The 57,671-nt window shown below is 42.1% G+C and carries 57 protein-coding genes, 3 rRNA genes and 2 pseudogenes (2 of these 62 cut by a window edge); 31 read left to right on the forward strand and 31 right to left on the reverse strand.

Annotated elements, in window-relative coordinates; translation table 11 throughout:
* A protein-coding gene (locus ONT08_RS14935; protein WP_118086195.1) for an AAA family ATPase crosses the window boundary here: on the forward strand, nt 1–266 show its 3' portion. Its footprint begins 1,063 nt before the window's first position; the window shows 266 of its 1,329 coding nt (coding positions 1,064–1,329); its start codon lies beyond the left edge, outside the window; its stop codon occupies nt 264–266.
* A gap of 3 nt (nt 267–269) precedes the next feature.
* Nucleotides 270–995 (forward strand): HNH endonuclease, encoded by a 726-nt coding sequence (locus tag ONT08_RS14940; protein ID WP_264960348.1) that lies wholly within the window; start codon nt 270–272, stop codon nt 993–995.
* A gap of 119 nt (nt 996–1,114) precedes the next feature.
* Here the strand turns inward: ONT08_RS14940 and ONT08_RS14945 are convergent, their stop codons facing one another.
* The 3 genes from ONT08_RS14945 to ONT08_RS14955 are packed head-to-tail and all read right to left on the reverse strand — an operon-like array spanning nt 1,115 to nt 2,536.
* A complete protein-coding gene (locus tag ONT08_RS14945; protein ID WP_264960349.1) occupies nt 1,115–1,486 on the reverse strand; it encodes an HAD family hydrolase in 372 nt (123 codons plus the stop codon).
* The gene (locus ONT08_RS14950; RefSeq protein WP_264960350.1) at nt 1,473–1,727 is read right to left on the reverse strand and encodes a hypothetical protein; all 255 of its coding nucleotides are present in this window, start codon (nt 1,725–1,727) and stop codon (nt 1,473–1,475) included. The genes ONT08_RS14945 and ONT08_RS14950 overlap by 14 nt, the downstream gene beginning before the upstream one ends.
* A 14-nt stretch (nt 1,728–1,741) precedes the next feature.
* Entirely contained in the window at nt 1,742–2,536 is a 795-nt protein-coding gene (locus ONT08_RS14955) for an EFR1 family ferrodoxin (protein ID WP_118201152.1), read from the reverse strand.
* A gap of 150 nt (nt 2,537–2,686) precedes the next feature.
* Between ONT08_RS14955 and ONT08_RS14960 the strand changes: the two genes are divergently transcribed.
* Both ONT08_RS14960 and ONT08_RS14965 read left to right on the forward strand, forming a co-directional pair.
* Nucleotides 2,687–3,580, forward strand: a complete 894-nt coding sequence (locus ONT08_RS14960) for a LysR family transcriptional regulator (protein ID WP_117587821.1) — start codon at nt 2,687–2,689, stop codon at nt 3,578–3,580.
* Nucleotides 3,581–3,665: 85 nt separating this feature from the next.
* Nucleotides 3,666–4,712, forward strand: a complete 1,047-nt coding sequence (locus ONT08_RS14965; RefSeq protein ID WP_118201153.1) for a YeiH family protein — start codon at nt 3,666–3,668, stop codon at nt 4,710–4,712.
* Nucleotides 4,713–4,799: 87 nt separating this feature from the next.
* Here ONT08_RS14965 and ONT08_RS14970 read toward each other — a convergent pair whose 3' ends face one another.
* The 10 genes from ONT08_RS14970 to ONT08_RS15015 form a co-directional block, all read right to left on the reverse strand.
* A complete protein-coding gene (locus ONT08_RS14970; protein ID WP_119236560.1) occupies nt 4,800–5,303 on the reverse strand; it encodes a hypothetical protein in 504 nt (167 codons plus the stop codon).
* Nucleotides 5,303–5,836, reverse strand: coding sequence for an AAA family ATPase (locus ONT08_RS14975; protein WP_118201155.1), 534 nt, complete (start codon nt 5,834–5,836; stop codon nt 5,303–5,305). The genes ONT08_RS14970 and ONT08_RS14975 overlap by 1 nt, the downstream gene beginning before the upstream one ends.
* Nucleotides 5,755–5,949 carry a hypothetical protein gene (locus ONT08_RS14980; RefSeq protein ID WP_147337136.1) on the reverse strand — a complete coding sequence of 65 codons (195 nt, stop codon included), beginning with the start codon at nt 5,947–5,949 and terminating at the stop codon, nt 5,755–5,757. The genes ONT08_RS14975 and ONT08_RS14980 overlap by 82 nt, the downstream gene beginning before the upstream one ends.
* Before the next feature lie 364 nt (nt 5,950–6,313).
* Nucleotides 6,314–7,231, reverse strand: a complete 918-nt coding sequence (locus ONT08_RS14985; RefSeq protein ID WP_118142112.1) for an IS982 family transposase — start codon at nt 7,229–7,231, stop codon at nt 6,314–6,316.
* A gap of 349 nt (nt 7,232–7,580) precedes the next feature.
* Nucleotides 7,581–9,677, reverse strand: coding sequence for a calcineurin-like phosphoesterase C-terminal domain-containing protein (locus tag ONT08_RS14990; RefSeq protein WP_259301910.1), 2,097 nt, complete (start codon nt 9,675–9,677; stop codon nt 7,581–7,583).
* 71 nt (nt 9,678–9,748) lie between these two features.
* Nucleotides 9,749–10,228 (reverse strand): hypothetical protein, encoded by a 480-nt coding sequence (locus ONT08_RS14995; protein WP_147380005.1) that lies wholly within the window; start codon nt 10,226–10,228, stop codon nt 9,749–9,751.
* 32 nt (nt 10,229–10,260) lie between these two features.
* Nucleotides 10,261–11,745 carry a SusD/RagB family nutrient-binding outer membrane lipoprotein gene (locus ONT08_RS15000; RefSeq protein ID WP_264960351.1) on the reverse strand — a complete coding sequence of 495 codons (1,485 nt, stop codon included), beginning with the start codon at nt 11,743–11,745 and terminating at the stop codon, nt 10,261–10,263.
* Nucleotides 11,746–11,784: 39 nt separating this feature from the next.
* Complete coding sequence (locus ONT08_RS15005; protein ID WP_264960352.1) at nt 11,785–14,688, reverse strand: SusC/RagA family TonB-linked outer membrane protein; 2,904 nt, start codon at nt 14,686–14,688, stop codon at nt 11,785–11,787.
* Nucleotides 14,660–14,914: a hypothetical protein gene (locus ONT08_RS15010; protein WP_264960353.1), complete on the reverse strand. Its 255-nt coding sequence runs from the start codon at nt 14,912–14,914 to the stop codon at nt 14,660–14,662. Before ONT08_RS15010 ends, ONT08_RS15005 begins: the two co-directional genes overlap by 29 nt.
* A gap of 233 nt (nt 14,915–15,147) precedes the next feature.
* On the reverse strand, nt 15,148–15,687 hold the full coding sequence (locus tag ONT08_RS15015; protein ID WP_264960354.1) for a hypothetical protein: 540 nt from the start codon (nt 15,685–15,687) through the stop codon (nt 15,148–15,150).
* Nucleotides 15,688–15,901: 214 nt separating this feature from the next.
* Between ONT08_RS15015 and ONT08_RS15020 the strand changes: the two genes are divergently transcribed.
* Nucleotides 15,902–16,147 carry a DEAD/DEAH box helicase family protein gene (locus ONT08_RS15020; RefSeq protein ID WP_418333319.1) on the forward strand — a complete coding sequence of 82 codons (246 nt, stop codon included), beginning with the start codon at nt 15,902–15,904 and terminating at the stop codon, nt 16,145–16,147.
* Nucleotides 16,148–16,657: 510 nt separating this feature from the next.
* Here ONT08_RS15020 and ONT08_RS15025 read toward each other — a convergent pair.
* Nucleotides 16,658–16,942, reverse strand: a complete 285-nt coding sequence (locus ONT08_RS15025) for a hypothetical protein (RefSeq protein ID WP_147337133.1) — start codon at nt 16,940–16,942, stop codon at nt 16,658–16,660.
* 146 nt (nt 16,943–17,088) lie between these two features.
* Nucleotides 17,089–17,301 carry a hypothetical protein gene (locus tag ONT08_RS15030; RefSeq protein WP_117588122.1) on the reverse strand — a complete coding sequence of 71 codons (213 nt, stop codon included), beginning with the start codon at nt 17,299–17,301 and terminating at the stop codon, nt 17,089–17,091.
* A 361-nt stretch (nt 17,302–17,662) separates the two neighbouring features.
* Here ONT08_RS15030 and ONT08_RS15035 point away from each other — a divergent pair, with 361 nt between their 5' ends.
* Nucleotides 17,663–18,172, forward strand: coding sequence for a hypothetical protein (locus ONT08_RS15035; RefSeq protein ID WP_264960355.1), 510 nt, complete (start codon nt 17,663–17,665; stop codon nt 18,170–18,172).
* 26 nt (nt 18,173–18,198) lie between these two features.
* Here ONT08_RS15035 and ONT08_RS15040 read toward each other — a convergent pair whose 3' ends face one another.
* Nucleotides 18,199–19,236: a threonine aldolase family protein gene (locus ONT08_RS15040; protein ID WP_264960356.1), complete on the reverse strand. Its 1,038-nt coding sequence runs from the start codon at nt 19,234–19,236 to the stop codon at nt 18,199–18,201.
* 840 nt (nt 19,237–20,076) lie between these two features.
* Here ONT08_RS15040 and ONT08_RS15045 point away from each other — a divergent pair.
* Together ONT08_RS15045 and ONT08_RS15050 are read left to right on the forward strand one after the other, a co-directional pair.
* On the forward strand, nt 20,077–21,324 hold the full coding sequence (locus tag ONT08_RS15045; RefSeq protein ID WP_117588116.1) for an MFS transporter: 1,248 nt from the start codon (nt 20,077–20,079) through the stop codon (nt 21,322–21,324).
* A 34-nt stretch (nt 21,325–21,358) separates the two neighbouring features.
* The gene (locus ONT08_RS15050; RefSeq protein ID WP_264960357.1) at nt 21,359–22,891 is read left to right on the forward strand and encodes a Na+/H+ antiporter NhaC family protein; all 1,533 of its coding nucleotides are present in this window, start codon (nt 21,359–21,361) and stop codon (nt 22,889–22,891) included.
* Between the two features lie 190 nt (nt 22,892–23,081).
* Here ONT08_RS15050 and ONT08_RS15055 read toward each other — a convergent pair whose 3' ends face one another.
* From ONT08_RS15055 to ONT08_RS15070, 4 genes are all read right to left on the reverse strand, one after another.
* Nucleotides 23,082–23,387, reverse strand: a complete 306-nt coding sequence (locus tag ONT08_RS15055) for a type II toxin-antitoxin system RelE family toxin (RefSeq protein WP_117695134.1) — start codon at nt 23,385–23,387, stop codon at nt 23,082–23,084.
* A complete protein-coding gene (locus tag ONT08_RS15060; RefSeq protein WP_089542550.1) occupies nt 23,384–23,638 on the reverse strand; it encodes a hypothetical protein in 255 nt (84 codons plus the stop codon). The genes ONT08_RS15055 and ONT08_RS15060 overlap by 4 nt, the downstream gene beginning before the upstream one ends.
* Before the next feature lie 213 nt (nt 23,639–23,851).
* Nucleotides 23,852–24,007 carry a protein tyrosine phosphatase gene (locus tag ONT08_RS15065; RefSeq protein ID WP_117661216.1) on the reverse strand — a complete coding sequence of 52 codons (156 nt, stop codon included), beginning with the start codon at nt 24,005–24,007 and terminating at the stop codon, nt 23,852–23,854.
* 720 nt (nt 24,008–24,727) lie between these two features.
* Nucleotides 24,728–24,946, reverse strand: a complete 219-nt coding sequence (locus ONT08_RS15070; protein WP_264960358.1) for a hypothetical protein — start codon at nt 24,944–24,946, stop codon at nt 24,728–24,730.
* A 405-nt stretch (nt 24,947–25,351) separates the two neighbouring features.
* Between ONT08_RS15070 and ONT08_RS15075 the strand changes: the two genes are divergently transcribed.
* The 4 genes from ONT08_RS15075 to ONT08_RS16510 all read left to right on the forward strand — a co-directional run bounded on the left by ONT08_RS15075 (nt 25,352) and on the right by ONT08_RS16510 (nt 27,419).
* Nucleotides 25,352–25,831 (forward strand): DUF4186 domain-containing protein, encoded by a 480-nt coding sequence (locus tag ONT08_RS15075; RefSeq protein WP_418332526.1) that lies wholly within the window; start codon nt 25,352–25,354, stop codon nt 25,829–25,831.
* 336 nt (nt 25,832–26,167) lie between these two features.
* The gene (locus tag ONT08_RS15080) at nt 26,168–26,608 is read left to right on the forward strand and encodes an Hsp20/alpha crystallin family protein (RefSeq protein ID WP_117588185.1); all 441 of its coding nucleotides are present in this window, start codon (nt 26,168–26,170) and stop codon (nt 26,606–26,608) included.
* Between the two features lie 309 nt (nt 26,609–26,917).
* Nucleotides 26,918–27,244: a type II toxin-antitoxin system RelB/DinJ family antitoxin gene (locus ONT08_RS15085; protein WP_118086191.1), complete on the forward strand. Its 327-nt coding sequence runs from the start codon at nt 26,918–26,920 to the stop codon at nt 27,242–27,244.
* A complete protein-coding gene (locus ONT08_RS16510) occupies nt 27,225–27,419 on the forward strand; it encodes a putative toxin-antitoxin system toxin component, PIN family (protein WP_117588176.1) in 195 nt (64 codons plus the stop codon). Before ONT08_RS15085 ends, ONT08_RS16510 begins: the two co-directional genes overlap by 20 nt.
* A gap of 769 nt (nt 27,420–28,188) precedes the next feature.
* Here ONT08_RS16510 and ONT08_RS15095 read toward each other — a convergent pair.
* The 7 genes from ONT08_RS15095 to ONT08_RS15125 all read right to left on the reverse strand — a co-directional run bounded on the left by ONT08_RS15095 (nt 28,189) and on the right by ONT08_RS15125 (nt 35,095).
* Entirely contained in the window at nt 28,189–28,482 is a 294-nt protein-coding gene (locus ONT08_RS15095) for a hypothetical protein (protein ID WP_264960359.1), read from the reverse strand.
* A 53-nt stretch (nt 28,483–28,535) separates the two neighbouring features.
* Complete coding sequence (locus ONT08_RS15100) at nt 28,536–28,988, reverse strand: hypothetical protein (RefSeq protein ID WP_264960360.1); 453 nt, start codon at nt 28,986–28,988, stop codon at nt 28,536–28,538.
* Between the two features lie 80 nt (nt 28,989–29,068).
* Nucleotides 29,069–29,503 (reverse strand): IS66 family insertion sequence element accessory protein TnpB, encoded by a 435-nt coding sequence (gene tnpB, locus ONT08_RS15105; protein ID WP_264960361.1) that lies wholly within the window; start codon nt 29,501–29,503, stop codon nt 29,069–29,071.
* Entirely contained in the window at nt 29,497–29,883 is a 387-nt protein-coding gene (locus ONT08_RS15110) for a hypothetical protein (protein WP_264960362.1), read from the reverse strand. Before ONT08_RS15110 ends, tnpB (ONT08_RS15105) begins: the two co-directional genes overlap by 7 nt.
* 180 nt (nt 29,884–30,063) lie before the next feature.
* Nucleotides 30,064–30,176 (reverse strand): 5S ribosomal RNA (gene rrf / locus ONT08_RS15115).
* Nucleotides 30,177–30,253: 77 nt separating this feature from the next.
* A 23S ribosomal RNA gene (locus tag ONT08_RS15120) occupies nt 30,254–33,151 on the reverse strand.
* Nucleotides 33,152–33,563: 412 nt separating this feature from the next.
* Nucleotides 33,564–35,095 (reverse strand): 16S ribosomal RNA (locus ONT08_RS15125).
* The 16S, 23S and 5S rRNA genes sit together here, the layout of an rRNA operon.
* 583 nt (nt 35,096–35,678) lie before the next feature.
* Between ONT08_RS15125 and ONT08_RS15130 the strand changes: the two genes are divergently transcribed.
* Both ONT08_RS15130 and ONT08_RS15135 read left to right on the forward strand, forming a co-directional pair.
* Nucleotides 35,679–36,359, forward strand: coding sequence for an SGNH/GDSL hydrolase family protein (locus ONT08_RS15130; protein WP_118086246.1), 681 nt, complete (start codon nt 35,679–35,681; stop codon nt 36,357–36,359).
* A gap of 26 nt (nt 36,360–36,385) precedes the next feature.
* Nucleotides 36,386–37,828 (forward strand): alanine/glycine:cation symporter family protein, encoded by a 1,443-nt coding sequence (locus tag ONT08_RS15135; protein ID WP_264960363.1) that lies wholly within the window; start codon nt 36,386–36,388, stop codon nt 37,826–37,828.
* A gap of 214 nt (nt 37,829–38,042) precedes the next feature.
* On the opposite strand, the gene ald is transcribed toward ONT08_RS15135, so the two are convergent.
* On the reverse strand, nt 38,043–39,149 hold the full coding sequence (gene ald / locus ONT08_RS15140) for an alanine dehydrogenase (RefSeq protein WP_117588127.1): 1,107 nt from the start codon (nt 39,147–39,149) through the stop codon (nt 38,043–38,045).
* An 808-nt stretch (nt 39,150–39,957) separates the two neighbouring features.
* On the opposite strand from ald, the gene ONT08_RS15145 reads away from it, so the two are divergent.
* The 3 genes from ONT08_RS15145 to ONT08_RS15155 all read left to right on the forward strand — a co-directional run bounded on the left by ONT08_RS15145 (nt 39,958) and on the right by ONT08_RS15155 (nt 42,824).
* Nucleotides 39,958–40,788 (forward strand): ParA family protein, encoded by an 831-nt coding sequence (locus tag ONT08_RS15145; protein ID WP_006848166.1) that lies wholly within the window; start codon nt 39,958–39,960, stop codon nt 40,786–40,788.
* 69 nt (nt 40,789–40,857) lie between these two features.
* Entirely contained in the window at nt 40,858–41,157 is a 300-nt protein-coding gene (locus tag ONT08_RS15150) for a hypothetical protein (protein ID WP_006848167.1), read from the forward strand.
* A 371-nt stretch (nt 41,158–41,528) separates the two neighbouring features.
* Nucleotides 41,529–42,824 (forward strand): RepB family plasmid replication initiator protein, encoded by a 1,296-nt coding sequence (locus ONT08_RS15155; protein WP_117695614.1) that lies wholly within the window; start codon nt 41,529–41,531, stop codon nt 42,822–42,824.
* Nucleotides 42,825–43,856: 1,032 nt separating this feature from the next.
* On the opposite strand, the gene ONT08_RS15160 is transcribed toward ONT08_RS15155, so the two are convergent.
* Entirely contained in the window at nt 43,857–44,978 is a 1,122-nt protein-coding gene (locus ONT08_RS15160; protein ID WP_264907179.1) for a hypothetical protein, read from the reverse strand.
* Nucleotides 44,979–45,269: 291 nt separating this feature from the next.
* Here ONT08_RS15160 and ONT08_RS15165 point away from each other — a divergent pair, with 291 nt between their 5' ends.
* Nucleotides 45,270–46,328 carry an alcohol dehydrogenase gene (locus ONT08_RS15165; protein ID WP_118201647.1) on the forward strand — a complete coding sequence of 353 codons (1,059 nt, stop codon included), beginning with the start codon at nt 45,270–45,272 and terminating at the stop codon, nt 46,326–46,328.
* A gap of 46 nt (nt 46,329–46,374) precedes the next feature.
* Here the strand turns inward: ONT08_RS15165 and ONT08_RS15170 are convergent, their stop codons facing one another.
* The gene (locus tag ONT08_RS15170; protein ID WP_118086262.1) at nt 46,375–47,430 is read right to left on the reverse strand and encodes a CNNM domain-containing protein; all 1,056 of its coding nucleotides are present in this window, start codon (nt 47,428–47,430) and stop codon (nt 46,375–46,377) included.
* A gap of 345 nt (nt 47,431–47,775) precedes the next feature.
* Here ONT08_RS15170 and ONT08_RS15175 point away from each other — a divergent pair, with 345 nt between their 5' ends.
* From ONT08_RS15175 to ONT08_RS15235, 13 genes and pseudogenes are all read left to right on the forward strand, one after another.
* Complete coding sequence (locus tag ONT08_RS15175; RefSeq protein ID WP_264960364.1) at nt 47,776–47,991, forward strand: hypothetical protein; 216 nt, start codon at nt 47,776–47,778, stop codon at nt 47,989–47,991.
* On the forward strand, nt 47,979–48,341 hold the full coding sequence (tnpB, locus tag ONT08_RS15180; RefSeq protein ID WP_264960365.1) for a transposase: 363 nt from the start codon (nt 47,979–47,981) through the stop codon (nt 48,339–48,341). The genes ONT08_RS15175 and tnpB (ONT08_RS15180) overlap by 13 nt, the downstream gene beginning before the upstream one ends.
* Before the next feature lie 123 nt (nt 48,342–48,464).
* Entirely contained in the window at nt 48,465–48,683 is a 219-nt protein-coding gene (locus ONT08_RS15185) for a hypothetical protein (protein WP_264960366.1), read from the forward strand.
* Between the two features lie 363 nt (nt 48,684–49,046).
* Nucleotides 49,047–49,355 carry a helix-turn-helix domain-containing protein gene (locus ONT08_RS15190; RefSeq protein ID WP_117587749.1) on the forward strand — a complete coding sequence of 103 codons (309 nt, stop codon included), beginning with the start codon at nt 49,047–49,049 and terminating at the stop codon, nt 49,353–49,355.
* The gene (locus ONT08_RS15195; RefSeq protein WP_264960367.1) at nt 49,352–50,500 is read left to right on the forward strand and encodes a type II toxin-antitoxin system HipA family toxin; all 1,149 of its coding nucleotides are present in this window, start codon (nt 49,352–49,354) and stop codon (nt 50,498–50,500) included. The genes ONT08_RS15190 and ONT08_RS15195 overlap by 4 nt, the downstream gene beginning before the upstream one ends.
* A 972-nt stretch (nt 50,501–51,472) precedes the next feature.
* Complete coding sequence (locus tag ONT08_RS15200) at nt 51,473–53,473, forward strand: hypothetical protein (RefSeq protein WP_264960368.1); 2,001 nt, start codon at nt 51,473–51,475, stop codon at nt 53,471–53,473.
* A gap of 4 nt (nt 53,474–53,477) precedes the next feature.
* Complete coding sequence (locus ONT08_RS15205) at nt 53,478–53,720, forward strand: hypothetical protein (RefSeq protein WP_264960369.1); 243 nt, start codon at nt 53,478–53,480, stop codon at nt 53,718–53,720.
* 323 nt (nt 53,721–54,043) lie between these two features.
* Entirely contained in the window at nt 54,044–54,247 is a 204-nt protein-coding gene (locus ONT08_RS15210) for a hypothetical protein (protein ID WP_117587747.1), read from the forward strand.
* Nucleotides 54,247–54,771: a hypothetical protein gene (locus ONT08_RS15215; RefSeq protein WP_254974609.1), complete on the forward strand. Its 525-nt coding sequence runs from the start codon at nt 54,247–54,249 to the stop codon at nt 54,769–54,771. The genes ONT08_RS15210 and ONT08_RS15215 overlap by 1 nt, the downstream gene beginning before the upstream one ends.
* 432 nt (nt 54,772–55,203) lie before the next feature.
* Nucleotides 55,204–55,743 (forward strand): hypothetical protein, encoded by a 540-nt coding sequence (locus ONT08_RS15220; RefSeq protein WP_264960370.1) that lies wholly within the window; start codon nt 55,204–55,206, stop codon nt 55,741–55,743.
* A gap of 150 nt (nt 55,744–55,893) precedes the next feature.
* A pseudogene (locus ONT08_RS15225) lies at nt 55,894–56,187 on the forward strand (ORF6N domain-containing protein); the annotation flags it as partial.
* 45 nt (nt 56,188–56,232) lie between these two features.
* Nucleotides 56,233–56,370: pseudogene (locus ONT08_RS15230) on the forward strand (ORF6N domain-containing protein); the annotation flags it as partial.
* 194 nt (nt 56,371–56,564) lie between these two features.
* Nucleotides 56,565–57,062, forward strand: coding sequence for a hypothetical protein (locus ONT08_RS15235; protein WP_264960371.1), 498 nt, complete (start codon nt 56,565–56,567; stop codon nt 57,060–57,062).
* Nucleotides 57,063–57,332: 270 nt separating this feature from the next.
* Here ONT08_RS15235 and ONT08_RS15240 read toward each other — a convergent pair whose 3' ends face one another.
* On the reverse strand, nt 57,333–57,671 hold the 3' portion of the coding sequence (locus ONT08_RS15240) for an N-acetylmuramoyl-L-alanine amidase (RefSeq protein ID WP_006847758.1). Its footprint extends 96 nt past the window's final position; 339 of the gene's 435 nt are visible here — the last part of the coding sequence; its start codon lies beyond the right edge, outside the window; the stop codon is at nt 57,333–57,335.

Raw genomic sequence — 57,671 nt, forward strand, 5'->3', positions numbered from 1 at the left:
TCGATGAAAATGTAATGATAGAAGGTGAACCTTACCGAGAATCATTAGAGGATATTACTGCCGATCGAATGGGTTTGGAACAGAATATTAGAAGTAAAAGATTTCAGGAGATGCAGGAAATCGCAAAAAATTACTTCAAGTCGATACAAAACGGAGAAGAAGACAAGAATTTGTTGGAGAAGCTAAGAGAGATTGAAGCTACCTTCAGCGATAATCCTGCCTATCTTGCTTTATTACAATCTGAATATAATACGAAAGGAAATTAGCCGATGAGACCAGTAGAGAAAAAGAATGTTGGCGAAACTGTCTCTTATGTAAATTCCAAGAATCAAACAATAACAGAGACTATACAAGAATACTATTCTCCCTATAATAATGCCAAAATGCCATTATTGGGTAATCTTGGCTGGTTTTGTTCTTATTGTGAAGGAACCAAGTTGCCAAATGAACTCGCAGTGGAACATATTGAACCAAAAGGAACAAATGGAGAAGAGACGGCATGGAATAACTTTTTAATATCCTGTGATATCTGTAATTCCACAAAAGGGCACCCTGAAATTCATGAAGAGGATTATCATTGGCCACATACTGATAATACTTTCAGAGACTTCATCTACACTGCAGGTGGAGCGGTCATGCTGAATCCTCATTTGGATGAAGATGAAAAGGGCAAAGCCAAGAAACTATTTGATTTAGTAAAACTTGGAGCATATCCTGGCAATGAATTAGGACCTACTCCAAGAGATTTCCGATGGAAGAAACGCCTGGAAACATGGGATTTAGCAGAACGATTACGCAATAAGTTCAATGCTGGCATTGCAGATGTTGAAGAAATTATCTGTTTGGCTCAGAAACTAGGCTATTGGTCTATTTGGTTTACTGTCTTTAAAGGATACGATGAAGTTAGAAAACGTTTAATCTCTGACTTTACCGGCACATGCGCCTCCTGTTTTGATGCAAATAATCATTATGAGCCGATCAAGCGAAACAAATAGAAAGCGTAGCCTCTCACACCTTGGTGTGAGAATAAGTTTTTTGGTGATTACAAATACTCCTTACATGATAAGGTTCTGGATGATTCAAGAGCCTTCATCATGTGAGGAGTTTCATTTTCTTAAAAATGTCTGATTTGAAGGCAAGCACATAGCCGTTGCTTCAAGTCTTGAGCTCCTGTGAATAGGATACCATGTATACCCACATGGTTGGCGCCATCAACATTCACTTGCCTGTCATCTATGAAGATGCTTTCCGATGCCTGGAGGCTATAGCGATTCAGAAGAAGCTGATAGATTTCTGGATTCGGTTTTACCAACTTCTCTTCCCCACTCACTACAATTCCTTCAAACATGCCAAAGAGACGGGCATGGACTTCCTTTACTATCGGGAATGTCTCATGAGACCAGTTGGTAAGACAGTATAGACGATATCCTCTTTGCTTCAGTTCACACATGATCTCATAGATGCCAGGGATTTCACCACCATCCATATCTTTGTAACAGTACCAGTAGGCAACAATATAAGGAGCATACTTGGGATAAGCCTGTTTTACATTCATCTATAGGCTTTCCCAAGTCTGTCTGATCATTCCATTCATTCGTCACCACATGATCGATTATCCACTTAGCCTTCTCCCTGTCGCCATGGAACAGAGTAGTATAAAGGTTCATGCGCATCCAGTTCACCAATACACTTCCTACATCGAAGACGATATTCTTGTATCTACTCATTGCTATCTGATTCTTTAAACATTCACATAGAAAAATTCAGGCTGCTTAGGTTCCGAATACGCTTTTTCGAACTTCCAGCTGACAGCCTTATACAGCAGGCCACCGAAATGTCGGGCATGCTCGGGACAGACCACGACACAGCGTCCGCAAGAGATGCATTTCTTTTCATTGGTCTTGTAGGGTTCCTCCATAGTGATGGCTCCGACAGGGCACATTTTCACACAGGCATGGCAGGATGTACATTTTCCCCTACTCCCTTCTGGATGCAGAGGAATAGGCTTGGTATCACGATAAGGGCGATTCCCCTTTACCATCAGTCGGCTAACTGCTGACATCTTTGGTATCTTGAGTAGAAGTTCCCTACTCTTTGAAGCAAAATCATGGAGTTTCTCCATATCATCCGCATTAGGTCTTCCTTCTGCTATCTTGGGAAATATGGAATGCTGGGCTATGACGGCAGCCGCAGAAAGTAACTTGAAGCCATTGGATTCCACCAGATCCTTCAGCTCTATGAGCGTATCATCGTAGGCTCTGTTACCATAGACTGATACGATGATGGCTGGGGTATTGTTTCCAAGAAAACGTCTCAATGAACGAACTGCCATTTCCGGGACTCTACCAGCATAGGAAGGTACGCACACTATCAGCAGATCGCCATCACTTCCCAGCGAGACATCATCCTTCAGCACGTCTGAGGTAATGTCATACTCAATGACAGGCTTCTGAAACTGGGATGCTATCTCACGAACGATACGTTTGGTGGAGAAAGTGGCACTAAAATAGGCCAAATGGATATTCTTAATGTTCATAATGTCTTTGGTTTCTTTTTGTTCGATGCAAAGTTACTATTTTTAGGCGAAACCAGCGAGTGATTTCTAGAATTTTGTTATCTTTGCAGAAGATTTGCTGCACTCGGCATCATATTGACGAGGATTTTTGAAATAACAAAGGAACATAAAATGATAGATACAAGACTGAAAGTTTTCAGAAGTGTGGCTACACTCCTGAGTTTCACTAAGGCTGCCAACGAACTGTTCATCAGTCAGCCTGCCATCAGCAAGCACATACAAGAGCTTGAAAAGGAATATGGGGTGCAACTGTTCGACAGAATCGGCAATCGCATCCAGCTCACCCGTGCCGGACAACTTATGCTTGACCATGCCTGCAAGATTATCGATGCATATCAGAATCTCGATTTCGACATGAAGAAGCTCACAGAGAAATCAGGTGGCGAACTGCGCATCGGAGCCAGTACCACCATCTCACAATATGTTCTCCCCGAACTGATTGCTGAATTCAGGAAACTATACCCCGACATTCGTATTACCCTGCTCAGCGGAAATTCTCATGAGATAGAGGATGCGCTTGCTGCAGGAAGGATAGATCTGGGTATGGTGGAAGGTATCAAGCGGCAGCCCACCTTTAAATACACTCCTTTCATGAAAGATGAACTGGTGGCGTTCGTACATTGTTCCAATCCCCTAGCCCAGCAAGATGAGATTTCTCTGGACCTTCTCAGGCAGACACCGATTGTACTGCGTGAATTAGGTTCCGGAACTTTGGATGTCATCCAAAAAGCCCTGCAGGAAAACGGCATTGCTCTTTCTGATCTGAACATTGAAATGAATCTTGGAACCACAGAGGGCATCAAGCATTTCGTGGAACATTCCTTAAGCATGGGTATCATCAGCATAAGAGCCATCTACAGGAGTATCTATGAACAAGTATTCAAGGTTCTGGAAATTGAGAATCTCAAGATGGAACGAGAATTTCTATTTGTTGAGAAGAGGGGCGAGACCGCTAAACTCCAGCAGACATTCAAGAGATTCATAACTAAAGATTATAACGTATAGTTATTATGTATATACAACATCTCATGATTTTTCGTACCTTTGCACCCGCTTTTCAAAAGCGAATAACCGACAAAAAAAGAAAAATATGAGATTATCAGAACAAAGGAGCAGTATGCTGCATGGCGTATTGCTCATCGCGCTCTTCGCATGCGCTGCTTTCTACATCGGTGGCATGGACTGTGTGAAAGCTCTTTCGTTTAGCCCCATGGTAGTGGGTATCATCATTGGTATGCTCTATGCCAATAGTTTACGTAACAACCTGCCCGACACCTGGGTACCGGGCATCAAGTTTTGCAGCAAGCGAATCCTCCGCACAGGCATCATCCTTTATGGTTTCAAGCTCACCTTCCAGGATGTGATGGCTGTGGGCTTCTCTGCCATCGTAATTGATGCCATCATCGTATGCGGCACCATCGGCTTGGGAATCCTGGTGGGAAGACTCCTGAAAATTGACCGCAGCATCGCACTGCTCACCGCTTGCGGAAGTGCCATCTGTGGAGCTGCTGCAGTATTGGGTATAGATGGGGCCATTCGTCCGAAGCCTTACAAGACGGCAGTAGCCGTAGCCACCGTAGTCATCTTTGGAACATTATCCATGTTCCTCTACCCTATTCTCTACAGGGCTGGCATCTTTGACCTATCACCAGATATGATGGGACTCTTTACGGGTTCCACCGTTCATGAAGTAGCCCATGTGGTAGGTGCAGCCAATGCCATGGGAGCCGAGGTGAGCAACAATGCCATCATTGTGAAGATGATAAGGGTGATGATGCTGGTACCGGTATTACTGGTGATTGCATGGACCGTTGCAAGGGATGTTGCCAAAAGAGATAATCTGGAAAATACTGATACCAACAAGCCTAAAATCAGCATTCCATGGTTTGCCATTCTCTTCCTGGTAGTGATCGGATTCAATTCTCTGGGTTTGCTTCCGGAAAGCATAGTGGATTGGATTAACCAACTAGACACCTTCCTCCTGACCATGGCCATGGCAGCATTGGGAGCCGAAACAAGCTTTGACAAATTCAAGAAAGCTGGCATTAAGCCTTTCCTTTTGGCTGCCATTCTTTATTGCTGGCTCATTGGAGGTGGATATTGTCTGGTGAAGTTTGCCATTCCTTACTTACAATAATAGTATCACATATATGATACCGTCAAAACTGAATATCCATGTGAAAAATTGAACGATTCACATGGATATTTTTATTCGTTAACGTCTTTACTTTCTTCTTCTCCAAGGAATTTCAACCGTAGGCTCGTAAGCTTTCAATCCTTCATCACCTGTAAAGCTTTCAACTTCATATCCTAAATCTGTATAATATTTTACCACCTCAACAATAGAAGCATCGCCTAAAGCTTGCCCTCCTATAACAGTGATCTTCCACTTCTCTGCCAACTTTTTTAAGTTTTCAGGATTCCACAAACTGCTTTGTTCAGTAAATGCAGCCCATGGTGATTTCTCATCAGCAGAATCAATCATGATTTGAGCAAATTCCTCACCTAATGACATTCTGTCTCCTGAAGAATGAGCTATATGATTTTCTGTCTCAATGATCGTTGCCAGTGCCAGGATAAAGGTTGTTCCTTTCTTCTTTTCTTCCTCTATTTTCTCAGAGACCATCTCGTATGTAACCAAGGCATTGCTTGGACCACAAGTTTCCTTTCCTGGTATTTTGAGCCAAACGTAAAGTACACTCGTATCAATCACCAATACCTTTCTCATTATATTTTATCGTTAACCATCATTCTACCAATTGTTCCTGAAGCCATCAATTTGGTTAGATCCTCTTTTTCTTCCAAGAGATTGACATGACTATCACCATTCTCATCACGGGTAACATAGCTGACAAACGGAATCATCTTGTTGCCTAACTCATCTAACAAAACTGGATTATGCGTCGTACAGAGCACATCAACCTGGCGCTGTCGTGACAAGTCCTTCAACATATCAACCAACTCCTTAGAACGAGAAGGATGCAAGCCATTATCCACCTCTTCGATAAGCAATAAACTATGAGGTGCAACCGCCAAAAGAGCTACGACAATCGCTATAAAACGAAGCGTACCATCACTCATACCTCTTGCATCAACAGGTTGTTCGGGATTCCAATCCTCATAACAATAAAGCATGGCATCCGACTTAATCAGGCCAACAGGCTCAGATATAACCTTATTTATATCACGTTCAGGAAGTGGCGAACATAGCTGGACACCAGTGCTTCCACCTTCTTCTTTTCCTCTGGAGACAACGCACATAAAACACCTGCTACATTACTACCATCAGACTTCAACTCTTTTGAAATCTTGCAGTAATCACGCATCTTAGCAGGAACAGGATCAAGAATGATGATGCTACTATACTTGCCCAAATTGCGGTGAGTTAATAGACCGTGACCTGAATGTAGCAAAAAATATACTTGATAAAGGTTTAAGAAATATATCGGCAGGAACTGTCGATTACACCGATGGAGAGGGCGTAAGACTTGCTTGCAAGCATTCCTTGAGGAAGTCGGAATCCTACAAGTCTTTAGCTTGTGGGTAGTTCAATTAATGTTAGCGGATAATAGTATCCGTTTTCAGCCTGTAAAAGTACAAAAATAAACCTCAGTTCGGGATAACGAACTCTATCTAAAGGCTTTATAATGTTTTTATATAAGGGATACAGAGGCTTGGCAACCATCTATATATCTTGGATGGTTGCTGAGACAAAATCCTCCTGTAAAATATGCAATGTTAGAAAAGACTAAGCTGTTTCGTATCTTCGATAACGTATCCAGTAAGTGCCTTGGGCTTGTTGTCAAAGAAACAGTATGCCCCTAATGCAGAAATAATATTTATGATGAAATTCGCAACAGACCTGTGACGTGAATGTACTATCTGAGCCGTATTTTTCAACAGGTCATTAATCGTTTCAATGATGTATCTTTTGCGTAGCATCATCTTGTCATAGAACGGCATTAGTTTGTTCTTCATGTTCACTCTCAGTCCTGTTACCAACTGGATGCCTTCCTCAAAAAGCGAATCGAAGAGTTTTTGCGAGATATAGCCTTTATCTGCAAACAGCTTGCCATACAGACGTTTAGCCAACACATCGAATACCGTTGGATCTTTGTCGCTAACGTTTGCACCAGTGAGAACAAAAGCAATTATCTCACCTCTATCATTACAAGCCAGATGTAGCTTGAACCCATGACACCATCCCATTGTTCCCTTTCCGTTTGTGGCAATGCCTTTGAACACTTTGTTGGCATAACGCCTGAGATTGTGGCATATTGGTATCATGGTTGAATCAACAAAGGTTATACCTGTACATCTGCCAAAAGCACGGAGATTCAGGAAGAACATGAGAGGGAAGAATACGCGACTTTCAAGTTCTACAAAACGGTTATAAGACACCGCATTTGGAAAATATGACTTCAAAGTTCCTCTAATAAAGAATAGGTAATAATGCTTGAAGTTTCGGAACGAGCCGAAATGGAAATACAGCAAAATCGTCATGATTTCACTATCAGATAAAGAGGCTTTACGTCGTCTGCGCTTTACTCCATCTTCACCCAAAAGCAATTTTCCTGCATTTTCAGCATCAAAAACTTTGTAAAATTCATCAATAATACAAAATAATTCTGTAACTTTGTCCTTGGTAATCTCCATAATGATATCTTTTTATGTTTGTAACTAATTGGATTTCAACTACAAAGATACAAAAAATATCGGAGATTACCAACTTTTTTAGGCACTATTTCTTATCCCGAACTGAGGTAAAAATAAGATACTACGTCACAAATTACTCAATAATTTGCCACAAAAGTACAAATTTTCAGTGCATCCTATCTGCACAGTACTAAAAAAGCCACCAGTTTTACTGATGGCTCACCGATTTAAGAAACAAACTAATCAATTTACTATCCGTTGTATTCCAAACATTATGATTGTTCTAAATACTACAACTCCATCCTGTACCATACAAATGCCTGTTATGAACCAGGTACTGATGAAGCTATCAGAACTTCCTTGCCAGTTTCTCTGCCTCTACCGGCTTATTGGTAGTAATGAAATCAACATTCATTTCAATGAGCTTCTTGATGATAACATCATCATCAGAAGTCCATCCATTTACCTTCAATCCCAATTCATGAGCTTCTTTAATCCACTCAGGATGCTTGAAAAGTATCTTATAACTATAATCAATACCTTGATAACCAAGTTTCTTCACTTCAGCTGGTGTATAATTGCCATTAACATAATAAATAACAGCATTAGAATCCAACTGACGAACCAATGCACAAGCTGCAGAACTGAAAGAGATATACTCCACCTGTTTGGTCAAGCCCATACGATTCACCATCTCCACCGTTTTGCGAGTAAGACGATCTTCGTCGCACTGTAAAGGTTGTCTTTTGATTTCAAGAATCAGTTTTATTGCAGGATGATTCTTCAACTCATTTAAATATTGCTCTAAGGTTGATACTTCTTCTCCATTTTTTAGAAGTTGTATTTTCAAATCAGCATACTTTGAATCAGCAATGATCAAATCATTGATTTTCGGGTCATGGTTAACAATGATAACACTGTCAGCAGTGATATGCACATCACATTCAGAACCGTAAACCTTGGCATCTGCAGCCTTACGCAAAGAAGCTATCGAGTTTTGGGCCGAACCTTTCGTATCCCAATACCCACGATGTGCTATTATTTGAGTCTTAACTTTTGAATTTGAAATCAGAACAGTTTGCTCATATTTCTCTCCAAAACGATTGGTGAATACCACCGTAATACTCTTGGCATCAGAAGAAGGCAAGGCTCTAAACAGATGCCCGGTAGCAGTAAGACCTTCCTTATGTCCTTTGCTCGCAGCATAGGCTTCATCTACATCAACAAACTTCTCCATCGCACCCATGGATTGTCCGTCCTGCAGCCATTCAACCTTGCAGCTTGGATCCCAATCCCAAACATTTACCACTACATATTGAGGCTGACTCAACATATCACCTTTACCATAAACACGCATCTGATAATCAATGCTATGACCTGTGGATTTATAATGCCATTTCAGCTGATTCCCATCCACATCCATCACCAGATAACCATTAGGCGCTCCACAGCGATTAACCTGACTTTTCCACCAGGCACCACAGGCGGCACCAATATTGTGTTCCAAAAGTTGAGCATCCATGACATTGTTCTGGAAATAATGAGTATGACCAGTCAAGACATGTACCTGATAATCCTTTAGGGCATCGGCCAACTCCTCTGCATTGCGAACATTGCCCTCACCCTCTGTGCTATTCCAAACAGCCGCATGCATATTGAGGAAGACCAAAGAGCCCTTCGGTACAAAACTCAAATCATGCTTCAGCCAGTCTAAATCAGCATCCGTAATAGCCTCTATATACTTCTTGTGACCCACGTAATTTATATTCTTCAACGTAACTACGTGTACTTTACCTATGTTGTAGGAATAATTGACAGGTCCGAAAAAACGGTGATAATATTGCTCTCCATATACAGGTGTACCAAGTGTCATATTATGCAAATCCTGATAACGCTTGTCGAAATCATGATTGCCTATACATTGGAAGGTAGTCATTTTGATGCCATCAAATGAGGCGGCATATTCACCATACAGGTTCATACTGTCAAATACTAAATCTCCCAAGGTATTGGCCACTACCTCTCTCTCTTGGCTCAGGGTATCCACATAGCCCTTCAAATCGCGGATAGATTCCTGCTTCCAACGCTTCATGTCATGCTCATTCTTTACCTGAGGATCAGAGATGGCAATATAATAAAACTTATCAGATAACTTTTTCCTCTTCTCCAAAATGAAATCATGTCGGCTGTGATCTTTTACAAGTTCATCCACGCGAACGTAAAAGCCTTTAGCAAGGCTCTTCTGGCAGGGAAGCACATAGGATGAAGGAGTGGATATACTGACGAACTTGCAGACATTGGTATCAGTAGGCAATGTCCATTCTCCAAGAGAATTGGTTTGCACAAAACTTCGGCCATTGTTTACAACCACCCCGGCAATCCCCTTACCCTTGATGTCTTTTACCTTACCGGAAAAAACAAAAGAAGAAGCTTGTTGGGCAGCCATACCCAATGGCATGGCCCCAATAGACGCTAACAACAGAATTTTACTCAGATTTTTATTCATCACGCTAAAAACTAAACATTTATCAATTTAATATGGTCAAAGAAAGCCAAAGCCTCTTCTGCAGTATTGGCATCACCGGCAGCTTCCTCCAAGGCTGCAGTATCACTCTCCAGGCAGATGATGTTGGCACAATCCAGTACATGACTCATGATTCGAATTGCCTCCTCTTTGGTCATATGCTGCGACTTATAGCTCTTCTTTACATATTTGTTCACACGCTCCACGGCCTTGAAGACAGCCGGCTTTCTAAATTCTGTTCCTGAAGAACTCAACCCCACCTCTACCTCATAGGTGTGGGTATAGTTACAGAGGAAAGTATTCCATTTCTTGGTAATCTCACCACCTAAGAAATGCTCTTCATCAAAAGCTGGCTTGACATTGGGAATCTCCCCACCATATACTTCGAGCGTAAACTCTTTCTTGCCCTGTGCAGCCATGTGGGCAACAGTACCCATCAGAAGCGCTGCAATCAAAAATAGTCTTACTTTCATTTTTTCAATCCTTTCATTAAACATCTAATCAATTATAATTCTGGTCTCTTTTGCCAAATCAGTCGGGTATTGAAATCATCACCACCCATCGATTTCACAGCCTCCAAATAATGTTCACGATTCATACGTTGCAAGATAGCTGGGTATTTGAAACGATATGGCATATGCAATGAAGCATCTACACCTGGACCTTTCGGTACATCAGGATAACCGGTACGATTATACTCAAACCATTGCTGGAAATCAATGAAGAAGAGTGCATAGAACTTCTGTTCCATGATGCGGCGAAGCGTTCCATCATACGCTGCCTTCCCGTTATCAAAATACCCGTCAGGAACCTCAACTCCCCATTGCGTAATAGCTGCAGCAACAGCTTTTTCATAGAGCAGCTTGGCATCATCAGAGATAAGACCGCGTTGTGCCAACTCTGCCTTGATGAAGAGTACCTCTGCATAGGTGAGACACTGTATATTCTGTGGCGCTGTGGCCAGATTTGCCGCATTTGGAGAAGAAGCAGTAAATGTAGGCTCCACATCATAACCACTAGGCAAACCGATAAAGGAAGTAACCTCTTGACCGGTTTGAGGATCCTTATTGGTAGCCTGAGTTGCAAACACTTCCAGACGAGGATCCTTCCAATCCTGAAGACGATCGATGAAAAATGCAGAAAGTGACTTGTAGGCAGAAAGGTCTGATGGACGTGTCATTGGAGCTTCATCAGGAGCAATTCCTGAGATATGTACCTTAGCATTGTCATCATTCGATTCAAAAACCGGATAAGTAGTAGGATCTGCCAACATCTTCTTCAACTCTGCCTTGGCCAAATCACCCAATTCCTTGGAATCTATGACACGCAGCAAAGCGCGCAAACGCAAGGAGTTGGTAAACTTCTTCCATTTCAGGATGCCCTGCAAGTCAGAACCGCTGCTGCAATACATCTTGTCACCATTGGTATTGAACTGCAAACCTTTTTTGAGATTATATATGCTGTTCGCCACATCCAAGCTGTCGATGATAAACCTGTAGACATCAGTCTGAGACTCAAACTTTGGATAGTAGAGCTGTTCCTCACCACGGCATGATTCCTGTACAGGAATATCACCGAAGGCATCTGTCGTGTTCTCAAATATCCAGCATCTGAGGGTCAATGCAATTGCCTGATAGTTCGGATCTCCCACTTTCACGGCTTCGTCATAGATGGCCTTGGCATTGGTATTCCATTTGTAATAATTGGTCCAGACGCCATCACCTGCCGTATCACTGATGTTGAACCAGCCCACACCGCTGGTGGAGTTTGTTGTTACAAGGCACTGCATCAACTGGAAGGTCCAGCTATTGTATCGGGTCCAGGTGTAAGTGCCCATACCATAAATGAGAGGATCCAAAAAACTTCCAGCATTAGCAGTATTCATACGGGTTGGATCCACATTGGTATCGTCCATTGATTCGCATGCCGAGGTCATCAGCATGAAAGGAACGGTCATCAGCATCATTATATTTCTAAAAATCTTTTTCATCGATTCTTTCTTTTTTTGTTCATTACATCTTATTCTTAACTAGAAATCAACTTTGAGATTAACACCCCAGGAACGACTGGTAGGAAGAGTACCCACCTCTACACCTGGTACAAATGTATTACCATCAAGTGAGGTTGTCTCCGGGTCATACATTGGATAACTGGTAATGCAAAGCAGATTGCGCCCATATATACCCACTGAAGCATTGTTGATGAAAGTATTCTTCAACCAAGATTTTGGCAACTGATAATCCAGACGAACCTCGCGAAGCTTGAGATAAGTGGTACTGAAAGTATTGGTTTCCACATTACCAATGCGGTAATACTCCTTATAATATGACTCCAGGGTGACAAGTTTCTGATTCGGACTATAAGTACCATCTCCGTTATCAACCACACCCGGTGCTATGCAATACACACCAGCTACAGGAGTAATCTTCTGCTTTTCAAAGAGCTTCAGAACATCAGGGTCCGCAATATCCAGGTAGAGACTGGTTCCAGGCTTTCTACCATTCAGGGTCTCAGCTAGGTGACCCTGTTCGCACATCTTGTGATGTGACTGAGAATAGGTCATACCTCCAACCTTTCCATCCCATTGCATGGAGAATGACCAGTTCTTGAATCGCAAAGAGGTATTGAACGCACCCTCCCAGTCTGGTAAGGCACATGCCACATATTCAATCTCAGAAGGTCGAGCAGGCAAACCGGCAGAAGTGATAATCACCTCACCCTTAGCATTACGCTTGAGTTTGTATCCCCAGATATCTCCCGTGGTTCCACCTTTAGTGCCGATGATACTTACATTGCCACTCACATAAGAACCGAGAATCTGACGCTCATCAGCAAATTCAGAAAGTGATTCTATCTTGTTCTTATTGGTTGACCAGGTAGCGGTCATATCCCACTGCCAATCTCTATTCCTGATAGGAGTACCACGGAGTACGATCTCCACACCTCTGTTGCTGACACATCCCGAATTGATGGTACCCTTGGTGTATCCAGTAGTAGGATCAAAGGGAGCATTGAGAATCTGATTCTTGGTGCGATTATAATAATAGGTCACATCCAATCCCAAACGGCTGCCAAATGCTTTGAAATCTAATCCTCCTTCCCAGTTGGTAGACATCTCGGGCTTGAAGCCGGCATTATAAAGTGTACCTGGCTTAACCAAAGAACCCGAGAAATCACTAGTTGTATAGTAAGGTGATGTCTTGTAAGGCTGAGTATCATTACCCACCTGTGCCCAAGAAGCGCGCACTTTCAGCAGATTCACCCACTTTGGCATTTTCATCATGCTATTTAACACACCACTCAGACTCACAGAAGGATAGAAGAAAGAACGATTCTTGCGCGGCAAGGTAGATGACCAGTCATTGCGCCCTGTTATATCCAGGAACAACATCTCCTGATAAGCCAGATTAGCCATGAAATAAAGCGAGTTCACACGCTTCTTGCGAATAGTGGTACCAACCAATGGATTTGAAACTCCATTGGCCAAACTATATACACCAGGCGTATTCAAACCGGTAACAGAAGCTGACAACAAATCATAATACGACTGCATCATGTTACCACCCGCTGAAGCATTCACGTTGAGTCCATTCTCGAAACTGTTATGGTAAGATAAAAGTACATCAGAGTTAACCTCATAGTCAAAGATGTTCTGCTTCTTGAAGAAACCGGTAGGGAAAGCCTTGTCATCCCATGGTCTGTGCTGCTCCTGCTGCTGAGCCGTAGCCTGTAAACCAGAACGCAACTGCAAATCAAGGAAACGATTGATGGTAAAATTGGCAGAAATATTACCATTGAAACTATGCTTCTTTGCAGGGTTGGTTGCCTCGTAAAGCAAAACATACGGATTAGGCAGATAACTGGAGAATGGACGTATCTGCTTGATATTCTCCTTACCCTTGTACCACATTGGCTTAAACCAATCGAGGTTGAAGTTAGGATTCATGAATATCAGGAAATAGCTTAAGGAGTTAGAGTTATAGGTAAGCTGAGGAGTATTCTCCACATCTCTGTAAGTATAACTCATACGTGCATTGATCTTCACACGCTTGGAAATCTGCTGTGATCCGGCGAAAGCTGCAGTCAAGCGCTGATAGCCAGAGTTAGGCAAAATCCATTCACTCTTACTATGAGTCAAAGAGATACGCATATTGCCTGTACCGTTATTACCAGTCAAGGCCAGGGAGTTGGTCACCGTATGCCCCGTTTGGAACAATCCGGAGTGATTGTCTTTATAGGCTCTCCAAGGAGTGGCCACATCAGCACGACCTTCTTTCTCCGGGTCATATTGATAGAACATCTGTCCATCAAACTTCGCACCAAAAGCTGAGCTTGTACCACTGGTGCTAGCCAAACCATCATCACCTGCACCATAGGAGTAATAAGGTTGTCCAGCCCACTCTGTCCCCTTAGAACCGATGTTCTTGGCTACACCCTGTCCGAATTCATACTGATAATCAGGAAAGTGAGCAGCCTGTTCCCAGGAATTATTGAAATTATAACTGATACCTAATCCCCTCTTGGCTTTCTTACCAGACTTGGTGGTAACCATAATGACACCATTAGCAGCTCTTGAACCATAGAGAGCAGAGGCAGAAGCTCCCTTCAATACCTGAATGCTCTCAATGTCATCCGGATTTAAATCAGAGAATCCATTACCAAAGTCAATCGAACCTTCGGAGTTGCCACCAGCACCATAAGAGCCACCAGGATTATTTATAGGGCTGGAAAGTGGCACACCATCCACAACGATAAGTGCGCCATTTCCGTCCATATTCATGGAAACGTTGCCACGAAGATTAATCTGGGTTGATGACAGGGGACCACCGGCTGAAATGACATTCAAACCTGCCACCTGTCCCTGCAAAGCTTGAGACCAGTTGGCAGGCATCGTTGCCGTAATTTCAGAACCAGATACGGTTTTGGGTAGCATATCCGAGACTTTTTTCCTCACGCTTGATACCCAAAGCGGTAACCACTACATTATTCAGTTCTATAGAATCGTCGCTGAACTTCGACTTCTGTATTTTTTTACCATTTACAGAACTTTTCTTTTCAATAGTCTTGCTGCTATCCTGTGCAACTTGACCATACATGCTTCCTGCAGTACAGCATAATGTGAGCGCGAAGAAACAATGCTTCATACGTTGCTTTTTCATTTACTACCTTTTTATAGAGAATTCATAACTAACAATTTCTGGTGCAAAGGTAGGACTATGATATTACGTATTGAGGTCAATGAGGATACATTCTATTTACTTTCTTGTTACCAAAGAATTACAAACAAAGCTAACTTCCACATATACAACTGATTGCAAAAATTTAGAGCAAACTAAAGACAACAGTTTGCAAAACTTAGCCAAAGGAAGAATGCTATGATGCCTTTACTTCATTACCTGTTGCTATCTTCCTCTAACCTGTGATACCGTTCATATAAATCAAGAGCATACTCCTGCCTGAGCAGTTCACCCCGATGAAGCCCTTCAACCACCTCTTCCGTAAGTCCACAATCACTGAAATCAACAAGATAAGTACAAAGCAACTTGTTGATGATAGGAATGAGATCCTTTGCTCCTAAGCTGCAAGCTAAATCAATGGCCGCAGCCACCACGTAACCATCACAACAGTCAGCGGTTTCCAATCTGTCATCATAGAAGACGAGCATGTCCTTCACCCACGCTGTCGCCTGTTCCTTCAAGGCAGGATTCTTTTCAACATAAAACCCCACATATTTATAAACGTTCATGCGGCAGTAATGGTCAAGCTTTGGCGTTTTCAGGAATTTCGTGAATTCAGAGAAAGGATCCGGATTCAACTTGTAGAGGGTTGGGGCAAAGAGATAATTGGTCGCCAGCCAGCTCAACTGATCTAAGAAATAGGGTGTCCAGTTCTGTGTTCCAGTTTTTAGTATCAAAAACAATGTAATAACCATCTAAATCATTGATAATCATTCGCTAAATAAACTATAATCTTGTGCGAATCTACATCAGACTTTTTGACAGTTAAATTTGTCTTATATTTTGTGCTTAATTTACAGATTTACAGTGTGCTAAGTTGCTAAAGCATAATCAAAAACGAGAACATGGAACTGGACACCCTAGTTATTTGATTACCAAGAGGATATGAAGGAACGGATTGAGAAGGCGATGCGCCTTCATCGGTCCGTGATGGCACAAATGCCAACGGGTACGGGAAAAACGGTTCTACTCGCTTCGGTCGTAGAATCGTTTTGGAGGGAACATTCCAATTGCAATGTTTGGATTGTTGTCCATAGAAGGAAGTTGATGTCGCAGATAAAAGACACTTTGAATAAGTTTCTTTTGAATTTCAGTTTTTCGAATCACCCCGTGAGGGTGTGTCATAAGTCTATGGCGCACCCTTTTTTCTTATAATCTGACAGGAATCCCTGTCTTGTTACACACATATCAATGCGAGAAAAATGATATATATAAATTATTGCCACAAAAACAACATATCCGATAGCAAAATGTCATTTTTAAGGCTAAAAACAAGTGGTTGACCCATATCAAGAAAAACATATTGCAATGATATTTCTCGGCAAAAGATGCCGTTATTCGATAAAAAAGTGTTAACTTTGCACTCGCATTTAAGGAATAACAAATAATAAATTTTAAAAAGGTTAATAATTATGATGACTATTTTTACAATGGCTTTCGCCGCAGTTATGTTTTCAGGTATGGTTCTTTGCATGGGCATGTTCTTGAAACACGTAGTAGACTCAATTCCAGAAATGGCTAACATGAGCCATTCTGTTAGCTTGAGCAAGTAAGAATAGAACACTACAATATACATAATATATATATATATGAATCACTTTAGAAATAGAGAGAGATTTATATAACGATGGGGCGGGTTCCTTTTACGGAACTCGCCCCTCTTGCTTAATATTCCATCGAGAAGGTGATACCTCTTCGCATCATATCCTTCACAGTCGGCTTCAGTCTTGTCAGGAAGCCCTCCCATGAACGGTTCTTCTGGAAACTCCATCTTGCCTCTTCCACAAGAGACACCCATTCTTCCTCTACTCCTCCACAAGCCCATGAAAACTCATCACCATTCGACCAATTCTGAGCAAGGATATACAAAAAGAACGACTCCTCTATGTTCAAACCATCAGCTTTCTCCGTCACATACGCACTAGCCGCCTTCTCTATTAGATAAGCCATGACCTTGAGCTTACCGCCGGCAGAAATCCAAACAATCGGAAAAAAAGCAAGGAAACATCAGTACAGCTTAAGACAAAATAAAAAAAGCCATTGCCTAAGATCCAACAATCTCTGTCAATGGCCAACCCTATCTCTTAGCAGACATTTTACTTAAATGCCTGAATATACTGCTTTAAAGCATCACGTAATATCTCTTCACAACTCTTTTTTGTCTTAATCTTAGTGAGCATAAGCTGCTCATAGTCTTCATCAGACAAATAAGTCTGAACACCATGCATAGTGGCTCTTTTCTCTGCAAGAGACATCTTCTGTTTCTTTACAACAGGCTGTTCATTGCCAGGACGTACTGCCTGATTCATATTACTAAACGCTGCGCGAAAATCCTTTCCTGCCATAATTCTAAATATTTATAGATTAACAATACTGCGTTAAATTAACATTTAATCGTCTGTAAATCAATAACCTATATTAAGAAATGCTTATGAAAACTTAACTATAAAAAGTTGGTCAAGTCGCTGATGACCAACATTTATCTGGTGAAACGAATTTTTAAAGCATGTGGGCACACCCCGAACCGAACTTTAATTAGCAAGATTTTCAAAGATCTCTCGTGCTTACAGCGTATAGCTGCTTAGCACATTATTGAATTATTAACGAACTATTGTTTCATAGATTCCGGAGATTTCCATTATCTTACGGAATATTGGGTGTCAAGAATTCATGAACCTTTCTCGCTCATTGTTTTCGATCATCATCCTGATATGCAACAACCGGAATGGGAGGGTGTTGTTCTACAGTCAGGCAGAGATAGACCATCACCAGGCTTGGCCGTCGAAGGCTGGTAAACTTATACATGAGCCGGTTTACATATCCATAGATAAGGATGTATTGAGAAAGCAGGATGCCATCACCGACTGGAGCAATGGAGATATGACACTTATGCAGCTCCAAGCCGTGCTTCGCATCATCTATGCCCATGAAAAAGTGATAGGGATAGATATTACAGGCGAATGTTCAGCTACGCTTGACTATTTCTCTGAGTTGGAGGATGCAGAGATTAACAACGAGGCAAATGAAGAATTGCTAAGAGGGTGTGTCATAAGTCTGAATAATAGTTGGCGCATAACAATTGACCACCGCATGCACAACAGCTGTTGTGCGGCCGAAGATACTGACTGTCTCAACAACATATCCTATCTCATCCAACAACAAGAAGAGGGTGAACCATAAACTTATGACACACCCTCTTAGCCTTCTTAAGCGTAAGATTGAAGAATACGGTCTAGCTCGTCGAGTTCTTCCTCCTTTGTTGCCCAGCTTGTCACGAATCGACAGATGATTTCATGTTCGCTCTTTCTTTCCCATATCTCGAATGCTACTTTTGGGGAAAGGGCTTCGTAGAGGGCAGGTGAGAGTACAACAAACTGCTGATTGGTTGGAGAATCGTAGGCAATGGCGATGCCATGCTTTTCGAAGATGCTGCGGATGCGGGTAGCCATAGCGATGGCATGGCGCGATATCTTGAAATAGAGCTCATCCGTAAACAGCGTGTCAAACTGGATGCCGAGCATTCTGCCCTTGGCAAGCAAGGCTCCATGACGCTTCACGTTGGTGAAGAAGTATTTCGGTGCCTTCATGCCCGAGAATACCACAGCTTCTCCCATCATGGCACCCACCTTGGTTCCACCGATATAGAATGCATCACAATGTTTTGCAAGGAATGGCAAGTCGTAGTCGCATGCCGCTGAAACCAGACCGTATCCCAGTCGTGCACCATCGATGAAGAGACGGAGGTCATATTTCTGGCAGGTTGCATACAGCGCAGCCAGTTCTTCTCTGGTGTAGACCATTCCGAACTCAGTCGGCATCGAGATATAAACCATGCCTGGCTGTACCATGTGAGGATGCGATTCGTCGGCTAGGAAGGAATCCATATAGGCTGACAGGGTGCCGGTTGTCAGCTTGCTGTTTTTTCCTGGCAGGGTAATGACCTTATGCCCGAAAGCTTCTACTGCTCCTGATTCATGTACCTCGATATGACCGGTTTCCACACAGATTACTCCTTCGCATCCCATGAGGACGGAATCAATGACCGTAGTGTTGGTCTGCGTACCGCCTATCAGGAAGAACACTTCTGCATTCTCATTGTCCACAGCCTTGCGGATTTTCTCTTTTGCAGATTCTGAGTATGGATCAAAACCATAACCAGATGTTTTATCACCGTTTGTCTTGCCAAGAGCTTCTAGAATCTCTGGCAGCATACCATTGTTGTAATCACTTTCAAATGAAATCATATTCTTAATATTACGTGTCTAATTTAAACTAATTTCTTTATTCTGTTTCTATTTTACTTCTGTCAGTTTACCCGTCTGTGAGTCGACGGGTATAACCATACAGATTGCAAAAGTAATGATATTTGCTAAAATGTGAGTAAAATAACTATTAATTAATCAAAAATAGCCCTATTTCAGGTCTAAGTGGTCATTATACAGATGTCATGTTCCGTCAGTAGACCAGGCTTATTTTTTTTTACAAAATCATGATTTAAATCCTCTGAAAATCACGAATTTCCACTCGGAAAATATTTCTTGAAGAATATTGGAAATATGGCGAAATTCGTAATCGTCAGATATTCAACGTGTTATAAATCTCACTAATTTCTTCGGAAATCCGGAATTCTGTAGTCGTACAACTGTAGCCTTACGGTCGTACAACTATAGGTGATTCGTCTTGCAGAGAGCAAGTAATACGCTATCAAACCAAAAGATTTTTATCATCATGACCTTCTAGATTGAAAATACGGAAATTGCGATAATTAAGAAACAATATTTGACACCCGCATATTTCCGTAGTACAAATTCCAAACTGATATATACGTACCGTCTATTTATCATAATCACCCTTAGAAAATGGGAAAGTACTAACCAAGAAAAATTCCATGAAATAATAATTTTTTATAAAAAGAATATTATATAGGACCTTTTCTTGCGTAATCTGGAAATTTTAGTTACCTTTGCACGAAAAGCACTACTTGGCATGAAAATTCAAGAAGTAATGAAATGATTTGTGTTCTTCAGCAATCCAGATGGTTTGCCGATAGAACTGTATGAAAAATAATAATTTAAATTAATACAATGAACATCAAGTCAATAGGTAGTAAAATCAAGGGAAATCCTAAGATGGTAGAGGGTACGGTATATTCCATGCTCATCATCTGTAGCATTTCCCATTTCTTGAATGATATGATTCAGTCGATTATCCCTTCCATCTATCCGATTGTGAAGGATAAGTTCGACTTCTCGTTTGCACAGATAGGTATCATCACGCTGGTCTTCCAGATGACGTCTTCTATCCTGCAACCTTTTACGGGGCTTTATGCTGACAAGCATCCCCGTCCCTATGCTCTTTCCCTCGGCATGTGCTTCACCTTGGTGGGCTTGCTCCTGCTGGCTTTTGCCGAGAATTATTTTCTGATTCTCCTGGCTGTGAGCGTCGTAGGTTTGGGCTCATCCGTGTTTCATCCCACAGCTTCAAGAGTGGCACAGATGGCATCGGGAGGCAAGAAGAGTCTGGCACAATCTATCTTTCAGGTGGGCGGCAATGGCGGATCGGCAGTAGGTCCGCTGCTGGCTGCCATCATCATCCTGCCTTTCGGACAGCATGCCATCTCCTGGTTTGCCCTTGCAGCCCTCCTCGCTGCCATCATCATGGTAAGATTGGGAGTCTGGTACAAGGCACGACTGGCTTACGTGGTGAACCATCCGCAGAAACAACCGCTTCTCAATACCCATATTTCTAAAAGGGTGAAGTATTGGGCACTGTTTATCCTCATCATGCTCGTGTTCTCCAAGTATTTCTATACGGCATGCATCACGAGCTACTTCACCTTCTTCCTGATGGATAAGTTCGGTGTCTCGGTACAGACTTCACAGCTGTGTCTCTTCGTGTTCCTTGCAGCCTTTGCCATAGGAACTGTGGCAGGAGGAATGCTAGGTGACAAGTTCGGCAGAAAGTATGTCATCTGGTTTTCCATTCTGGGAGCAGCACCTTTCGCCATCGCCATGCCTTTCGTCAACTTCACGTGGACCATCATCTTTACCTTCCTGTCAGGATTGATCATTGCCTCGGCTTTCTCTTCCATCGTGGTATATGCCACCGACCTGATGCCAGATAAAGTAGGACTGATAGCCGGCATTTTCTTCGGACTGATGTTTGGTTTGGGAGGTTTGGGCTCTGCTTTCTTCGGCTGGTTAGCAGACAAGACGAGCATCGAGTTTATCTTCCAGGTGAGTGCCTTCCTGCCATTGCTCGGCATCATAGCAGGATTCTTGCCGAATACACAGAAGAAAAGCGTTGAAGAAACGGATGAAAACGCAAAGTAAATGAAAAACTAAAATGATAAGAGAATATTAACAAATGGAACAAGAAGAAAAGAAACAGAAATCTCAAGCTGCAGAGAATCAGGCATCCTGCTCGTCTCTGCAGCCGGTTGAACCACATCCTTTTATTTCTGTCATACCGCTGGCAGTACTTATCACCCTCATCGTCCTGGTTGTCAAAATCTTCCCTGATGATGCCCTGGCTGGTGCCTCTCAGGTGGCCCTCATGATAGCCACAGCCGTTTGTGTAGCACTCGGTATGGGCATCTATAGGATGAAATGGAATATCTTTGAAGAGATGATCAAAAAGACCGTGGGCGATGCCGGAGTATCTATCCTGATCCTGCTGCTCATCGGAATGATGTCAGCTACCTGGATGATCAGTGGTGTGGTACCCACATTGATATATTATGGTGTACAGATCATGTCGCCAACCTTTTTCCTTCCCTGCGCATGCATCATCTCCAGCATCATTTCTGTGATGACGGGAACCTCATGGACCACTATTGCCACCATCGGTATTGCTCTGATGGGAATCGGTGATGCCCTGGGAATACCAGCCCCCTACACCGCTGGAGCCATTATCTCCGGTGCCTATTTCGGGGATAAACTCTCGCCAATGAGCGATACCACCGTCCTTGCTTCGAGTATAGCCGGAGCGGATCTCTTCTCACATATCCGCTATATGCTCTATACTACCATACCAAGCATCCTGCTCTCGCTGGTACTCTATCTCATCATCGGACTCTGTTATGATTCCAAGCCAGTGGATATCAGCCAGTATCTTACCGGTCTGAGCCATGGATTCAATATCTCTCTGTTTACGATGCTGGTTCCGGCTTTTACAGGATGGCTCATCTACCGCAAGACGCCATCTCTCATCACACTTCTTCTTTCAGCCCTTTCAGCATGCATCTGTGCCCTCATTCTCCAGCCGGAAGTACTTGTAGGGATAGCAGGTGAAGACAGCATCTCTGCCAAAAGCCTCTTTGAAGGAATCATGACCACCTGCTATACCCATACCCAGGTAGATTGCGGTATGGTGAACATCAATGATCTCGTAGCCACCCGAGGTATGGTTGGCATGCTCAATACCATCTGGCTTATCCTCTGTGCCATGTGTTTCGGTTCATGTATGGTAGCCAGCGGCATGCTCCACGCCATTACCCACATGCTCCTGAAAAGCATCCACAGCACCGTATCACTTGTCTGCAGCACCGTGACATCAGGCGTCTTGCTCAATCTCGTTATGGGTGACCAGTTCTTGAGCATTATTATGAATGCATCTATCTATAAGGATGAATATGCCGAACGAGGCTACCGTCCGGAACTCTTGAGCCGAAGTACAGAGGATAGCGCTACCGTAACGAGCGTATTGGTTCCATGGACAGCCTGCGGTATGACGCAGAGTACGGTTCTTGGTATTCCGACACTTGTCTATCTCCCCTTCTGCTTCTTCAACATCATCAGTCCTTTGATGAGTTGTCTGGTTGCCATTCTTGGCTTCGTACCCAACCCACAACCCAGGGTAAACAAAGCATCTGCATCGGAAGAGTCTGATATCCATTAATATGAATAGGAGATTCCTAGATATAGGAGGCTAATTTTCTGCAGTCAGGACAAGACATGGCTTCGATATGCTGTCCCATGAAGCCACGTCCCTCATATACTTCGGTCTCGTACCCACAATCCTGGCATCTGAATATCTTCTGGGACCGCCATGCTAATGGTGGAGATACATTGGAGACAGAATAATATAATTATTCTTTGTCTATTCGTTTAAGTTCTGTTTTCATCTTTTTACCATAGGCTTCGCCTCGTGGAGCAAGATATTGAAAGAATATAGTATCGCCAGAAAACTCAATTTCTAGAGTAAATAGTGCTCTATAGTCACCTAAACGAATTCTATATATATTACGATACCCAACAAGTTTCTTGCAGTCAGAGATATCTTGAATACCTTTGGCTGCTTTAACTTCTACTATCGTACGTCTTAAAGAATCGAGCATCTTGCCTGAAAGACGTTTGGAAGCTTTGACAAAGGCTTTGGAAAATTCGACATTCATACGCCTAACCACTTTTCAAAATCTTCTTGTTCTTCTTTGTTGGCACGGATGAGACCCTCTGGCTGCTCTTTTCTTAATTTAGCATAGAGCTTTGCGTCTTCGTAATCTTCGGCTATGCCATTGAGTATATCCTCAATATAGTTTTTGAGGTTGGTTCCCTTCTGAATAGCCATAATGGATAGAGTCTTAAAAGTATCATCTTTTAAGTCAATGATCTTTCTTTTAGAAGGTGTTACTGAAACTGTACTCATAAGTGTATTTATTTAAATGGTTCTACTTTGGTGCAAAGATACATAATATATTTCATATATATGGTATATCTCTATGTATAATTAATAAAGATTAATAGTTAGATGGATGATAAAACTGCTTTTCAACACATTAAGTATTTACCTTTGCATCCGAATTCTTAAAAATCAGAATTATGGAATTGTCATTAACCACAGCCAGAGACATTTTTTCTACTACCATACTTCTACCCCTATAGGTTCTTTACCAGTACGTTCCAGACAGCTTTTGCGAACCAAGTTCTCCAGTTTCTCCACCATTTTACGTTTGTTTTCCTTAGAAGCATTCCAACGGCGTAGAGCCTCTTCTCTTGTTAATTTTGTTGTATCCATATATTCTTCCTCCTATTTATTCTAGTTCAACATTCAGCCGCCAAAGTTACGCTTTTTTCTCGAAACCGATAAAGAAAATCACAAGAAATCTGCAAGTTATCAACGAATTGCTACAAAATCAACTGTAAACAATAAACTATTAACTGTAAACTATAAACTGCTATTCCCAGGCGGTCCATCCCGCACAACATGGCGAAGACCGCTTTGGTCCGCCAACCTTAGAGCGTAGCGGTTCTGAGCACCGAGTAGGGCGGTTTCCCTCTTCTTCCCTAAGGGGAGAAGACCGAGATGAGAGGTGGAGCCTTCCTTAAGGGTAAGGAAGGACGGGTAGGTTTTCGAAAAAGCCCTCTTTAATGGAAAAAAGCGATGCCAATGAGTGCAATGAAAGCTTGCTTTCAAATTGCCGAGTGCAGCTCGCTTTATCAACAAAGAGGGACGGGATGATTTTAGAAAAAGCAGCACTAAGGGCGGTTACATCCTTCCCATTTCGAGAAGGGTTTCTGTCCCTTGTGAGGGGAACCGAAGGGGTCGTAAAGACTTGAAGAAGACCGAGATGAGTTCCTTCTGCTACTTATTATAATCAACAGTTACGACATCTTAAACTATTAATTAAGATGATTATTTCCTTGATTCCGCAATAATAACTCCACGAAATCTTACGATAAGGGCTTATCCTTGGAAGGCTCATCAATAAGCAATTAGTATCAAGAACTATCTTTCTCATTTGCCAGAAGTACGTAAATGTTCATTACCCCAGCTCTCTATGGTATCAAGAGTTATACTTCCATTATCGCACAACTCATCAATCCCCTCATCAACCTTCTTTGCAAAGTATTGAGAGAGAACATTTTCAAGATTATCTAATTCCTGTGGAGTCTTGATATAAGACATCATTTGAAGAATCTTCATCAGAGCAGGGTTAAATACAGTCTGTTCCATTCTATTTCAATTAAACGTTCAACTTTGCCGCTAAAGTTACACTTTTTTCTCGAAACCACCAAGCAATTAACAAGAAATCTGCAACTTATCATCAAATAACCACGAAATCAACTGTAAACTATAAACTGCTATTCTATAATGAATTGTGCATGCAAAGTTAAGAAAAAAACAATATTCAAAGGCAAAAAATCAAAATAAATCTCAGGAACTTATAATTTTTTATAAAAAGAACAATATATTACACCTTTTCTAGCGTAATCTAGATTTTTTTGTTAACTTTGTAGGAAAAGTACAATATAATACACTACTTGGTATGAAAATTCAAGAAGTAATGAAATTGCAGCGTAAGAGTCTGATATCCATTAATATTAATAGGAGATTCCTAGATATAGGAGGCTAATAGAAATGAAAAAAGAATCAAAAGTAAACCAAGCAAAATATGTAGAACTCAATTTGTTTCCTGAGGAGAAAGAGGATCATCAGAAAGACCCTATCTCTTCAGAAGACATGGAAAGCGAAACTTCTCCAGACAAAGAGTATGACTTGACTGATTTGTTTGAAAGACTTTCCAAATCAGCTTTTCGCAGCCGTTTCCATCTCTCGAAGAAGGATAAGGAATATATTGCAGAAAAGGGTTTGGCTACCATCCGTAAGCATGCGGTGGATTTCGTTGCCAAACGCCTTGCTCCTGCCGTGATTCCCAATGACGGCAAGCAGACGCCTATGAGAGGGCATCCTGTATTCATTGCCCAGCATGCTACAGGCTGCTGTTGCCGTGGTTGTTTCTTCAAATGGCATCATATACCTGCCGGAAGACAGCTGACAGGAGAAGAACAGCAGTATGCTGTAGCAGTACTGATGGCATGGATTGAAAAACAGGTTTAAAAAGCATGAAGTTTTAGCAGCAAAGTTTAAATTAATTATCCATTGTTGTCAATTTTGCAGAATCTTTAGTCAAAATTGGCAAAAACTGTTTACTCCAAATCTATAAACCGGGTTGGCACGTAACTTGCTCCTACATAGAGTGAAAGCCGAAGCCGAAAGGGCAAGGGGAACGATAAGAACCCTAAATAATGACAGTTGAGGGTTTCTAGAAATCCTTGAGCCTCGTAAGCCGAAGCAATCGTTATTAAAAAGGATAAATTAAAAACAATGAGAAATCCCGACTGAGCCGGAAGGCGAAGAGAGGACGAGAAAAATAGAATTTGGAGGTTTTACATGATGTTGTTAGCTCGTAGAAATAACAGTGTTTCAAATTGGTTGAACAGTTGGTTTAATGACAACTTCTTTGATACAAGCTTGATGCCACGCATGAACGCAACAGCTCCTGCAGTCAACGTCAAGGAAAGTGCTACAGCTTATACGATGGAGGTTGCAGCTCCTGGTTTGAAGAAAGATATGGTCAAGATGAACATCGATAAGGATGGCTATCTGAATGTATCCATCGAGAACAAGGATGAGAAGAAGGAGGAGAAGAAGGAAGAGCATTACTTGCGTCGTGAGTTCTCTTACAGCAGCTACTCTCAGAGTTATGCTTTGCCTGAGGATGCTGATCAGGAGAAGATTTCCGCTGAGGTCAGTGACGGTGTCTTGAAGGTTGAGATTCCTAAGACAGCCAAGGAGGAGAAGAAAGACGATGTTAAGCACATTGAGGTTAAGTAATCTTTCTTGAAGTGCTATGCAGCTTTCAAGATACATTCATTGCATCGAGAAAATAATTAAAACTGGGGGCTAGTCCTGATTATGGGGCTAGCCCTTTTTTAAAAACGAATAATTAGATGAATTAAAGCAACCTTGCTGTCAGTAATAATGTCAATATGAGCTTAGCCACTCTTAAACCTAGTGCCCTTACGCATATATCATTCATTCAACTATTAATCTTTATTAAATTATTAATACTATCTCAATATTTTACGTCATAATGATGTATATTTGCAATCAGAATGATTATTAATTAAACATTTTAGGCTTATGGCACAGACAGCAATGACAGTCCGTATGGACAACCAGCAGAAAGCACAGTTTGATAAACTCTGCGAACAGTTCGGTATGAGTGCGAATACCGCCATTAACATCTTTGTTAAGGCAGTAATTCGCAGTAAGAGCATTCCATTCTCCATTCAGGCAAAGAATGAAGAAGAAGATGAAGTGACTGCGAAAGCAAAGGCTGCGTTCAAGCAACTTAGAGCTAAAGCAGAAAGAGGTGAAACCCCAGAGCTCACGCTTGATGAAATCAATGAAGAAATCAGAGAAGTCAGACGATTAAGAAAAGAACGCAATGGTATATGCAGTCATTGATACAAACATATTTGTATCAGCCCTTATCACCCACAACTCAAATGCTTCAACAGCAAGAGTTCTTGAAAGTTTGTTCCTTCATCGTATTATACCTTTATATAATGATGACATTATAAAAGAATACGATGAAGTGCTTCATCGCGCAAAATTCAAGTTGTCAGACGACCAAATCTGACAGTTATAGAACTTGTAAAACAAAACGGAATTGATTCGTCCCGTTTTCCTTATGCTGGCGAAATGCCAGATGAGGACGACCGAGTCTTCTACGAAGTCTGCCTGAGCAAGGAAGACTCCTTCTTAGTAACAGGAAATCTCAAACACTTTCCAAAAGAACCGCAAGTGATTACAGCTGCAGAAATGATGGAAATCCTAGACAACGAACTATAAGATGTCTATAGTGATTCCTCTCAATAGGGTGTACTGCAAACATTCTTATTTATCATAAGCTTCCTGTCTGCCTTATCAAACATGATTTTTGCATTTGCCAATAATATCAGCATAATAATCTATCTTTTATTTTTTGCATACCTCTTTTACCTAATATACTCTCCAAGGATATCTTCAGACATCACAGATGCCAAAAGGACGAAGCTGACGTCTTGATGGTAAAGGGAAAATCATGGTGCGACAAAAATATAAAGATAGTTGCAGCCGGTAGTAATGATAGCGGTGTGTCTTGGATAGTAGAAGTTGCAGGCAAGCGTATCTTTCATGCAGGCGATCATTCCAGGACTAGCAAGGCAAGAGATACGACAATATTATAAACATAGAATGACATAATTAACAATGAATCCAATTGATATAGCACTCCGTATAGCAACGTCAGCCCATGCCGGTCAACTTGATTGCGATGGCTATCCTGTTATCCTTCATCCCCTCACAGTGGGCTTGAGGAGAAGTAATTTTCAGCAAAATATCAAAGAGGTAAATATAGGCTAGAATTTTCATGTCCAGAACTCTTCTTCGCCAGTGGGTTGTATCTTGCCCCCGCACTTTGGGCAAGTATGCATATCCCACCTGTGAATCCTGTCAGAACCACATCTTAGACATAACCTTCCTACAAGAGAATTGAAATTAGGTGCAGCATCACCAATTACTCCACCCACCACAAGAGGTACTATGTTTCTGCAGTCAGGAAAAGACATGGCTTCGATATGCTGTCCCATGAAGCCACGTCCCTCATATATTTCGGTCTCGTACCCACAATCCTGGCATCTGAATATCTTCTTTAGTGACATAAATAATCTCCTTTCTTACCATTTTAACACCCAACTTGCATCGGAGTATTTTCCTATAATCTCTGCGTCCTTGATGACATGAAGCTGGTGGTTGTCGGATTATCCCCATCATTTATGCCTTTCAACTGATTTATCTCATTCTGCTTAGCTGCCAAGCGAGCATTGAAATCAGAAGTAAGTTTCTCCAACTCACTAGCATATGTTTCCTTTAGTTTTTGTTCACGTGCCTCAAACTCAGCACGCACACCCGCAACTACAGCTTCACGAAGAGAGTCTGAAAGATTAACCTCTCTATTACCAGTCATGAATGACACAAGTTTTTGCATCATGTTATTCAATTGATCTACCTTTTCACAAAGCTGCTTGTTCAGGTTAGAAACCATAGCCTCAAGCTCCACCACCCGTTTGTCACGAGCCTGGAGTTTCTTGCGGAGCAACCTGTTGTCAGCTGCCTCGCTATGCGCTTGCGCACTTATAGCCTGTATGGATTTCTCTTCTGATTTCATACTGCAAAGATACTAAAAATATTTGAGATAGCAAAATTATAAAGTATTGAATATCAATATTTTATGTTAAATATTATATATTAAATAGCTTCTTTTAAGAGTTCTTTTTCGACTATTTTTCCTTGGGCAGGCTCTTCAATATCCATACCCAATTCTTCGTCATTTTCATCATTCAGGTCGTTAAAAGCAACCTTACGGTCTTTTAGAACAATTCCTTCAACCAGATAGACAAAGCTCTCCCATGAGATATGATAGCATCCCTTTTTCTCATCGAAGACTGGCTCGACGAAATGGTTGGAATGGAGTATCTTTTCGGTAAGAATCTCGCCTTGATGATGAAAATAATAGATGCGAACACGATGACTGTCCCTTGAAAGGAAGATATAAATGTCTCCATTAGTTGGATCACGATGGAGTTGACTCTTGATATAATTGCGCAAACCAGCATGGCGATAACGCAAGGTTACGGGTTCACTGCACAGATAATAATTAAAAACACTTGATAAACTCAGCATAGCGTTCCCTCCATTTCCTTGATCAGTGAAACCAAAGCAGACTTGGAACAGCTACCTATGTGCAAGCTAATCTTACTACCAAAGTTCAACTCGATATCATCAAGCAACAAATCCACATCTTGCTCAACAGGTAAAACTGCTGGTTCTATCGTGACAGAATCTGCAGGTTCTACGACCAATGGATGCAAGCCCTGCTCTTCATCTGAACTCACAGGCGTGGCACTTGGCTTGCGATAAGAAGCGTTACGCAAACAATGAAGCATCTTGGTATAGCTTACATTTTGTTCTTTACAGAACCCATGAAGGTTCTTGCTCTTGTACTCGGTTCGAAACTTACGAACCATTGAGGCATAGTACTTGCCTTCTTCGTTTATATTCATTTTGTCCCAAATTTAAAATTCGGGGCAAAGGTATATATTTTTATTAACGTACGCAAGACGGCCCTAAGTGACTGCTTACTTAGGGCTCATTAGGGACTTGCACCCATTAGAATAAGCTCATGCCGAGCATACAAACAAAAAAGCCTCAGAAATCTTTCGAAATCTGAGGCTCTTGATAAAAGGAGGCGGCTACCTACTCTCCCGCATTGCATTGCAGTACCATCGGCGCAAGTGAGCTTAACTTCTCTGTTCGGAATGGGAAGAGGTGGGACCTCACCGCAATAACCACCTGATAATGGGTTATGACGTATTTGCACACAAGCAAAACAAGATAATGAACTGAAAATACAGTTGAAACTATGAACTTTCATAAAGAAAGTGTTCGGGCAATTAGTAATGCTCGGCTTTGACATCGCTGTCTTTACACCTGCATCCTATCAACGTCATCGTCTCTGACGACCCTCAATGGAGTTCTCATCTTGCGGCTGGCTTCGCACTTAGATGCTTTCAGCGCTTATCCAATCCAGACTCAGATACCCAGCGGTGCGCCTGGCGGCACAACTGGTAAACCGGAGGTCTGTCCATCACGGTCCTCTCGTACTAGTGACGGCACCACTCAAAACTCCCACGCCCACGATAGATAGAGACCGAACTGTCTCACGACGTTCTGAACCCAGCTCGCGTGCCACTTTAATGGGCGAACAGCCCAACCCTTGGGACCTTCTCCAGCCCCAGGATGTGACGAGCCGACATCGAGGTGCCAAACCACCCCGTCGATATGAGCTCTTGGGGGGGATCAGCCTGTTATCCCCGGAGTACCTTTTATCCTTTGAGCGACGGAGTTTCCATACACATCCGCCGGATCACTATGCCCCAGTTTCCTGCCTGCTCGGCATGTCTGCCTCCCAGTCAAGCGCCCTTATGCCATTGCACTCTTTGAGGTCGGTTACCAATCGACCCGAGGGCACCTTTGGAAGCCTCCGTTACGCTTTTGGAGGCGACCACCCCAGTCAAACTACCCACCAAGCAGTGTCCGCGCAACTGCGCGTTAGACCTCAGACAGCCAAAGGGCCGTATTTCAAGGATGGCTCCACGAAAGCTGGCGCTCCCGCTTCGAAGCCTCCGGCCTATCCTACACATCGGATGACCAAGGTCAATGCTAAGCTGTAGTAAAGGTTCACGGGGTCTTTTCGTCCCATCGCGGGTAATCGGCATCTTCACCGATACTACAATTTCACTGAGCTCATGGTTGAGACAGCGTCCGGATCATTACACCATTCGTGCAGGTCGGAACTTACCCGACAAGGAATTTCGCTACCTTAGGACCGTTATAGTTACGGCCGCCGTTTACCGGGGCTTCAATTCAATGCTTCCTCTTGCGAGTGACATCTCCTCTTAACCTTCCGGCACCGGGCAGGTGTCAGGCTGTATACGTCATCTTTCGAGTTTGCACAGCCCTGTGTTTTTGTTAAACAGTTGCCTGGACCTATTCTCTGCGCCTCGCTCATCACGAGGACCCTTTATCCCGAAGTTACAGGGTCAATTTGCCTAGTTCCTTAACCATGAATCTCTCAACGCCTTAGTATGTTCTACCCGACCACGTGTGTCCGTTTGCGGTACGGGTGCCGCATGGGTTAAGCTTAGCGGATTTTCTCGGGAGTATGATTACCCACACTATCAGATTCCTCCGAGGAGGACTCCGTACTGTCAGGTTCAGCTCGGATGGTGGATTTGCCTGCCATCCTCAACGCCTACACCCTTCAACGGGGACTTCCGTCGCCCCGCGGTGGTTTCACTGCTCCGTCTCCACGTCGCCCCATGCGGCAGTGACGGAATATTAACCGTCTCTGCCATCGCCATCGCCGTTCGGCTTAGACTTAGGACCCGACTGACCCCGGGCTGATTGGCATTGCCCGGGAAACCTTGGTCTTACAGCGGGAGGGAATCTAACCCTCCTTATCGTTACTTATTCCTACATTTGCTTTACTCACCGCTCCAGGATAACTTACGTACACCATTCGACGCTGTGAGTATGCTCCCCTACCGATACTTTTAAAATTGCTATCCCGCGCCTTCGGTGTCTGCCTTATACCCGATTATTATCCATGCCCGGACCCTCGACTAGTGAGCTGTTACGCACTCTTTGAATGAATGGCTGCTTCCAAGCCAACATCCTAGCTGTCATAGGGACCAGACTTCGTTAGACTAACTCAGGCAGAACTCCGGGACCTTAGACGGCGGTCTGGATTCTTCTCCTCTCGGGGACGGACCTTAGCACCCGCCCCCTTACTGCCGGACTGCAGACCGTGAGCATTCGGAGTTCGTCAGGACTCGATAGGCGGTGAAGCCCTCTTGTCCTATCGGTCGCTCTACCTCTCACGGTGACCATCCGACGCGGCACCTAAATGCCTTTCGGGGAGTACGAGCTATCTCCAAGTTTGATTGGCCTTTCACTCCTACACTCGGCTCATCCAGAAGCTTTTCAACGCTTATTGGTGCGGACCTCCATCCCGTGTTACCGGGACTTCATCCTGGCCAAGTGTAGATCACTTGGTTTCGCGTCTACCCCCACTGACTGTGCGCCCTCTTCAGGCTCGCTTTCACTGCGGCTACGTGTCTCATGACACTCAACCTCGCCAGTGACGGTAACTCGTAGGATCATTATGCAAAAGGCACGCCGTCACACATTGCTGTGCTCCGACCGCTTGTAGGCGTATGGTTTCAGGAACTATTTCACTCCCCTGCTCGGGGTTCTTTTCACCTTTCCTTCACAGTACTCGTTCGCTATCGGTCTCACGGGAGTATTTAGCCTTACCGGATGGTCCCGGCAGATTCGCGCAGGATTCCTCGTGTCCCGCGTTACTCAGGATACCGCTATGCCTGATCTGGCTTCGTGTACAGGATTATCACCTTCTGTGATGTAACTTTCCAGATACTTCCACTCACCATTTCAGTACAATGTCGCGGTCCTACAACCCCAGCCACGCCTTGCGACGCCACTGGTTTGGGCTGTTCCCCGTTCGCTCGCCACTACTGGGGGAATCATTCATTTATTTTCTCTTCCTGCAGGTACTAAGATGTTTCAGTTCCCTGCGTTAGCTCTCTTACACTGGTAAGAGTAACCGTCCTTCAGACGGCTAGGTTGTCCCATTCGGAAATCTCCGGATCAAGGGTTATTTGCACCTACCCGAAGCTTATCGCAGCTTATCACGTCCTTCATCGCCTCCGTGAGCCTAGGCATCCGCCATACGCCCTTTCTTACTTTCTTTACGACTGTATTCTTGTTACTCGTTTCCGAATAACGAATAAGTAGCTCATACTTTCAGCTGTATTCTAACAAAGTGAAATCTCATCTTGCGATTTGATTTACTTTAGTCTGAACTAAAGTTCATTACTTACAGTTTTGCTTGTGTCAATATGTCAAAGATCTTTTTAAGTGAAGAGTGAAGAATTCACTTGTCTTACTCAACCTTAGAGTGGAGATTGTGGAGTTGAACCATTTTGCTTGAGCCATCCCTATATATATAATGTATAAGGAATCCCAGTCTCCTATTTAATTAAACAGATGGTGCGTACAAGAAGAGAAGCGAACTTTAATCAGTCACTATCTCAATAAATATAAGTGAAGGGATAATCAATAATAATTAATCACTAATCACTAAATATATTCGTCTCTCCAGAAAGGAGGTGTTCCAGCCGCACCTTCCGGTACGGCTACCTTGTTACGACTTAGCCCCAATTACCAGTTTCGCCCTAGGCCGCTCCTTACGGTCACGGACTTTAGGCGCCCCCGGCTTTCATGGCTTGACGGGCGGTGTGTACAAGGCCCGGGAACGTATTCACCGCGCCATGGCTGATGCGCGATTACTAGCGAATCCAGCTTCGTGGGGTCGGGTTGCAGACCCCAGTCCGAACTGAGACAGGCTTTAAGGATTTGATCCGTTTTGCAAGGGACCGTCTCTCTGTACCTGCCATTGTAACACGTGTGTAGCCCCGGACGTAAGGGCCGTGCTGATTTGACGTCATCCCCACCTTCCTCACACCTTACGGTGGCAGTGTCCCCAGAGTGCCCAGCTTAACCTGATGGCAACTAAGGAGAGGGGTTGCGCTCGTTATGGCACTTAAGCCGACACCTCACGGCACGAGCTGACGACAACCATGCAGCACCTTCACAGAGGCCCCGAAGGGCGTCATTGTCTCCAAATCCTTCCTCTGCAATTCAAGCCCGGGTAAGGTTCCTCGCGTATCATCGAATTAAACCACATGTTCCTCCGCTTGTGCGGGCCCCCGTCAATTCCTTTGAGTTTCACCGTTGCCGGCGTACTCCCCAGGTGGGATGCTTAATGCTTTCGCTTGGCCGCTGACCTATTCAGGCCAACAGCGGGCATCCATCGTTTACCGTGCGGACTACCAGGGTATCTAATCCTGTTCGATACCCGCACTTTCGAGCTTCAGCGTCAGTTGCGCTCCAGTGAGCTGCCTTCGCAATCGGAGTTCTTCGTGATATCTAAGCATTTCACCGCTACACCACGAATTCCGCCCACTTTGTGCGTACTCAAGGAAACCAGTTCGCGCTGCAGTGCAGACGTTGAGCGTCTACATTTCACAACACGCTTAATCTCCGGCCTACGCTCCCTTTAAACCCAATAAATCCGGATAACGCCCGGACCTTCCGTATTACCGCGGCTGCTGGCACGGAATTAGCCGGTCCTTATTCATAAGGTACATGCAAAAAGTCTCACGAGACTCACTTTATTCCCTTATAAAAGCAGTTTACAACCCATAGGGCCGTCTTCCTGCACGCTACTTGGCTGGTTCAGACTCTCGTCCATTGACCAATATTCCTCACTGCTGCCTCCCGTAGGAGTTTGGACCGTGTCTCAGTTCCAATGTGGGGGACCTTCCTCTCAGAACCCCTACTGATCGTCGCCTTGGTGGGCCGTTACCCCGCCAACAAGCTAATCAGACGCATCCCCATCCATCACCGATAAATCTTTAATCTCTTTCAGATGTCTTCTAGAGACGTCATTGGGTATTAGTCTTACTTTCGCAAGGTTATCCCCAAGTGGTGGGCAGGTTGGATACGCGTTACTCACCCGTGCGCCGGTCGACGCCTATCGGAAGCAAGCTTCCAATATCGTTTCCCCTCGACTTGCATGTGTTAAGCCTGTAGCTAGCGTTCATCCTGAGCCAGGATCAAACTCTCCATTGTAAAATATCATTTTTACTTCATTTCTTCCGAAGAAGAAAGTCGGTGTTTGTTGTCTGTACTTAGGACGAATATCCTTTTTCGTTTATTGAAGCTTAGTAAACCTGACTTGTCAATTGCTTGACGGTTCGTTTCTTTTACCCAGTCAACTTTCTTATTTCTAAGAAGTTAACCGCTTCTTGTACTACTTGTCTGTTTATGTAAAATCTTTCAAAGAACTCTTTCTTTAGTTGCTAAGAGAAACCGCATTTCTCAAAAGCGAGTGCAAAAGTACTAACTATTTTTCATTCCACCAAATCTTTTCGCAAAAAAGTTGCTTTTTTAGCAAGTATTTAACATATATAAAGATTTTAGCATGGCGATTTATTGTGTATACATTATTATATATATGCATGCTTGCGCTCGAGTGCATATGCGCTAGAGCGCGCACATGATTAAATTATGGTATAACTCAAATCATGCTTAGTTTTAGACAAAAATAGAAACAGAAAGATGAATTTTCCTCCGATAATTTTTGTCTATTCACATATTTATATTACTTTTGCAGCAGAATTACATAAGAAGCATTAAAACAAGAACAAGCATCATGAAAAGATTTACGATTATCATTTCTTTCATTATGCTCACCTTCATGCCGCTCATGGCACAGGTGAAGCAGACCGTTGCCGTTCTCGGTGACTCGTATTCCACTTTCGAGGGGTTCATTCCTAAGGGTTATGCCACCTGGTACTCACCTACTACTCCACCAGAAACTACAGATGTAAACAAGGTTGAGCAAACCTGGTGGTGGCAAGTTATCAAGGAAGGAGGCTATAAAATGGGAAATATCAATTCCTATTCTGGTGCTACCATCTGCAACACTGGCTATCGTGACGAAGATTATACCGACCGTTCTTTCATCACCCGAAGTTCTCTTCTTGGCAATCCGGATATCATCCTGATTTGCGGTGCTACGAATGACAACTGGGCTGATGCCCCGCTCGGCAACTATCAGTATAGCGACTGGAAGCGCGCAGATTTGTATTGTTTCCGCCCAGCCATGACCAAGCTGCTTTCTGATATACGACAGCATTATCCTAATGTAGAGGTATATTTCATCTTAAATTCTGAACTCAAGGATGTAATCAATGAGTCGGTAAAAAAGATCTGCAACAAATATCAGGTTCCTGTCATTGCTCTTCATGATATTGACAAGAAAAACGGTCACCCTACTATCAAGGGAATGAAAAGTATTGCAGACCAGGTTCTGAAGGTTATAAAAAAGTAAAGAAATAAGAAGTTTTAAATAGATAAATGATAGATTCAATACAAAACATTTTAGTTCAGGTTAGCGATTTTCTTTGGTCGTATATCATCATCACCGTCTTGATATGCTGTGCCCTGTTTTTCACTTGGCGTACCCGTTTCGTCCAGTTCCGCCTAATCAGAGAGATGATCAGGCTGCTGATTCATCCCGACAAGGTACAACCGGAAGAGATAGGACACGATGAACTGTCGATGGAGGTGAAAGTGGATGGAGAAATGAAACACATTTCTTCCTTCCAGGCTTTTGTGGTAGCATTGGCTAGCCGTATTGGCACCGGTAACCTTGCCGGTGTGGCTACTGCTATCAGCATCGGTGGACCGGGAGCCGTATTCTGGATGTGGATGCTGGCTTTGCTGGGCTCAGCATCAGCTTTCATAGAATCAACTCTCGCCCAACTTTACAAGCGGAAAGGCAAAACATCTTTCTATGGTGGACCGGCCTATTATATGAAGTATGGTTTGGGAAAAGGATGGATGGGTATTCTTTTTGCCGTGCTGATGATCATTACATTCGGCTTTGCCTATAATTCTGTGCAGAGCAATACCATCTGTCTGGCATGGCAGAAGGCTTTTGGCATAGAACCTGCCACCATGGGAATTGCCCTCACTGTGCTCACCCTTCTCATCATCTTCGGTGGCATCCATAGAGTGGCTAAGTTCTCTTCTACCGTGGTTCCTGTGATGGCTGTCATTTATCTTCTGATAGCTGTAGGTGTTGTTGTTTGGAATATCACCAGTCTGCCAAAGGTTCTGCTTACCATTGTTGAGAATGCTTTCGGATTCAATCAGGCTGCTGGCGGAGTTCTTGGCGTTACAGTGATACAGGGTATCAAGCGAGGTCTGTTCAGTAATGAGGCAGGTGAAGGTAGTGCACCGAATGCTGCTGCGGTAGCTACAGTCAGTCATCCTGTAAAACAGGGATTGATACAGGCTTTGGGTGTTTTTACAGATACGCTGGTGGTATGTTCCTGCACTGCATTCATTATCCTGGTGAGCGGTGTGGATATTACGGCTTCAAATAGTATTCAACTCACCCAGGATGCCCTGACCCACGAAATCGGAAGCATCGGCAATCCGTTTGTTGCGGTAATGATATGGCTGTTTGCCTTTAGCAGCATCATCGGCAATTATTATTATGGAGAAACCAACGTGAGATATATCAGGGACTCCAAGCTGGGTGTATTTGTCTATCGTCTTGCTGTAGCAGCAATGGTGATGGTTGGAGCTGTAGTATCTCTGGATTTTGCATGGAGTTTTGCAGATATCACGATGGCTCTTCTCACCCTCTGCAATCTCGTAGCCATCGTCCTGCTTTCCCGTCAGGCCGTCTTCCTGTTGAAAGACTATCGCCAACAGAAGAAGGAAGGTAAGAATCCTGTATTCACCAAGGATAAGATGCCAGAGATTGCAGATAAACTGGAGGCATGGTAAAGTTACAATGATGGATTTTCATTTCGCGAAAATCTATCCTTCATACAATTCATCAACAAAATTCCCCGATACGAATCCTGCAGGAATACTGAGGATTCATATCGGGGAATATTTTATGCACTAAACTATTTTATTTCTTATAGTAATCGAACAAGAAAGCATCAAGATAGAGGATCCCATAGCTTTTGTGTTATGGAACCCTCCCCTACTCTACTTAGAGTATCATTTCTTCATATTCCAGTCCGAAGACATCCGCTACGGCCTTGAATACCACCTTTCCATTTACGATATTCAACCCCCTATACAGGGCTTTATCCTCCTTGCAAGCCTTTCGCCAACCCTTATCAGCAAGCGCCAATGCATATTTCAGCGTAGCATTGGTCAAGGCTGTAGTAGAGGTATTCGGCACAGCACCAGGAATATTAGCTACTGCATAATGAACGATTCCATCGACCATATATGTCGGATCAGAATGTGTGGTTGGATGCGATGTCTCGAAACAGCCACCCTGATCAATTGCTACATCAACAAGTACTGTTCCTGGCTCCATCAATTTCAACATATCTTTCGTGATAAGATGAGGCGCCTTATCACCTGGTACGAGCACACTACCCACAACGATATCCACATCTGTCAATTCTCTACGAATATTATGCTCGTTGGAATAAAGCGTGTGTACATTGATAGGCAGCTCCATCTCTAACTGACGAAGACGAGGCAAACTGATATCTGTAATCCATACATCAGCTCCCATTCCTGCAGCCATTCTTGCTGCAGCTTCTCCTACGGTTCCGCCGCCCAGTACCAAAACCTTGACGCGGTTCACACCAGGTACACCACTCATCAGTTTTCCCTTTCCTCCCTTTGTCTTCTGCAGATAAAAAGCACCATTAATAATGGCCATTCTTCCAGCTACTTCACTCATCGGAATGAGTAAAGGCAAATGGTGGTTATCTGTCTCCACAGTCTCGTAAGCCAGACAGACAGCACCACTCTTGAGCATGGCATCGGTAAGTTCCTTGTCACAGGCAAAATGGAAATAAGTGAATACAAGCTGGTCTTGATGGATAAGTGGATATTCCTCAGCGATAGGCTCTTTCACCTTTACTATCATTTCCGCCTCACGATATACACTCTGAATGTCGGGTAAGATTATGGCTCCTACCTTTTCATACGCTTCATCAGCAAATCCGCTGTTCTCTCCAGCCGTATGCTGAACCATCACTTCGTGACCATGTCGAATGAATTCTGCTACTCCTGCTGGTGTCATTCCAACACGGTTCTCATTATTCTTAATCTCTTTTGGAATACCAATTTTCATGATGTTATAGTTTTAAAGGTTCGACATCCGTTTAACTCTGTAAAGATACTGAAAATTTCAATAGATTGTATGCACTTAGAGGAAAAATTAACATATCTTATATAAACTATTCCTATTGAATATACGTATTTTAGTTTATTAGGCAATTAGACTAAACTAATATTCTAACTTTGTACATTATAGATATTCTACAAAAAGGATAATCAAAATGCTGAATTATAAAGCGTTAACATGTTAAGTTTGTAATATACATGTTTACCTCGCCAATCATTAGATTATTATAATTGCTGGCATTTAGTATATTTGTTTAAATGTAGTTTTGTATTTTCATCTATTCAAACATACGTCTTTACGGATATTAGTTTATCTGTTCGTATGTTTATATGATTATACATAAATATGTTTATTAATATGTTAGTATAATCATTTATTAGTATAATAGCCTATACAAATATATGTTTAATAGATAGTTCATATATAAGTTTAATTAATTTGTCCGTCTATTAGGATATTCATATTTTCGTTTAGTAATACATTCGAAGTGATGCTTATTCTTCATGAAGATTGTTAGAAAAGTATAAAAAAGAGGATATTTACAAAGAAATAAGAAGATAAATTCTTTTATATCAACTATTTTGGCTATTTTTGCAACCAATATTAGAACTAAAGAACATTAGATAATCCAGAAATAAGACTTTTAGTCTTTCAGAACGAAAGAATATAAGTCAATCCGTTTATTCTAATTGCCAGCAATTCTAATATATGTAAATTGAATTAAACAATAAAGTGAAATAAGGAAAAAAGAAATATGAAACATGAACTACAGGAAATTGTTGCAGTAGTGAACAACAAGGGTGGAGTAGGCAAGACAGCTACTGTGCAGTCTCTGGCTTCTGGCATAGTCCGGTTGAATCACAATCTCAGGGTTCTGGTAATAGACTTAGACCCACAATGCAACCTCTCTTCGCTTTTCGGAGTGAGAGATAACGAATATGATAACATATACAACGCCATGTGCAAACAGAGTGGTGTGCCAGTCTACAAATGTAAAAATGGGGTATATGCAGTTCCAGGATCTGCTCAGATGGAAAATATAGAACAACACCTTCCAGGAGGCCCTTCACTGAGAGAACAGATGAAGAGCTACACGGTATTACTGGGATGCTTGCAAGACAACGATTGCCATGACATGACAGGAGAAGGACTGAAAAACGTATTTGATGATTTCGACTACATTTTCATCGACTGTCCTCCAGCACTTTCCAAGAACACTTATAATGCTTTGGTTGCTGCGAGCAAGATTTTGATTCCAGTACAGATGGAAGCATTATCTGTCAAAGGAGTAAGTGAAGTACTCAGCGTAATGGATGAAGTGAAGGAGTTCCACATGAACGATAATTTGGAATTACTTGGACTCCTGCCAGTTATGGTAGATGAACGAACCAAGATTACCAAGCAGTTGAGCAAACTTTTAGGCGAAAAACATGGCGACTTAATTCTGCCTTGCCGTATCCGACGCTCTGTAAAGTTCCTGGAAGCTCAGGCACACGGACAAAGCATATTCGAATATGCACCTTACTCAAGTACAGGTATCGATTACGAAATTGCTATCAAGCGCATGTTCAACATCAAAATCTAATCTTGGTAGGGTAGGTTGAAACATGTAATAATAAAACAAAAGAAGATAAACTTATAAAATATAAGAATTATGGCTGTAGCAAAAAGAAATTTAGAAGAAATTGGTGAGTCTCTTGAAAATATGGGTATGAACGACCGACCAAGTTTATTGAACACAGAAATGGCAAAAAGCGAAGAGGATAAAAATATATCTAAAGGTGGTCGCAAGAGAAAAAGTTACTGGACTGCAGAGGAAAGACGCACTAGAACGAGTGTGGCTACATATCTTAACAAGGAAGAACTCCTTCTCCTGAAGATGAAATGCCTCTCAGATGATATCCCACAGGAAAACCTGCTCTACAATATCCTGATGGATTACTTGAAAAAGTAAGCAAACAAAAAGTAGTTATTAAAAGGGTGAAAACCACAAAACTGTTTACCTAAAAAAGCGCTAAGCTTAAAAATAAGGTATAAGTTCCTACAAAAACCACATTTTTGTTTACCAAAAGAATGATAATTATAGATTATTCTTTATAATAAATTATATATCTCTTATTTATTACAGAAAGTATAATAGCTTGATTAATAATGAGTTATATTTGAAATGGTAAATAGAAAAGTGGTTTTAGGTAAATAGGAATATGGTTTATGGTAAATAGCTTGGTGGTTTCGGGTAAATATTTATGTGGTTTTAAGTAAATAAAAAAGTGGTTTTAGGTAAACAACTTTGTGGTTTATGGTAAACAGAAATGTGGTTTTTATATGAGCGAACCAAAAGGAAACAAGAATCTGGTGTGGATTAACACACCTTTTTCGCTGACAAAATTGGATAAGCAATATACATTATTGCAACAAAACATATTGATGGTTGCAAGTACCCATCTGCAGAAGTATGTTGAAGAGTATTTTACCGAGAAGAGAGTGCTTGGAGATGCACGCTCCGACTATCTTTTCGAGAAAGGAATAGAGCATGCTGTTATGGAGATTCCGCCCATCAAAATAGACATCAAGGATTTTCAGGTATCAACGGAGTTTCATAATTATAAGAATCTGCGTGATACGCTGAAGAACGATATCCTCAACCTGTCGGTGCGTGTAAAGACGGATAGCAAGACAGAGAAGATACAGCACGTATTTTCAAACATCGAGATTCCGACAACGCAGAAAGGCTATACAAAGAGCGATGGTGAGAAAGTAGAACGCATCAAGGGTGAAGTAATACTTGAGATAGATCCAAAACTCACTATGAGCCTTTTTGACATGCGTCAGGGATATATTCACCATATCTCCATGATTGCTAAATATTCCAAGAAGGTGAATACACCTCGACTCTATATATATCTGCTTCGTCAGATGGGACTAGACAAGAGCTTGGATGTTAAGGTTGAGTTTTTGCCGATGAAACAGTATTTGGGTCTGGTAGAACTTGATGAACATGGCAATATTCTGCTTGACGACAAGGGGGAGCCTGTGATGAATAAATATCCTAAATTCTCGCAATTCAGAAAACAGGTACTCGATGTGGTGAGGGAAGATCTCAACAGAATGGCTAGTCGCAGTGAGACAGATATCGTATTTGATGAATTTTCTGAAGAAGACTTTATTTATCGGAACGGAAAGCATAAGGGAGATCCTGAATATGTTATCTTCCATATCAAGCGGACGGATGTAGGTATCAATCATATCGGAGATAAAGATGCAGATATTGCTCGTCGTCTGAATGAAAAAATAAACCGTAATAGGGGAAAGAAAACATCTGATGATGCCACGCAGCAGGGAGATCTTTTTGCGCATGTATATCAGAATCCTGACAAGAAGATAGAAGTAGACACGACTCAAGGTTTTGAGCAATGGAATCAGTTTATTTCAATGGTACAGGATACCAGTCAGCAAGCCCTGTTGGGCAGATGCAAATTCATAGGAATCAAGAATGACAGATTCTGTATTGCTGCTAGTGATGATGATTTTGCTGCTTTGAAAACATCGGGTCTTGAAAGGCTGGCACAAGAATTTTTTGACTGTGTCGGTTCATTCATGCCTGTATTCTATAGAGGCTAAGCAGAACAAGAAAGCAGAAGAGGAAGTAGGGGAGTACCGTACTTCCTCTTTTTGTACCGTAAAACCACATTTCTGTTTACCTACTTTTAAGAATGACTTATCATCAAAACCACAAAACTGTTTACCTGAAATGTCATGTATATAATTCATTCCATTTTGAGGTTATATTAATTATTTACCAAATCCCGTGTTATAATTTGATATGTAATAAGTTATATCATTTTTATATCAGTCTTTTATTCTTAGGTAAACAGTTTTGTGGTTTCTGGTAAACAAAATAGTGGTTTCAGGTAAACAGTTTTGTGGTTTTTATCTTGATAAGATACTGTTTTTTATCTTATTTTATTTGAAATCAGGCACCTTAATACAATTTGAATATGTGTGTAACTATCAGTATATTAACATGTTATGTAAAACGCCTAAAGGAGTTGTTAGACTTTTTAATTTTTTCTTTAGTAGCAACTGAATAAGAATTTAAAAACCACAAAACTGTTTACCTGGCAGAACATTCATCGATTTTTCTCATAAACCACATTTCTGTTTACCTGTTTTTCTCATGAATTTAACTAGGTAAAAACCACATTTCTATTTACCTAAAAAGGAGCAACTGCTTTTTACTAGGATAGGTAAACAGTTTTGTGGTTTCTGGTAAACAGTTATGTGGTTTAGGTAAATAGAATAGTGGTTTAGGTAAACAAGAATGTGGTTTGTGCTACAAAATGCAGTGATTTTTGGTAAACAACTTTGTGGTTTATGCGTAGTTTTGTGGTTTTAGGTAAACAGAAATGTGGTTTTCTCCTTATAGAGAATCAAATTCTTAATTGTCCAATTGTAGAATTGACTAATTGCCGGAAAAACTACAAGTAAGTTTCTTTTTTAGGTTATTATTTTGTCATTGAACTGCTTTCAAGTAAGAAACATTTTAGTAAGAGACTGACTCAAACGTTAGTTGCTGCTACAGTATTATATAATAGTGCCAAGAAAACCCAATGGTCTTTTAGCCTTTGGATTTTCTTGGCACAAAATTTAGCCTTAATCTGTTTCCTTATGTTTATGTAAACGGCTGATTATCTTGTAGCCTCTTCCATATCTTTTGCCTTTTATTCCAATCAGTCCACCATTATAATAATTCAGAACTTCATTTTTATGGAGTCTTGATAGGGTGGTGTTGAAACAGTTTATCTTGAGAGTAGGATAGAGTTGCATAGTCTTATCAATAAGACTCTCTTTGGTTTGCGGGAGGGACTCCTCTGTTAAGACTTTTACCATCGTAGATGCCAAAGAAGGTTTGGAATTATCTTTCAGGATAGTCTTTTCTTTTTTCTTTTCCTTCTTCTCCTTCTTCTTATGGTTATCTACAGTTGGAGTGGCAGTCTTTTTCTCTTCCTTCTTTGCCTGTTTGGCAAAGGATTCTGCATTGATGTCAAGCTTCAGTCCCAGAATTTCCGAAATGATGTTCTTGAGGACATAGATGAACAACTCGCTGTCTTTACTCTTGAGTGAGGTCTCTTGTTTCCAGTAGCGACTCTTGAAAGCAAGTTGGGTCAACTCTTCAATCTCCTGTTCAGAAATATCTTCTTTGTTAGCGAGACGTGCATTGGCCACATTGAGGAATGAAGCAAAGGAGAAGGTGGAGAATTGACTTGGAATTACGTATGTGAAAATATGATTGTTTTCTCCCTTTGCTGAAGGATGTTTGAGATTAATCATACTCATCCCTTTTACCAGAGCAATTAAAAAAGCCATGCTGGCGTATGAGAGATTTGTATTTTCAACCTCACAGATTCCTTTATAGTCGAGGTTCTTATCCGAGATAAAGTTCATGGTAAAAATACCATAGTTAGTCCATTCTGTAGAATGGAGCAACTGCTGGAGTGTGGGATCTTCTGGTGCACCCAAGCCTCTGTTAACGCTATCTATATAGCGACGCATTGTTTCTACTTCTTCCCATTGGAGAAGTGAATCATCTCCCGGCTCATTGTTTCTGATGCAGCCGATGGTTCCCAGTCTGATAACATCAGCAGAAGTTGAAGTTCGCAGGTGATTTGCGAGCTTGGCAAATAAATTAGGCATCCAGTCGAAATCATCAACCGGCGAATCTATATAATCTTCCTGATAGTAATTGTTATCAGTAAAATCTAAATCTTGATACATGCTATATTCTGTAAAAAATTGAGTTCAAATCTTTCATTTGCAAAGGTAAGAAAAAATATTCTATTCTCCAATTTTTTTGCTAACTATTTGAACATCAGAGTATATTTTATGGTTTTGTTTGCTGAAAAATCACAAAAAATGGTCTTACTTGTAAAAACAGACAGACTTTTTAATAGTTTACAGGTCAAAAGGTGAGAAAGAATCTGTATTTTTTCTTGTATGATTAAAATGTTTTTTGTAACTTCGCAGCATGATTTAACGTGAATAATAATACTTATATATATAATTAAGGTGAAAGCATTTACATATATCCAGCAAGGAAAGTTTGGCTTCACAGAAAAAGGGAAGCCTACGATAATAGATGAGCATGATGCCATCGTAAGAGTAACGCTGAGCAGTATCTGCACCAGTGATCTTCATATCAAGCATGGTTCTGTGCCTCGCGCAGTACCGGGGATTACTGTTGGCCACGAAATGGTAGGCATTGTAGAGGAAGTAGGGGAGAGGGTTTCCTATGTGAAGCCGGGAGACAGAGTATCCGTGAATGTAGAGACCTTCTGTGGAGAATGCTTCTATTGCAAGCATGGATACGTGAACAATTGTACATCTCCACATGGCGGATGGGCACTGGGATGCAGAATCGATGGCGGACAGACGGAATATGTGAGGGTTCCTTATGCTACAACCGGCTTGAACAAGATTCCTGATTCGGTAAGCGATGAGCAGGCGCTCTTTGTTGGCGACATCCTTGCTACTGGATTCTGGGCTACGAGAATATCTGAAATTACGGAAGAGGATACTGTCTTGATTATCGGTGCTGGCCCTACGGGTGTCTGCTGTTTGCTTTGCACCTTGCTCAAGAATCCGAGAAACATCATCGTCTGTGAGAAATCAAAGGATAGGCGAGAGTTCATCCAGAAGCATTATCCGCAGGTGATGGTTGTTGAAACGGAGGATTGTGAGGCATTTGTCAAACAACATAGTCTGCATGGGGGAGCTGATGTGGTGATGGAGGTTGCAGGTGGACCTGATACCTTCCAGCTTGCCTGGAAGTGTGCCCGTCCTAATGCCATCGTCACCATCGTTGCGATGTATGACAAGCCGCAGATGCTTCCGCTTCCTGATATGTATGGCAAGAACCTCATCTTCAAGACGGGAGGTGTGGATGGATGTGACTGTGGGGAAATCCTTGATTTGATAGCCCAGGGAAAGATAGATACCACTCCTCTGATTACCCATCGTTTCCCGCTTTCAAGAATAGAAGAGGCATACGATGTTTTCGAGAACCGCAAGGATGGAGTCATCAAGGTGGCGATATTTCCTGGATTAACAAGAGAGGGTGGGTCATAACTCCATGACCCACCCTCTCTTGTTAAAATGCAATGTTCTGTAAATATTAAGCTTTACTGCTAGGAATGGCAGAAGCAACACCTTGGTGCATCATACGCGATTTTTCCTTAGCCAAGGCTTGCATGTCTACAGCCACATCGTCTTCATCCACGATTTCTACGCCAGTCATCGTTTCGATTACGTCTTCCATGGAAACCACTCCTCTCAGACATCCGTATTCATCCACGATGATAGAGATGTGTTCTCGTTTTTCCAACATCTTTTCCCATATCTGGTATAGAGATTCATCCTCGTTGAAGGAAAGAATCGGACGCATCAGTTCGGATAATCTGGTTTGGAACTCATCGTCTGAAACCAATTTGAGAACCATATCTTTCAATACGTATCCCACAATGATATCTTTATTGTTGTCATAAACGGGAATGCGTGAGAATTTCCATTCTTTCTGTTCGTAAAACTCCTTGGTAGTCAGATTCATGTTGGCTGATTCTACTACGATGGATGGAGTCATCACCTCCTTTGCCTTTACTCCTGCCAGGCGAATGCAGCTTTTGATGATCTTGCTTTCCGATTCACGGAAGATGCCTTCTGTAGTACCTACGTCTACCATGGCCGATACCTCCTCGCGACTCACGGAAGCCTGGTGGTTCTTCGGAGTAAATACCTTAGTGATAAGTTCCGAAAGCAGTACCAAAGGATAGTTGATAATGATGAGCACACGGATGATCTTGGTAGATGTCATGGCAAGAGAGCGCCAATATGAAGCTCCGATAGTTTTCGGGATGATTTCTGAAAGTACCAGAATCAACAGAGTGAGAATGGCGGAAATGATGCCGAAGTATTCTTCGCCAAAGAGTTTCATAGACTCGGCTCCTACACCGGCAGAACCGATGGTGTGGGCGATGGTATTGAGCGAAAGGATGGCACCCACCGGACGGTCTACGTTGTTCTTATACTGTTTCATCAGTGAGGCAGTCTTGTTGCCTTGATTCTCCTTCATCGAGATAAACGACATCGGAGTAGAAAGTAATACCGCCTCCAGGACGGAGCATAAAAAGGATAGTGACAGAGCACCTAAAAAATATAAAATGATTAAACCCATGTAAATTTAAATTCGTTAATAATATGTTGTCTCAAGCAAGATAGATATTATTTCCGAAGACTACAGTTGAGGATGTAATGGGGAACATTACATCTATGTTTATCCAATATAAGTGCATTTTTAAATACCATATACTATATGTTTCATATTTTCTGCAAAGATACTGATAAAAAAATGAATCTAATATGTTTTTGTTGAAAATTAAATTGTTTTAATATGTTTTTGGTAAATTTGTAGAGAAGTATAAAAAATCTAATTTTAACAGTAAGCGTCTCCGCGTTTATACTTTGCCCTTTATCGTAAAAGTTCTTACCTTTGCACCATAATTTTAAAAGCAACGCAATTATGAGAGCAACAGAACGTTATGAGAGGGCATGGAATGCCTTCCAGATTCTTCCCATGGAAATGCCATCCGACCCCGTCTGTCCAGAGAACTATCTTTTTGGCATACCCCTAACCTTCCCAAATGGAACGATAGTCACCATCAAGAAAGGTAGCGTCAAATCTGTCATGCATCTGATGAAACTTTACGAAAAGGAGGATATGCTATGTTTGGACTAAACGAAAATACCCAGTATTACGTCTGCCAGCGATATGTCCGAATGAACATGGGCATAAACGGTTTGTATCAGATTGTGAGAACCGAGATGGAACTTCCGCCACTTGGTGGTGCGGTATTCATCTTCTTCTCCAAGAACCGCCAGCAGGTAAAAATGCTCTTGAAGGAGGAGTGGTTGGTTTTTGTGGTGATGGGTCTCGGAGTCCTGGATGAAAGAGGTTTAGATTGTCTCTCTTTTCTCAGTGATGTTGATGGATACGCAGGGATTTGGCAGGGCTGCTGTTCTCTAAGTTTGGTTGTTGGAATGCGTCCTTTTTTGTTTTTCTACTACTATTATTGTTTCTTTGGGTGAGCGTTCATTCATTTTCTTAAGCGTCATCCCTTGATTTTACTTTGCAAATTTACCACAAGCGGCGACAGTCAAGGGCACACCCAGGGGCTTGTCTCCACATTTTTTTCATTGTTTTTGGGTGGAGTGGAGATTACCTCTTCTTCCATCCAGAGCTTCGAGACCTGGATCAAGAATGATGACCAGGCACTCCTCGATCTCCTCAAAAAGGGCAAGCGAGTAAAGGTGGAGGGTTTCTTAAAGAGTGAGACCTATCAGAAGGATGGCAAGGACCATCATGTGATCAAGCTTATTGCCACCAGCTTCTCAGAGGTAGAGAAGCAAAAGAAGGAGGAGGCAGCTTAGCCTCCTTTCCTATATCTGCCATGTTTATCTTTCCAAGGCTATCTTTTAGGTAGTCTTGGATTGATGGTACTTGGGGGATGGTATTATATCTATCTTCATCTTATTATTTGCGAGGGGGAATTTGGAATGTGAATCTGTTCATTCCTTTAATGGGTCGGCTTTAGGGCTTGTTTTGTATGCTTTTGGGGATTTTTGACTTACAGAAAGGTTAAAAAGTATGCAAAAAACAGAAAATCTTCATGATAGTTGAAATTATCTGAAAATAAATGTGTATTTTTGTGCCTATAAATATAAGTATAATATAATTTAAAGCTTAATAAAGCGCATAACTTATATTATAGTATAATTTAAAAATGAGATATTATGGTTGATTATTACGAGTATTCTATACCAGAATTGGTAAAGCTTCTTGGTGCAAGATTCAAGGATTACCGTCTGCGTAGCCACATGACACAGAAAGAGGTATCTGAACAATCGGGTATTACAATCGCAACCATTCATAAGTTTGAGAATGGTACATCCGGCAATGTTTCGCTCGGCACATTTCTTTTGCTGCTGAAGGCGATAGGGCAGATAGATGCCCTTGATGAACTGATGCCGGATTTACCGCCATCTGCTTACCTGATGAAAGAAGAAAAGAAAGTTCAACGAATAAGACATAAGAAGTCATGATAGCTAGTTCATTACAAATAATGCTTTGGGACAAGGAAATCGGTCGCTTGTCCTGGGATGCAAGGAGAGGGGTTTCGTTTTTTGAGTACAATCCTGCTTTTCTTGGTGGGAGGCTTGATCCGTTCCCTCTGGTGGCTTCTGTCAAGTCACCTGCCAGCCGTCGTCCCATCATGGGTGACAGGGAAACGAAGCTTTACCGCAAACTGCCTCCTTTTCTTGCTGATTCTTTACCTGATGCTTGGGGTAATCAGGTGTTTGAGTGTTGGCGCATACAGAATGGCATTCGCAATCAGGAGATAACTCCGCTTGAAATTTTGTCCTTCATTGGTAAGCGTGGTATGGGAGCATTGGAGTTTATTCCTGAATCATCCGGCATTAGAAAGTCGGAAAAGCTGAATATGAAGCTGTTGACGGATTTGGCTCAGAGAATATTCTTGGAGCGTGAGAATGTGAGGTTGTTGCCAGATGAATCGCTGACCATGCAGTCGTTGATCGCTGTAGGTACTTCGGCAGGCGGTCGCCAGCCGAAGGCTATCATCGCGATCAATCCGAAAACCGGAGAAATCAGAAGTGGTCAGATAGCCGGTCACAAGGGCTTTGATTATTGCATCCTGAAGTTTGGTGATGCAGAGCATTCTTCTGCAGAACTGGAAATGGCCTATTACAAGATGGCTAGGGCTGCAGGCATAAGCATGATGCCTTGCAGGATTATTGAGATCGAAGGTCAGACTCTTGAAGATGCTTTGGCTCTCGGCAAGGAAAATGGTATCAGGAAGGCTGAAAGTATTATTGGTGAGGTTGCCTCTGCTATCCGCCAATTCAGACACTTTGCAGAGGAGTGCGAAGTTAGCCAGCGTTGGATAGGTGCTGTAGAAGCCACCCTTAACCAGCATCTGGCAGAGTGGGGATTGCTCGAACGAAGAAAGAATGTTGCATTCAGAATAGGCGAAACCCTTTTTGAGAAGGTACGTGTAGAAAAGACATACAAAGGTAATTATCATCTTTTGTGTGAAGTGGACGGGAAAGAGCACAAGTTCGTGATTACCGGAAAGAAAGAAGAATATGCGTTGATTGATAGGGTTGGTACTGATAATCTAACTGATGAACAATTGTATTCGTTGGTTGAAACCTTCTTTGTAGGATAAAAGACATTATTATATTTATTAAGGAGAGCGGCCTTTGGGTCGCTCTTTTTGTGCCATCTATTCAAGACTACCTGGTTGGAGAGTCTAAGATAAACAGGAAGTGTTTGGAGGATGCTGGCTCCTCTTCCTTTTGCTTCACTTTTTGGAAGAAAGGTGGCTTGGTCTTGGAAGGTGGTAGTCCTTTGCCATCCTTGTGATCAAGCTTATTGCCACCAGCCTCTCAGAGGTAGAGAAGCAAAAGAAGGAGGAGGCAGCTTAGCCTCTTTTCCAATATCTGCCATGTTTATCTTTCCAAGGCTATCTTCTGTTTCTGCCAAGGCATGTTGTCTTATGCATACAGTTGCTGCTGATTGCTCTTTGTGGAGCACTGATGTGAATGGTGCCAATGGTGGAATTTCGGCTTTCCTATCAAATTTTTAAAGTGGATGGAATATAGAGCTTTAGAAATGAACCATTATGAACCGTTTTTCTGAATCTCGATGTTAGTGATGCAGGAAAATTGTAACTGTCTGATAATCGGAATGGTAGAGAAATGCACTTCATACGCCTCTCAACTTAAAAACAGAATATCTTAGTGAAAATCAATATTTTAACATTTGTAATTTGTGTGTTTACATTTTTTTTAGTATTTTTGCAACGTATTTCTGTGTTCCTCATAGAGAGATGCAGGAGAGTTAAAATTTATAATATGGCTTTCATCAGAAGCAGAATGTTTATGAAACACAATTTGCTAAACACTAGCCTGTTCGCATCATGTATGTGTAAGGTTGAAAGACATAAAAGTATTGAAGATTAGTGGAAGTTAGTCTATTGGTTTTTCAATGCTGTGATACATTTCACAACCCCAATAACTCGGGAAGAGGCATCTTTTCAGGGGAAGCCGAAATATGTCTTGCGACCAGATCTAGTTGGACATTTAGCTACACTTTTTAACTCTTCCCTTGCGTTTACAATTCAAATTCAAAATCCAGTATGTGGTTTATAGTCAAGACTGATGTTTTTTCAGAGCAGCAATCCATAGATTTTCTGCGTGAAAAATACAATCATATCATCACCGACTTCTATTTTCCTTTAGGAAGAAAAACCTACAAGAACGAAAATGGAGAAGTGAAGGTACGCTTTGTGCCGGTCTTGCAGGGAATGTTCTTCATCAGAGTGCAGAATGAAAGGCGTTTGAAGAAGGTTCTCTCCCCATATGGCTACTTTATGTACAAGGGTTTTGAAATGGAACCGCATACTTCCGAACTGATAGAACGCACCTTCTTTACCAAGGCGCATATCCTATCTGCTGACAGCAAGCAGATGTCATTGGACGAAATAGTAAGACAGTCAAAAATCCCTGATGAGGATATGGAGACTTTTGTCTATTTCAATGACAGGATAGGCGATGACATCAATGGATTGAGTATCGTAGAAAAGCGTTACAGCGACCTGGTCAAGGAGAATGACACCATCCGCATCCTCTCCGGGCCTCTGGCTGGTCGGGTTGGCGTTATCAAGCAAATCAAGCATAAGGGTAAGAAAGATCGTCATCTTTTGGTGCGCTTTGGAAACAACTACTGTCTCAGTATCTCCAATATCCGCCAGTATGCCTTGCAGATAGAGCATGAGGCTCCTTCTGAATCCGTGGGTGCATGGCGGGCTATTGACCAGATGATCGGTTATCTGCAGATGAAGGAACCTTCGAAAAATGCGGGGGATCTATTACGCAAGCTCTTCATGAATTATCAGAAGAAATTGACTATATATCACAACCGTCAAACTTCTGATATCGCCTACAGTAAGATGATGGCAAACAGGAAGGATGTCCAGCAACAGGAGGTGCTTGAAAATTTAGATGAATCGATGTGGAAGAACTTCCGCATCCTGGCCAACTACCTCCCTTGTGATAATGCAACCCTCGAACAGGGATTGAAGGAACTGATTCCAGATGTCGTTCTCCGTCCGTTCCTCACGCCTGCTTCAGGCATTGCTATTCCTGAGGGACAAGGCTACCATGTATTACAGCATAATGGAATTACGGAATTCATCTTTCCATGCAACCTTCGGGAATTCTTCAGGGGCAAGGAATATGAGGCAGATAAATATGCACCGGTCTTCGATGAGGACTATGAGTATGATGCTCATTTCGCACTCTTGAAGACTATAGAAGGCAAGGTCAAGGCTATCTGTTCATGGGGAGGCTTCTATGACAATTATGCTTCTCAAAGTAAAGATGAAAGGGCTCTGTTCCTTTCAGACCTGGAAGCAAAGAAATATTCCCGATTGCTCTACCTGCTTACACAAAGCGACTATCGGTTTGAAAAGATCGATGGAATCGGGGGCTTTTCGCTAGAGACAGGTATTGAATACACTGATGATATGGAGGAGTTGGGGAGAAGAGCTCATGAGTTTTTCACTCTTCATTCATCTCTCTTCACTTCCCTCACCGCAGCAGCCGTAGAAGTATGGCAGGGAGCGCGTCTTCTGATTTGGCGTAAGTATCTCCAGCGCTACGTCTTGCTTCATAAGGTGCCTGTCATCGACCAGCCTTCTGTCATCACTGTTGATTCCAAGCAGGAAGATGCATTTGCAAAGACTGACGGCAAATCGGATATGACAAAGATAACCGCAGTTTTGAATGATGCGAAGGAAATCATAGAGAACCATCTGGCAAAGGAAGAAATTGCGTATGCTATATTACGGTTTCTTTCCACCTCATTGGTATTCTCTTCCCATTTTGCAGAAGATGAACTATATAATTATATCACAGACTCATTCCATCCGGACAACACGCTTTCTGAGTTGTTCCATGAAATTGTAGGGAAAATCACTCAGATGGATCGCTGCTGTTCAATTGTCAGCCATCTTCACAAAGGAATGGTAGAGTTGCAGGAACAAGATTCGTGGATATACTTCAAGTTCCCATCCTATCTCAAGCAGATTCAGGCGATAGATAAGATGGTAAAAAATAAAGAAGGAATTAAAAATTAATATTATGCAGAAACTGAAACTGGTAATTCTTAGAAAAATTGAATCCAAATTCAAAGATTCTAAGTATGTGGCAGATATTGTGAAAATCAATGATAAGACAGGTTGTGGCGGTCTTCATGGCTATACTGACATCAACGACCCCGCCCTTGATGAATATCGTGATTGGATCAATTTCCATATTCGGATGATGGAGAGCATGAACGCCAGTAAGATGACCCTGACTGTTGGTGAGAATGTTGAACTCTGAAATCAAATTACATATGTAAGCAACCCCTATTTTGGCGGTTTGAGACAGAGGCACTTTTAGTTAAACCTGTTTAAAAATCAGAAAAGTCCAATTTCTTAAAATACCCTGTATCCCCAGTAAACACTGGGGGTGGAGTTGTATTGCCATAGGGGTTGGATGCTACAAAGAAGACCGAGATGCTGAACGATTTCGATTCACCATTCGATATCACCGTAGATCTCTATAAGTAATTGGGCGGAGTTGAAAAAACACCCCAAAAATTTGGTAGTTTCACGGAAAACCCTTATATTTGCAGGCGATATTAAAATAAAAAATAAAAAATTATGGGAAAAATCATAGATAAGACGGTAACAAAGATAGTTACAGAAGAGGGAATCTCTCTCTTTCGCCGTGTAACTAAGGTTTTGATGCCAAATGGCAAGTATCGTTATCCTGTAGATTATTTCGATGCAACTCCTGGAGTTGTTAAGGTTTCGAAAGAAGAAATGGATAAGGTTGCAATACCTGTTTACAAAAAGTTAATCTAATGGAACGGTTGATGTCTGATGGTTATCCTTTTATCTTTCAAATGATAGATAAAAGTGAGAGTGATGAGTATCTGATTCAGACCTTGCAATATCGGTTTAAGTCAGACAAATCCCATCATGCCTATATCGTAAGAGTTGAATGTTATAAGAAACACGCTTATTGTGTGAAGTTCTTCGATAAGGCAAACATCAACAGTAAAAATAAGTTTAGTCTTCGTTCCAATACTTTCGAGGTTAGAACGATACTCTATACAATGTTTCACATAATGTTAGATGTAATGAAGCGAGACGAAAAGGCTTCTTTCTTTTTTATTGGAGCAGAAGACGAAAAAGATCAGGATGGAATGGTATCCCGTCGTTTCCGTCTTTATCGTCGTTTCGTGCTTTCAACGGTTTCTGATGACAAGTTCGAGCATTTTAGAAGAAATGATTTATCACTTTATATTCTTGTAAATAAGGAATATGTATCAGATACATCCTCTTATGCTGATGAACTAGCAAATATTGTGCAACAATATTTATAAGATAACATCCTCATTCGAGCGACGACAAGTGCAGAACGATACTGCAATGAGGAACAATTCTGGCGGGCTTAACCTGCAAGCCCCCTCCATGCACTCACTTTCAGCAATATAATTGCAAGCTGATCCCCATAACAGCCCAGCGGTCCCATCCCGCACAACCATGGCGAGGGCTTTGATGCCCCGCCAACCTTAGAGCGTAGCGGTTCTGAGCACCGGAGGGCGGTTACATCCGAATCGTTGCTTGCAACGAAGAAGATCCGTGAGATCCGTGTGAGCCCTTCGATGATAAAGCGATTCTTAGAGGAATGCGACAATTAGAATCCGTGAGATCTGTGCAATCTGTGGGACTTAAAAAGAATAAACTCCTCATTCGAGTGGCGACAAGGGCAGAGCGATACTGTAATGGGAAAAATAAAACATCAATATAATACAATGAACAAAGAAGATAGAAATTCCTTCCGAAAGGAAATGCTCGGTAAGTTAGAAGAACAATGGGCTAAGAGTAATAGCCCCAAAGACGACCTCTTCTATTATCACCCTTCTGAAGATAAAATCGTCCTCTCCCATGCCCTGTTCTGGGTGATGACCCAAAACATAAAAGGTAAGGTAGGCAAGGAAAAGTACTTCTTGCTTCTCCGCCAATATCAGGAAGAGATGCTCGAAGCCTGGCTTACGGAATCGTCAGATTTCAAAGACCTCTTGCACTATTGCAATGTCATCTATAATACTCTTCCCATGATACTAAGAGGTGTCTATAATTTCAGCATAGACAAGGACGCACGCCGTCTTGGTGCTATCTGTGTAGTAGCAGGTGGTTATGGTGGGGACATGAAAGAAGAGAAAGCCAATGAGTTGCTAGATGACATCGACTTCTATTACAATAAGGTGAAGTGTCGCAAGATAGAGCAGATGCTTCCGACCTTAAATAAATTAGTAGTTGCAGAACAACAGTCTTGGATGGGTTCAATGTAGATTTCTTTCTTCTACGCAAGATTTTTTGAAAATCTCTTGGTTGTTCCGAAATAAAGTTGTATCTTTGCTTTCTATAAAAATAAAGTAGAATAATAGCATATGTCTAAAGATAATAACAACTTAACAATATTGTCAGGGCAATCAGTACTCTTGCCTTCTCAAAATGAAATTCAAAGGAGAATATATTCTATTCGTGGCGTGCAGGTGATGCTTGATCGTGACCTCGCCCAGCTCTACCAAGTTGAGACAAAAGTTCTTAATCAGGCAGTAAAGCGTAACATGAAGCGCTTTCCTGATTATTATATGTTTCGTTTGACAGAAGAGGAATGGAATAATTGGAAGTCACAATTTGTGACCTCCAATTATATGAGTGAAGATGAAATTCAGGCTATAAAGATGGGAGTCAGACGTCCTCCTTTTGCTTTTACTGAACAAGGTGTAAGCCAATTTTAGATTGTTATGTGAAAAGTCGATTTGCATACCTTTGAGCGTTCACATGATCGTTGGCTTATTATAGACGATATCGTTTATCATTTTGGTGCATCTCTAAAAGATTTAGGAAAGCGTTGGTTTTCTGTCGATATTGTAACAGAACATACAGCAGATGATTTTATTTCGCGCCTGTAAAAGGCAGAATGTTAAAAACATCCTCATTCGAGCGACGACAAGTGCAGAGCGATACTGCAATGAGGAACAAAAATATAAAATCATGAAATCTTATTTCTCAACAAAGCCAGGAGCAACCTTCTTTTTAGGTAGCTCCCGCACCCTCGTCTATCATAAAGATGATGCTGTATGGGGACAAGAAACATTATAATGTTATGATTGTAATTCCAAATAAGAACTTCACAGTTGATAGCATCCGCTTGGTTCAGCTACTCAATAGCACAACGAAAGTCAATATGCTGAAAGCATGTGACAAACTCGACTTATACGTAAGTCCCAACATGAAAAAAGATGAGACTGCTAGGCGAATAGCTCAGGAGATGTTGGATAATCCAATAGAGATCTTGAGCCGTTTGAATAAGCAGGAACTCCAGATAGTAGATGAGTTTGTAAAAGGCGATGCCAGCACCTACGTGGTGCGCAAGATGCGCAAGACTCAGTACAAGCTTCAGAAGCTATACTTGGTAGCCACCTACGAGGATAAGGAGAACCAGGAATGGCACATGCTGATGCCGTCAGAGTTAACCAAAGCCTTAACCACCAGTCTCAACTTCTATTTGGATATGGCAAACAAAGGCATTAAAGCCCCATCTGCCAAGCAACTCCGCATGATGTCCGCCTTAGGTCAATTCTTAGGGGGCAATGAGCTTTAATAGCTTATCAGTTTTATATCAAAAAGTCTAATTTCTTATAATACTCTGTATCCCCAGTAAACACTGGGGATGGAGTTGTATTGTCATAGGGGTTGGATGCTTACAAATGTTGGATGTGCTAACTGTTGAAAATCAGTAGTTACGTTCTAACGGTAATTTACCACTGATCTCACGGATAATAAAAATCCCAACCTGTATTGCTACAAGCTGGGATGATTTTGAACACGAATAACTCGAATAGCACGAATATCCGGGAACTGTCCGGGCTTTCTAGAGATGGAAGTCGATTTCCTTCAGCCATTCCTTGACATCGAAGCAAGGACAGCTCTTGCGAACCCAGGGGAGGTCGCGATGACCTAGGATCTCGGCATCGGGATAGTCGAGGACGAGACTGTAGAGGAGGTCTTCCAAAGATGCTTTCTGGGCAGGAGTGCGAGTATCGGCAGGCTTGCCTTTCTCGTCGAGACCACCCTCGTAGCAGATACCGATGCTATGGGCATTGTAGTGGCGGGCGTGAGCGCCCTCCTCGCTTTCTGGACGGCAGGGATAGACCACGCCATCCTTCGTAATGTAATAGTGGTAACCGATGGAGTGGAAACCACGGGCCTT

Source organism: Segatella copri (genome assembly GCF_026015465.1).
GTDB lineage: Bacteria > Bacteroidota > Bacteroidia > Bacteroidales > Bacteroidaceae > Prevotella > Prevotella copri_E.

Coding starts and splice junctions, on each gene's coding strand:
- ONT08_RS15005 (WP_264960352.1), bottom strand. CDS start 14,688: ATGCTACCCAAAACCGTATCTGGTTCTGAAATTACGGCAACGATGCCT.
- ONT08_RS15150 (WP_006848167.1), top strand. CDS start 40,858: ATGGCTGTAGCAAAAAGAAATTTAGAAGAAATTGGTGAGTCTCTTGAA.
- ONT08_RS15135 (WP_264960363.1), top strand. CDS start 36,386: ATGATAGATTCAATACAAAACATTTTAGTTCAGGTTAGCGATTTTCTT.
- ONT08_RS15195 (WP_264960367.1), top strand. CDS start 49,352: ATGATAGCTAGTTCATTACAAATAATGCTTTGGGACAAGGAAATCGGT.
- tnpB (WP_264960361.1), bottom strand. CDS start 29,503: ATGCTGAGTTTATCAAGTGTTTTTAATTATTATCTGTGCAGTGAACCC.
- ONT08_RS15080 (WP_117588185.1), top strand. CDS start 26,168: ATGTTGTTAGCTCGTAGAAATAACAGTGTTTCAAATTGGTTGAACAGT.
- ONT08_RS15175 (WP_264960364.1), top strand. CDS start 47,776: ATGAGAGCAACAGAACGTTATGAGAGGGCATGGAATGCCTTCCAGATT.
- ONT08_RS15040 (WP_264960356.1), bottom strand. CDS start 19,236: ATGATTTCATTTGAAAGTGATTACAACAATGGTATGCTGCCAGAGATT.
- ald (WP_117588127.1), bottom strand. CDS start 39,149: ATGAAAATTGGTATTCCAAAAGAGATTAAGAATAATGAGAACCGTGTT.
- ONT08_RS15220 (WP_264960370.1), top strand. CDS start 55,204: ATGAACAAAGAAGATAGAAATTCCTTCCGAAAGGAAATGCTCGGTAAG.
- ONT08_RS15095 (WP_264960359.1), bottom strand. CDS start 28,482: ATGTCACTAAAGAAGATATTCAGATGCCAGGATTGTGGGTACGAGACC.
- ONT08_RS15000 (WP_264960351.1), bottom strand. CDS start 11,745: ATGAAAAAGATTTTTAGAAATATAATGATGCTGATGACCGTTCCTTTC.
- ONT08_RS15100 (WP_264960360.1), bottom strand. CDS start 28,988: ATGAAATCAGAAGAGAAATCCATACAGGCTATAAGTGCGCAAGCGCAT.
- ONT08_RS15130 (WP_118086246.1), top strand. CDS start 35,679: ATGAAAAGATTTACGATTATCATTTCTTTCATTATGCTCACCTTCATG.
- ONT08_RS14990 (WP_259301910.1), bottom strand. CDS start 9,677: ATGGCTGCCCAACAAGCTTCTTCTTTTGTTTTTTCCGGTAAGGTAAAA.
- ONT08_RS15045 (WP_117588116.1), top strand. CDS start 20,077: ATGAACATCAAGTCAATAGGTAGTAAAATCAAGGGAAATCCTAAGATG.
- ONT08_RS15055 (WP_117695134.1), bottom strand. CDS start 23,387: ATGAATGTCGAATTTTCCAAAGCCTTTGTCAAAGCTTCCAAACGTCTT.
- ONT08_RS15170 (WP_118086262.1), bottom strand. CDS start 47,430: ATGGGTTTAATCATTTTATATTTTTTAGGTGCTCTGTCACTATCCTTT.
- ONT08_RS15215 (WP_254974609.1), top strand. CDS start 54,247: ATGGAACGGTTGATGTCTGATGGTTATCCTTTTATCTTTCAAATGATA.
- ONT08_RS16510 (WP_117588176.1), top strand. CDS start 27,225: ATGGTATATGCAGTCATTGATACAAACATATTTGTATCAGCCCTTATC.
- ONT08_RS15020 (WP_418333319.1), top strand. CDS start 15,902: ATGCGCCTTCATCGGTCCGTGATGGCACAAATGCCAACGGGTACGGGA.
- ONT08_RS15015 (WP_264960354.1), bottom strand. CDS start 15,687: ATGGTTATTACATTGTTTTTGATACTAAAAACTGGAACACAGAACTGG.
- ONT08_RS15145 (WP_006848166.1), top strand. CDS start 39,958: ATGAAACATGAACTACAGGAAATTGTTGCAGTAGTGAACAACAAGGGT.
- ONT08_RS14995 (WP_147380005.1), bottom strand. CDS start 10,228: ATGAAAGTAAGACTATTTTTGATTGCAGCGCTTCTGATGGGTACTGTT.
- ONT08_RS14965 (WP_118201153.1), top strand. CDS start 3,666: ATGAGATTATCAGAACAAAGGAGCAGTATGCTGCATGGCGTATTGCTC.
- ONT08_RS14960 (WP_117587821.1), top strand. CDS start 2,687: ATGATAGATACAAGACTGAAAGTTTTCAGAAGTGTGGCTACACTCCTG.
- ONT08_RS15025 (WP_147337133.1), bottom strand. CDS start 16,942: ATGGCTTATCTAATAGAGAAGGCGGCTAGTGCGTATGTGACGGAGAAA.
- ONT08_RS14945 (WP_264960349.1), bottom strand. CDS start 1,486: ATGGATGGTGGTGAAATCCCTGGCATCTATGAGATCATGTGTGAACTG.
- ONT08_RS15160 (WP_264907179.1), bottom strand. CDS start 44,978: ATGTATCAAGATTTAGATTTTACTGATAACAATTACTATCAGGAAGAT.
- ONT08_RS15035 (WP_264960355.1), top strand. CDS start 17,663: ATGAACCTTTCTCGCTCATTGTTTTCGATCATCATCCTGATATGCAAC.
- ONT08_RS14940 (WP_264960348.1), top strand. CDS start 270: ATGAGACCAGTAGAGAAAAAGAATGTTGGCGAAACTGTCTCTTATGTA.
- ONT08_RS14975 (WP_118201155.1), bottom strand. CDS start 5,836: ATGTGCGTTGTCTCCAGAGGAAAAGAAGAAGGTGGAAGCACTGGTGTC.
- ONT08_RS15075 (WP_418332526.1), top strand. CDS start 25,352: ATGAAAAAAGAATCAAAAGTAAACCAAGCAAAATATGTAGAACTCAAT.
- ONT08_RS14970 (WP_119236560.1), bottom strand. CDS start 5,303: ATGAGAAAGGTATTGGTGATTGATACGAGTGTACTTTACGTTTGGCTC.
- ONT08_RS15010 (WP_264960353.1), bottom strand. CDS start 14,914: ATGAAAAAGCAACGTATGAAGCATTGTTTCTTCGCGCTCACATTATGC.
- ONT08_RS14950 (WP_264960350.1), bottom strand. CDS start 1,727: ATGAGTAGATACAAGAATATCGTCTTCGATGTAGGAAGTGTATTGGTG.
- ONT08_RS15065 (WP_117661216.1), bottom strand. CDS start 24,007: ATGGATACAACAAAATTAACAAGAGAAGAGGCTCTACGCCGTTGGAAT.
- ONT08_RS15110 (WP_264960362.1), bottom strand. CDS start 29,883: ATGAATATAAACGAAGAAGGCAAGTACTATGCCTCAATGGTTCGTAAG.
- ONT08_RS15050 (WP_264960357.1), top strand. CDS start 21,359: ATGGAACAAGAAGAAAAGAAACAGAAATCTCAAGCTGCAGAGAATCAG.
- ONT08_RS15060 (WP_089542550.1), bottom strand. CDS start 23,638: ATGAGTACAGTTTCAGTAACACCTTCTAAAAGAAAGATCATTGACTTA.
- ONT08_RS15070 (WP_264960358.1), bottom strand. CDS start 24,946: ATGGAACAGACTGTATTTAACCCTGCTCTGATGAAGATTCTTCAAATG.
- ONT08_RS14985 (WP_118142112.1), bottom strand. CDS start 7,231: ATGGAGATTACCAAGGACAAAGTTACAGAATTATTTTGTATTATTGAT.
- ONT08_RS15190 (WP_117587749.1), top strand. CDS start 49,047: ATGGTTGATTATTACGAGTATTCTATACCAGAATTGGTAAAGCTTCTT.
- ONT08_RS15210 (WP_117587747.1), top strand. CDS start 54,044: ATGGGAAAAATCATAGATAAGACGGTAACAAAGATAGTTACAGAAGAG.
- ONT08_RS15235 (WP_264960371.1), top strand. CDS start 56,565: ATGATTGTAATTCCAAATAAGAACTTCACAGTTGATAGCATCCGCTTG.
- ONT08_RS15205 (WP_264960369.1), top strand. CDS start 53,478: ATGCAGAAACTGAAACTGGTAATTCTTAGAAAAATTGAATCCAAATTC.
- ONT08_RS14955 (WP_118201152.1), bottom strand. CDS start 2,536: ATGAACATTAAGAATATCCATTTGGCCTATTTTAGTGCCACTTTCTCC.
- tnpB (WP_264960365.1), top strand. CDS start 47,979: ATGTTTGGACTAAACGAAAATACCCAGTATTACGTCTGCCAGCGATAT.
- ONT08_RS15030 (WP_117588122.1), bottom strand. CDS start 17,301: ATGAATCAGGCAGTACGTCCTGGCAATGAACAGCCTGTTGTAAAGAAA.
- ONT08_RS15155 (WP_117695614.1), top strand. CDS start 41,529: ATGAGCGAACCAAAAGGAAACAAGAATCTGGTGTGGATTAACACACCT.
- ONT08_RS15200 (WP_264960368.1), top strand. CDS start 51,473: ATGTGGTTTATAGTCAAGACTGATGTTTTTTCAGAGCAGCAATCCATA.
- ONT08_RS15085 (WP_118086191.1), top strand. CDS start 26,918: ATGGCACAGACAGCAATGACAGTCCGTATGGACAACCAGCAGAAAGCA.